Annotated in this window: 54 protein-coding genes (2 of these 54 only partly in view); 35 read left to right on the top strand and 19 right to left on the bottom strand. The window is 62.5% G+C overall.

The window, feature by feature from the left end; translation table 11 throughout:
• Together clpS and clpA are read left to right on the top strand one after the other, a co-directional pair.
• Positions 1–266: the 3' portion of an ATP-dependent Clp protease adapter ClpS gene (gene clpS / locus FJ434_RS00875; RefSeq protein ID WP_010909565.1), read on the top strand. 64 nt of this gene lie to the left of the window's left edge; the window shows 266 of its 330 coding nt (coding positions 65–330); its start codon lies beyond the left edge, outside the window; the stop codon is at positions 264–266.
• Between the two features lie 6 nt (positions 267–272).
• Positions 273–2,741 carry an ATP-dependent Clp protease ATP-binding subunit ClpA gene (clpA, locus tag FJ434_RS00870; RefSeq protein WP_140505493.1) on the top strand — a complete coding sequence of 823 codons (2,469 nt, stop codon included), beginning with the start codon at positions 273–275 and terminating at the stop codon, positions 2,739–2,741.
• 193 nt (positions 2,742–2,934) lie between these two features.
• Here clpA and FJ434_RS00865 read toward each other — a convergent pair whose 3' ends face one another.
• The 5 genes from FJ434_RS00865 to FJ434_RS00845 form a co-directional block, all read right to left on the bottom strand.
• Entirely contained in the window at positions 2,935–3,366 is a 432-nt protein-coding gene (locus FJ434_RS00865; protein WP_140505492.1) for an HIT family protein, read from the bottom strand.
• Positions 3,367–3,444: 78 nt separating this feature from the next.
• On the bottom strand, positions 3,445–3,693 hold the full coding sequence (locus tag FJ434_RS00860) for a hypothetical protein (RefSeq protein WP_140750251.1): 249 nt from the start codon (positions 3,691–3,693) through the stop codon (positions 3,445–3,447).
• A gap of 70 nt (positions 3,694–3,763) precedes the next feature.
• On the bottom strand, positions 3,764–4,975 hold the full coding sequence (locus FJ434_RS00855) for a GNAT family N-acetyltransferase (RefSeq protein ID WP_140750253.1): 1,212 nt from the start codon (positions 4,973–4,975) through the stop codon (positions 3,764–3,766).
• A 55-nt stretch (positions 4,976–5,030) separates the two neighbouring features.
• Complete coding sequence (locus tag FJ434_RS00850; RefSeq protein ID WP_140750418.1) at positions 5,031–5,759, bottom strand: glycerophosphodiester phosphodiesterase; 729 nt, start codon at positions 5,757–5,759, stop codon at positions 5,031–5,033.
• A gap of 14 nt (positions 5,760–5,773) precedes the next feature.
• Positions 5,774–6,238, bottom strand: coding sequence for a RidA family protein (locus tag FJ434_RS00845; protein ID WP_140750255.1), 465 nt, complete (start codon positions 6,236–6,238; stop codon positions 5,774–5,776).
• 139 nt (positions 6,239–6,377) lie between these two features.
• On the opposite strand from FJ434_RS00845, the gene FJ434_RS00840 reads away from it, so the two are divergent.
• The 5 genes from FJ434_RS00840 to tsf all read left to right on the top strand — a co-directional run bounded on the left by FJ434_RS00840 (position 6,378) and on the right by tsf (position 10,115).
• Positions 6,378–7,208, top strand: coding sequence for a cell envelope integrity EipB family protein (locus FJ434_RS00840; RefSeq protein WP_027142607.1), 831 nt, complete (start codon positions 6,378–6,380; stop codon positions 7,206–7,208).
• A 31-nt stretch (positions 7,209–7,239) separates the two neighbouring features.
• Positions 7,240–7,518, top strand: a complete 279-nt coding sequence (locus tag FJ434_RS00835; protein ID WP_027142608.1) for a DUF4031 domain-containing protein — start codon at positions 7,240–7,242, stop codon at positions 7,516–7,518.
• Positions 7,515–8,126 (top strand): LysE family translocator, encoded by a 612-nt coding sequence (locus FJ434_RS00830; protein ID WP_140750257.1) that lies wholly within the window; start codon positions 7,515–7,517, stop codon positions 8,124–8,126. The genes FJ434_RS00835 and FJ434_RS00830 overlap by 4 nt, the downstream gene beginning before the upstream one ends.
• Before the next feature lie 176 nt (positions 8,127–8,302).
• Entirely contained in the window at positions 8,303–9,085 is a 783-nt protein-coding gene (gene rpsB, locus FJ434_RS00825) for a 30S ribosomal protein S2 (RefSeq protein ID WP_140505484.1), read from the top strand.
• 109 nt (positions 9,086–9,194) lie between these two features.
• A complete protein-coding gene (tsf, locus tag FJ434_RS00820) occupies positions 9,195–10,115 on the top strand; it encodes a translation elongation factor Ts (RefSeq protein WP_027142611.1) in 921 nt (306 codons plus the stop codon).
• Positions 10,116–10,128: 13 nt separating this feature from the next.
• On the opposite strand, the gene FJ434_RS00815 is transcribed toward tsf, so the two are convergent.
• Positions 10,129–11,064, bottom strand: a complete 936-nt coding sequence (locus FJ434_RS00815; RefSeq protein WP_140505480.1) for a LysR family transcriptional regulator — start codon at positions 11,062–11,064, stop codon at positions 10,129–10,131.
• A gap of 112 nt (positions 11,065–11,176) precedes the next feature.
• Here FJ434_RS00815 and FJ434_RS00810 point away from each other — a divergent pair, with 112 nt between their 5' ends.
• From FJ434_RS00810 to lpxB, 14 genes are all read left to right on the top strand, one after another.
• Positions 11,177–11,605 (top strand): nuclear transport factor 2 family protein, encoded by a 429-nt coding sequence (locus tag FJ434_RS00810; protein ID WP_140711673.1) that lies wholly within the window; start codon positions 11,177–11,179, stop codon positions 11,603–11,605.
• A 62-nt stretch (positions 11,606–11,667) separates the two neighbouring features.
• Positions 11,668–12,195 (top strand): nuclear transport factor 2 family protein, encoded by a 528-nt coding sequence (locus FJ434_RS00805; protein WP_140505476.1) that lies wholly within the window; start codon positions 11,668–11,670, stop codon positions 12,193–12,195.
• A 35-nt stretch (positions 12,196–12,230) separates the two neighbouring features.
• Positions 12,231–13,340 carry an aldo/keto reductase gene (locus tag FJ434_RS00800; protein ID WP_140711671.1) on the top strand — a complete coding sequence of 370 codons (1,110 nt, stop codon included), beginning with the start codon at positions 12,231–12,233 and terminating at the stop codon, positions 13,338–13,340.
• Between the two features lie 152 nt (positions 13,341–13,492).
• A complete protein-coding gene (gene pyrH, locus FJ434_RS00795; protein ID WP_027142616.1) occupies positions 13,493–14,215 on the top strand; it encodes a UMP kinase in 723 nt (240 codons plus the stop codon).
• Between the two features lie 101 nt (positions 14,216–14,316).
• Entirely contained in the window at positions 14,317–14,871 is a 555-nt protein-coding gene (frr, locus tag FJ434_RS00790) for a ribosome recycling factor (protein WP_027142617.1), read from the top strand.
• 32 nt (positions 14,872–14,903) lie between these two features.
• Entirely contained in the window at positions 14,904–15,638 is a 735-nt protein-coding gene (locus FJ434_RS00785; RefSeq protein WP_140711669.1) for an isoprenyl transferase, read from the top strand.
• On the top strand, positions 15,635–16,450 hold the full coding sequence (locus tag FJ434_RS00780) for a phosphatidate cytidylyltransferase (protein ID WP_140750259.1): 816 nt from the start codon (positions 15,635–15,637) through the stop codon (positions 16,448–16,450). Before FJ434_RS00785 ends, FJ434_RS00780 begins: the two co-directional genes overlap by 4 nt.
• 97 nt (positions 16,451–16,547) lie before the next feature.
• Entirely contained in the window at positions 16,548–17,690 is a 1,143-nt protein-coding gene (gene rseP / locus FJ434_RS00775) for an RIP metalloprotease RseP (RefSeq protein ID WP_140750261.1), read from the top strand.
• 217 nt (positions 17,691–17,907) lie between these two features.
• On the top strand, positions 17,908–20,283 hold the full coding sequence (bamA, locus tag FJ434_RS00770) for an outer membrane protein assembly factor BamA (RefSeq protein ID WP_140750263.1): 2,376 nt from the start codon (positions 17,908–17,910) through the stop codon (positions 20,281–20,283).
• A gap of 73 nt (positions 20,284–20,356) precedes the next feature.
• Complete coding sequence (lpxD, locus tag FJ434_RS00765; RefSeq protein WP_140750265.1) at positions 20,357–21,412, top strand: UDP-3-O-(3-hydroxymyristoyl)glucosamine N-acyltransferase; 1,056 nt, start codon at positions 20,357–20,359, stop codon at positions 21,410–21,412.
• Positions 21,405–21,872, top strand: a complete 468-nt coding sequence (gene fabZ, locus FJ434_RS00760) for a 3-hydroxyacyl-ACP dehydratase FabZ (RefSeq protein WP_015317790.1) — start codon at positions 21,405–21,407, stop codon at positions 21,870–21,872. Before lpxD ends, fabZ begins: the two co-directional genes overlap by 8 nt.
• Positions 21,873–21,885: 13 nt before the next feature.
• On the top strand, positions 21,886–22,719 hold the full coding sequence (gene lpxA / locus FJ434_RS00755; protein WP_140750267.1) for an acyl-ACP--UDP-N-acetylglucosamine O-acyltransferase: 834 nt from the start codon (positions 21,886–21,888) through the stop codon (positions 22,717–22,719).
• Positions 22,691–23,605 (top strand): LpxI family protein, encoded by a 915-nt coding sequence (locus FJ434_RS00750; protein WP_140750269.1) that lies wholly within the window; start codon positions 22,691–22,693, stop codon positions 23,603–23,605. The genes lpxA and FJ434_RS00750 overlap by 29 nt, the downstream gene beginning before the upstream one ends.
• On the top strand, positions 23,598–24,770 hold the full coding sequence (gene lpxB, locus FJ434_RS00745) for a lipid-A-disaccharide synthase (protein WP_140750271.1): 1,173 nt from the start codon (positions 23,598–23,600) through the stop codon (positions 24,768–24,770). The genes FJ434_RS00750 and lpxB overlap by 8 nt, the downstream gene beginning before the upstream one ends.
• A gap of 34 nt (positions 24,771–24,804) precedes the next feature.
• On the opposite strand, the gene gltA is transcribed toward lpxB, so the two are convergent.
• Together gltA and gltX are read right to left on the bottom strand one after the other, a co-directional pair.
• On the bottom strand, positions 24,805–26,127 hold the full coding sequence (gltA, locus tag FJ434_RS00740; protein WP_140505460.1) for a citrate synthase: 1,323 nt from the start codon (positions 26,125–26,127) through the stop codon (positions 24,805–24,807).
• A 182-nt stretch (positions 26,128–26,309) separates the two neighbouring features.
• Entirely contained in the window at positions 26,310–27,734 is a 1,425-nt protein-coding gene (gltX, locus tag FJ434_RS00735) for a glutamate--tRNA ligase (protein WP_140750273.1), read from the bottom strand.
• Between the two features lie 103 nt (positions 27,735–27,837).
• On the opposite strand from gltX, the gene FJ434_RS00730 reads away from it, so the two are divergent.
• Complete coding sequence (locus FJ434_RS00730; RefSeq protein WP_140750276.1) at positions 27,838–30,291, top strand: ComEC/Rec2 family competence protein; 2,454 nt, start codon at positions 27,838–27,840, stop codon at positions 30,289–30,291.
• Here FJ434_RS00730 and lexA read toward each other — a convergent pair.
• Positions 30,285–31,028, bottom strand: coding sequence for a transcriptional repressor LexA (lexA, locus tag FJ434_RS00725; protein ID WP_140505455.1), 744 nt, complete (start codon positions 31,026–31,028; stop codon positions 30,285–30,287). The two genes, FJ434_RS00730 and lexA, sit on opposite strands and share 7 nt — an antisense overlap.
• Positions 31,029–31,435: 407 nt before the next feature.
• A complete protein-coding gene (locus tag FJ434_RS00720) occupies positions 31,436–32,209 on the bottom strand; it encodes a GntR family transcriptional regulator (protein WP_140505453.1) in 774 nt (257 codons plus the stop codon).
• 149 nt (positions 32,210–32,358) lie between these two features.
• Here FJ434_RS00720 and FJ434_RS00715 point away from each other — a divergent pair, with 149 nt between their 5' ends.
• From FJ434_RS00715 to kynU, 4 genes are read left to right on the top strand one after another with little or no spacing between them, the layout of a single operon-like run.
• Positions 32,359–33,345: an ABC transporter substrate-binding protein gene (locus FJ434_RS00715; RefSeq protein ID WP_140750278.1), complete on the top strand. Its 987-nt coding sequence runs from the start codon at positions 32,359–32,361 to the stop codon at positions 33,343–33,345.
• A 58-nt stretch (positions 33,346–33,403) separates the two neighbouring features.
• Positions 33,404–34,183 (top strand): ABC transporter ATP-binding protein, encoded by a 780-nt coding sequence (locus tag FJ434_RS00710; protein ID WP_140750280.1) that lies wholly within the window; start codon positions 33,404–33,406, stop codon positions 34,181–34,183.
• 5 nt (positions 34,184–34,188) lie between these two features.
• On the top strand, positions 34,189–35,112 hold the full coding sequence (locus FJ434_RS00705) for an ABC transporter permease (protein WP_140750282.1): 924 nt from the start codon (positions 34,189–34,191) through the stop codon (positions 35,110–35,112).
• 34 nt (positions 35,113–35,146) lie between these two features.
• On the top strand, positions 35,147–36,394 hold the full coding sequence (kynU, locus tag FJ434_RS00700) for a kynureninase (protein WP_140750420.1): 1,248 nt from the start codon (positions 35,147–35,149) through the stop codon (positions 36,392–36,394).
• Between the two features lie 19 nt (positions 36,395–36,413).
• Here the strand turns inward: kynU and kynA are convergent, their stop codons facing one another.
• Positions 36,414–37,250, bottom strand: coding sequence for a tryptophan 2,3-dioxygenase (gene kynA, locus FJ434_RS00695; protein ID WP_140750284.1), 837 nt, complete (start codon positions 37,248–37,250; stop codon positions 36,414–36,416).
• A complete protein-coding gene (locus tag FJ434_RS00690) occupies positions 37,247–38,872 on the bottom strand; it encodes an AMP-binding protein (RefSeq protein ID WP_140750286.1) in 1,626 nt (541 codons plus the stop codon). The genes kynA and FJ434_RS00690 overlap by 4 nt, the downstream gene beginning before the upstream one ends.
• Before the next feature lie 166 nt (positions 38,873–39,038).
• Between FJ434_RS00690 and FJ434_RS00685 the strand changes: the two genes are divergently transcribed.
• On the top strand, positions 39,039–39,869 hold the full coding sequence (locus tag FJ434_RS00685) for an alpha/beta hydrolase (protein WP_140750288.1): 831 nt from the start codon (positions 39,039–39,041) through the stop codon (positions 39,867–39,869).
• 45 nt (positions 39,870–39,914) lie between these two features.
• On the opposite strand, the gene glp is transcribed toward FJ434_RS00685, so the two are convergent.
• From glp to FJ434_RS00660, 5 genes are all read right to left on the bottom strand, one after another.
• On the bottom strand, positions 39,915–41,120 hold the full coding sequence (glp, locus tag FJ434_RS00680) for a gephyrin-like molybdotransferase Glp (RefSeq protein WP_140750290.1): 1,206 nt from the start codon (positions 41,118–41,120) through the stop codon (positions 39,915–39,917).
• Positions 41,120–41,602, bottom strand: coding sequence for a cyclic pyranopterin monophosphate synthase MoaC (gene moaC / locus FJ434_RS00675; protein ID WP_140505531.1), 483 nt, complete (start codon positions 41,600–41,602; stop codon positions 41,120–41,122). The genes glp and moaC overlap by 1 nt, the downstream gene beginning before the upstream one ends.
• A gap of 66 nt (positions 41,603–41,668) precedes the next feature.
• Positions 41,669–42,517 (bottom strand): indole-3-glycerol phosphate synthase TrpC, encoded by an 849-nt coding sequence (trpC, locus tag FJ434_RS00670; RefSeq protein ID WP_140750292.1) that lies wholly within the window; start codon positions 42,515–42,517, stop codon positions 41,669–41,671.
• Positions 42,518–42,520: 3 nt separating this feature from the next.
• The gene (trpD, locus tag FJ434_RS00665) at positions 42,521–43,531 is read right to left on the bottom strand and encodes an anthranilate phosphoribosyltransferase (RefSeq protein WP_140505438.1); all 1,011 of its coding nucleotides are present in this window, start codon (positions 43,529–43,531) and stop codon (positions 42,521–42,523) included.
• Positions 43,528–45,420 (bottom strand): SurA N-terminal domain-containing protein, encoded by a 1,893-nt coding sequence (locus FJ434_RS00660; RefSeq protein ID WP_140750294.1) that lies wholly within the window; start codon positions 45,418–45,420, stop codon positions 43,528–43,530. Before FJ434_RS00660 ends, trpD begins: the two co-directional genes overlap by 4 nt.
• 143 nt (positions 45,421–45,563) lie before the next feature.
• On the opposite strand from FJ434_RS00660, the gene tpiA reads away from it, so the two are divergent.
• The 5 genes from tpiA to FJ434_RS00635 all read left to right on the top strand — a co-directional run bounded on the left by tpiA (position 45,564) and on the right by FJ434_RS00635 (position 50,685).
• Positions 45,564–46,334 (top strand): triose-phosphate isomerase, encoded by a 771-nt coding sequence (gene tpiA, locus FJ434_RS00655; protein ID WP_140505435.1) that lies wholly within the window; start codon positions 45,564–45,566, stop codon positions 46,332–46,334.
• Positions 46,335–46,501: 167 nt separating this feature from the next.
• Positions 46,502–46,960, top strand: a complete 459-nt coding sequence (secG, locus tag FJ434_RS00650) for a preprotein translocase subunit SecG (protein ID WP_140711627.1) — start codon at positions 46,502–46,504, stop codon at positions 46,958–46,960.
• Positions 46,961–47,171: 211 nt separating this feature from the next.
• The gene (locus FJ434_RS00645; protein WP_140711625.1) at positions 47,172–48,302 is read left to right on the top strand and encodes a L,D-transpeptidase; all 1,131 of its coding nucleotides are present in this window, start codon (positions 47,172–47,174) and stop codon (positions 48,300–48,302) included.
• Positions 48,303–48,499: 197 nt separating this feature from the next.
• Positions 48,500–50,137, top strand: a complete 1,638-nt coding sequence (locus FJ434_RS00640) for a CTP synthase (protein ID WP_140505430.1) — start codon at positions 48,500–48,502, stop codon at positions 50,135–50,137.
• Between the two features lie 8 nt (positions 50,138–50,145).
• Positions 50,146–50,685 carry a DUF1697 domain-containing protein gene (locus FJ434_RS00635; protein ID WP_140505428.1) on the top strand — a complete coding sequence of 180 codons (540 nt, stop codon included), beginning with the start codon at positions 50,146–50,148 and terminating at the stop codon, positions 50,683–50,685.
• Positions 50,686–50,721: 36 nt separating this feature from the next.
• Here FJ434_RS00635 and FJ434_RS00630 read toward each other — a convergent pair whose 3' ends face one another.
• Both FJ434_RS00630 and FJ434_RS00625 read right to left on the bottom strand, forming a co-directional pair.
• Positions 50,722–52,179, bottom strand: a complete 1,458-nt coding sequence (locus tag FJ434_RS00630) for an NCS1 family nucleobase:cation symporter-1 (RefSeq protein WP_140505426.1) — start codon at positions 52,177–52,179, stop codon at positions 50,722–50,724.
• 251 nt (positions 52,180–52,430) lie between these two features.
• Positions 52,431–53,333, bottom strand: a complete 903-nt coding sequence (locus FJ434_RS00625; protein ID WP_140750296.1) for a LysR substrate-binding domain-containing protein — start codon at positions 53,331–53,333, stop codon at positions 52,431–52,433.
• Positions 53,334–53,593: 260 nt separating this feature from the next.
• Here FJ434_RS00625 and FJ434_RS00620 point away from each other — a divergent pair, with 260 nt between their 5' ends.
• The 3 genes in view from FJ434_RS00620 to FJ434_RS00610 are tightly spaced (at most 39 nt apart) and all read left to right on the top strand, a layout consistent with a single transcriptional unit that may run on beyond the window.
• Positions 53,594–55,108: a leucyl aminopeptidase gene (locus tag FJ434_RS00620; RefSeq protein ID WP_140750298.1), complete on the top strand. Its 1,515-nt coding sequence runs from the start codon at positions 53,594–53,596 to the stop codon at positions 55,106–55,108.
• A gap of 39 nt (positions 55,109–55,147) precedes the next feature.
• On the top strand, positions 55,148–56,053 hold the full coding sequence (locus tag FJ434_RS00615) for a proline iminopeptidase-family hydrolase (protein ID WP_140750300.1): 906 nt from the start codon (positions 55,148–55,150) through the stop codon (positions 56,051–56,053).
• Between the two features lie 18 nt (positions 56,054–56,071).
• Positions 56,072–56,799, top strand: partial view of an ABC transporter substrate-binding protein gene (locus tag FJ434_RS00610; RefSeq protein WP_140750302.1) — the beginning only. 934 nt of this gene lie beyond the right edge of the window; only the first 728 of its 1,662 coding nucleotides appear in the window; it begins with the start codon at positions 56,072–56,074; the stop codon falls past the right edge of the window.

Genomic DNA, 56,799 nt, shown 5'->3' with positions numbered 1-56,799 from the left:
AAACCAAGACCAAGAAGCCCAGCCTTTACCGGGTCCTCATCCTCAACGACGACTACACTCCGATGGAGTTCGTGGTTCACGTGCTGGAGCGTTTTTTCCAGAAGGACCGCGAAGCTGCCACACGCATCATGCTTCATGTTCACAATCATGGAGTGGGCGAGTGCGGGGTCTATACATTCGAGGTGGCCGAGACCAAAGTGTCTCAGGTCATGGATTTCGCCCGACAGAATCAGCATCCGCTGCAATGCGTGATGGAGAAGAAGTGAGGTAACATGCCGGCTTTCTCCCAAGGCCTGGAAAAGGCGCTTCATCAAGCGCTGACGCTCGCCAACGAGCGGCACCATGAATATGCAACCCTTGAACACCTGCTGCTCGCGCTCATCGACGACACGGAGGCGGCCGCCGTCATGCGCGCCTGCAACGTCGATCTTGACGAACTGAAGCATACCGTTCTGACCTACATCGACACCGAGCTCGACAATCTGGTCACCGGCTACGATGAGGATTCCAAACCGACCGCCGGTTTCCAGCGCGTCATCCAGCGCGCGGTGATCCATGTGCAGTCATCTGGCCGCGAGGAAGTGTCGGGTGCCAACGTGCTCGTCGCCATCTTCGCCGAGCGCGAAAGCCATGCCGCTTATTTCCTGCAGGAACAGCAGATGACCCGCTACGACGCGGTCAACTACATCTCGCATGGCATCGCCAAGCGTCCGGGCGCGTCCGAGAGCCGCACCCCGCGCGGCGCCGATGACGAGCAGGGCGGCCAGAACGGTGCCGAGCCCCAGGAGGAAGGCGGCAAGAAGAAGCAGCAGCAGGACGCGCTGACCGCCTATTGCGTCAACCTCAACAACAAGGCCAAGGCCGGCAAGATCGATCCGCTGATCGGCCGCGAGAGCGAGATCAACCGCACCATCCAGGTGCTGTGCCGTCGCTCCAAGAACAACCCGCTCTATGTCGGTGATCCCGGCGTCGGCAAGACGGCGATCGCCGAAGGCCTGGCCAAGCGCATCGTCGAGGGCGACGTGCCGGAAGTCCTGCACAATGCGACCATCTTCGCGCTCGACATGGGCACGCTTTTGGCCGGCACGCGCTATCGCGGTGACTTCGAGGAACGGCTGAAGCAGGTCGTCAAGGAGCTCGAGGACTATCCGGGCGCCGTGCTGTTCATCGACGAGATCCACACGGTGATCGGTGCGGGTGCTACGTCAGGCGGCGCCATGGATGCGTCGAACCTGTTGAAGCCGGCTCTGTCATCGGGTGCGATCCGCTGCATCGGTTCGACCACCTACAAGGAGTTCCGCCAGTTCTTCGAGAAGGACCGCGCGCTGGTGCGGCGCTTCCAGAAGATCGACGTCAACGAGCCGACCGTCGAGGACGCCATCGAGATCATGAAGGGCCTGAAGCCCTATTATGAGGAATTCCACAAGGTGAAGTTCACCAACGAGGCGATCAAGGCCTCGGTGGAGCTGTCGGCGCGCTACATCAACGACCGCAAGCTGCCGGACAAGGCGATCGACGTGATCGACGAGACCGGCGCCTCGCAGATGCTGGTGCCGGAGGCCAAGCGCAAGAAGACGATCGGTATCAAGGAGATCGAAGCGACGATCGCCACCATGGCACGCATCCCGCCGAAAACGGTTTCGGCCGATGACGAGAAGGTGCTGCAGGGCCTGGACATCGAGCTCAAGCGCGTCGTCTACGGCCAGGACACTGCCATCACCGCGCTGACCTCGGCGATCAAGCTGGCGCGTGCCGGCCTGCGCGAACCGGAGAAGCCGATCGGCTCCTACCTGTTCTCAGGTCCGACCGGCGTCGGTAAGACCGAAGTCGCCAAGCAGTTGGCCGCCTCGCTCGGTGTCGAACTGATCCGTTTCGACATGTCGGAATATATGGAACGCCACACCGTCTCGCGGCTGATCGGCGCGCCTCCCGGCTATGTCGGCTTCGACCAGGGCGGCCTTTTGACCGACGGTGTCGACCAGCATCCGCACTGCGTGCTGCTGCTCGACGAGGTCGAAAAGGCGCATCCGGACCTGTTCAACATCCTGTTGCAGGTGATGGACCACGGCAAGCTGACCGACCACAACGGCAAGCAGATCGACTTCCGCAATGTCATCCTGATCATGACCACCAATGCGGGCGCATCCGATGCGCAGCGCGCGGCGATCGGTTTCGGTTCGACCAAGCGCGAAGGCGACGATGTCGAAGCGATCAACCGGCTGTTCACGCCGGAATTCCGCAATCGTCTCGATGCGATCATTCCGTTCGGCTCGCTGCCGGTGCCGGTCATCCATCAGGTGGTGCAGAAGTTCGTCATGCAGCTGGAAGCCCAGCTTTCCGAGCGTGGCGTCACCTTCGACCTGTCGCCGGACGCGATCGCCTGGCTCGCCGACAAGGGCTATGACGAACGCATGGGCGCGCGTCCGCTCGGCCGCGTCATCCAGGAGCACATCAAGAAGCCGCTGGCCGACGAGGTGCTGTTCGGCAAACTCAAGAAGGGCGGCACGGTGCGCGTCACCGTCGAGAAGAAGGAAACCGGCGAGACCGGCCTCAAGCTCGAATCGCTCGCCGACGAGGCGCCGGTGAAGCCGAAGAAGGAAGAGCCGGAAGACGCGCCGAAGCCATCCAAGGCCGTGGCCAGGAAGCCTGCGGCAAAGAAGGTCGTGGCGCAGAAGCCCGAGCCCAAGGGCAAGGACGGCGGCAAGCGCAGCCTCGTGCCGCAACTGCCCAGAAAGAACTGAGCCTGACAAAAGTTGAAGAGAGCCCCGGAAACGGGGCTTTTTTCATTGGGACGACGCGGCGCGTTCAGGAAGTCGAGCATCGCCCGGGCCCTCGGGGAGGCTTCTGCCTAAGGACTGATGCAACGCCCCCGCCCGAGCGCGATCGAACGGCTCACGCGAGCGGCCGGTTCTCTCCGCGAAATGATGCGCGGAATCAGCTTCCCAGCGCGGCGCGGATCTTGTCTGCGTTCCGCGCCAGCACTTCCGGATTCTCCATCGCGCCCGTATGCGGCTTCAGCGGGATGCTGTCGAAGCGCGGGATGACATGCACGTGAAGATGATAGACGGTCTGCCCCGAAGCAGGTTCATTGAACTGCATGACGGTGACGCCGTCGGCGTCAAATGCTTTGCGGACGGCCCGCGCCACTTTCTGGACCACCGTGAAAAGCGGGCCGAACGTTGACGGATCGGCGTCGAGCAGGTTACGCGACGGCACCTTCGGCATCACCAGTGTATGCCCCGGCCCCTGCGGCATCACATCCATGAAGGCCACGACCGCTTCGTCCTCATAGATGCGGTGCGAGGGTATTTCGCCGCGCAGGATCTTTGCGAAGATGTTGTCGGTGTCGTAGGCGGTCTCAGTCATGGCGAACGCTCCGGAGTTTGCCTTGACGTCCGGTGTAGCGAAGCCACCTCCGAGCGGCAAGACGAAGCTGCGGGGCGATCAGCCGAGATCGACCATGGTGGCTTCTACGAGCGCGCGATGGAAGCGTCTTTTGCGCGACGACGCGCTGTCGAAATAAGGTGCGGCGCAGTCGTTCAACAAGGCGGCCCGTGTCGCGGACACCCTGTCGAGCGGAAGCCCGCCGGCCAGCAGCGTCGACAGGAAGGCGCAATCGAGGACCCGCAGGGCAGCAACATCGTGCGACAATCTGCAGTTTAGGGCTTTAATGGCGTAGACTTGCGCGCCCATGCCCGAGGCATGGCCTAGCGGGGTCCTGCCGCGGGGTAAACAGCGTCGGCAGGCGTGTCGAAAAAGCCTGCTATTCCTCGAGATCTTTGCGGAACGGGGTATGTTCTTCCAGATATTCGCCCATCCGCGCCACCTCGCGCCGCTCGCGCCCGAGATAATCGGCGACCGCTTTGCGCAGGCCGGGGTGGGCAATGTAATGCGCCGAATGCATGGTCACCGGCCGGTAGCCGCGCGCCAGCTTGTGCTCGCCTTGCGCGCCTGCTTCGACCACCTTCAACTTGCGTTCGATGGCGAAGTCGATGGCCTGGTGATAGCAGACCTCGAAATGCAGGTAGGGATGATCCTCGATGCAGCCCCAATTGCGGCCGTAGAGCGCGTCGGAGCCGATGAAGTTGATGGCGCCGGCAATGTAGCGCCCGTTGCGCCTGGCCATCACCAGCAGGATGTCGTCCGCCATGCGTTCGCCGATCAGCGAGAAGAACTGACGGTTCAGGTAGGGGCGGCCCCATTTGCGGCTGCCGGTGTCCATGTAGAAGGCGAAGAAGTCGTCCCAGGCCTTTTCGGTCAGGTCCTTGCCGGTCAGCCAGTCGATCGTGATGCCATCGGCGAGCGCTTCGCGCCGTTCTTTCTTCATCGCCTTGCGCTTGCGCGAGGCAAGCGTGGCGAGGAAGTCGTCATAGGTGGAAAAGCCTTCGTTGAAGAAATGGAATTGCTGATCGGTGCGATGCAGGAAGCCCGCGGCCTCCAGCGTCGCGACGTCGCTCTCTTGCGCGAAGGTGACATGCGCCGAGGATATGCCGAGCTTGTCGGTCACCATTTTGAGCCCGGCGGCAAGCCCGGCCTTAACCGCGTCCTGATCCTCGCCCTTGCCGACCAGCAGGCGAGGGCCGGTGACCGGCGTGAACGGCACGGCACTTTGCAATTTTGGATAGTAACGGCCGCCGGCGCGCTCGAAGGCATCCGACCAGCCGTGATCGAACACATATTCGCCCTGGCTGTGCGACTTGAGATAGCAGGGAATAGCGCCGAGCAGCCTGCCTTGTGCGGTTTCCAGCCGCAGGTGATGGCCTTGCCAGCCAGTGCGCCGCACGGCGCAGCCCGAATCCTCCAGAGCGCTCAAAAAAGCGAATGAAACAAGCGGGTTATATCCGGCCGCGTCGCCGCGCGTGGTTCCGGCAAAGCCGTTCCATTCATCGCAGGTAAAGGCGCCTATGCCTGCGGCGATCCGGATCGAATAGCCCGCATTCGCCGATTGTCCGTCGCAGTCGTCGCCCTGATCCATGAGGCTTATTTAAGCTCCATTCGGGCCGCTACAAGTCACGTTTCGGGCACCCTGCTCAGGCGACTTTGACCAGGTCGGGTTCGAAACCTTCGAACGTCATCTGGTCGGCATATCTAAAGGTCAGGTCGACCGCCGGCTGGTCATGCACCGTCCAGGTGATGACAGGCATTTTGAGCTTTTCGCGCACGAAGCTGACAAACGGGTTCGGCAGATCGCCGGCGGCATAGGAGGTAAAGGAGAGTTCGTGCGCCAGCATGGAAAAATGTGCTTCGATCAGCTTGGCGTCCTTGCCATAGGCGGTCAATCCAGCCGGAATGCCGGGCGCGTGCCTAGGGAAATCGCGGATCAGCCAGTGATCAAACGACATGATCGCCGCCTTGCCCTTGTAGCGCTTCAGCATCTTGCCGACGCGCGCCACTAGGCCCCCATCGCGACCGGGAGTTCCTTTCAGCTCGACGACCATGGGCACGCGGCCGTCGACGAGGTCGAGCGTTTCCTGCAGCGTCGGCACGTGATCCGCCGTGCCGCCGACCTTGAGCGCGGTAAGTTCGGCCGCGCTGCGTTGCCAGACGAAACCGTCCTGACCTGTCAGCCGTTGCAGATCGTCATCATGGATGACGATGGGAACGCCATCCGACGACAGATGCACGTCGCATTCGATCGCGTAGCCGCGTTCGGCCGCGGCGGCGAAGGCGGAAAGCGTGTTTTCCCAGCGCGACTTGTTCATGTCGTGAAAGCCGCGATGGGCAACCGGCCGGGCAGTCAGCCAGGAGAGGTCGGTCATGTCCGCACCTTCACTCATTCGACTTCAAAGATCGCTTCGATTTCCACCGCGGCATTAAGCGGCAGGGAGGCGGTGCCGACGGCGGAGCGTGCGTGCTTGCCGCTTTCGCCAAGCGCGGCAACCAGGAAATCGGAGGCGCCGTTGGCGACCAGATGCTGTTCGACGAAGTCGGTGGCCGACGCCACGAAGACGGTGATCTTCACCAGACGGCGGATCTTCTCGAGGTCGCCAAGTGCCGCCTTGGCTTGCGCCAGGATGTTGATGGCGCAGTATTTCGCGGCGTCCTTGCCGCTTGCCGTGTCGACGTCGCGGCCGAGCAGACCGCTCGCCTGCAGCTTGCCGTCCTTGAGCGGCAATTGTCCCGCCGTGAACAGCAGATTGCCGGTCCTGCAATAGGGCACGTAGTTGGCGGCAGGCGCGGCGGCAACAGGAAGCGTCACGCCGAGATCATTTAGCCGCTTTTCGATTGTTTCACTCATTGCTTTTCCCTATTGCTGGAAGGTGCCGCGCTAGCCGGGCCGAAATTGCTATTTTTGCCTCGCTTCCGCCACGACTTTTTTTAAGCTGGACCATCTTTCCCTGCGGCCCTGCCATCAGCCGCGACGATTGGAGTACCTCATGCGCGCAGCGCGCCTTGCATTCCACGCCGTTCTGTTGTCGGCGCTGTTCCCTGTGGGCTCCGCTTTCGCCGTACCGGCGCTGCAGGCGCATCGCGCCGTCTACGATCTCACCCTCAAAAAGGCGGATGATCGATCCGGCATTACCGGTATCACCGGCCGTATGGTCTACGAGTTCAACGGCTCGGCCTGCGAAGGCTACACGGTGAAATTCCGTTTCGTCACGCAGATCGCGACCAGCGACAACACGAAGCTGACCGACCAGCAGACCACCACCTTCGAGGACGCGGAAGGCAAGGTGTTTTCTTTCGTAACGAAGTCCTTCGTCGACCAGAACCTCGACAAGGAGGTCAAGGGCGTCGCGACAAAGAATGCCAAGGGGCTGAAGGTCGATATCGACAAGCCGGAGAAGAACAGTCTTGAACTCGCGGCCACCCAGTTTCCGACCCAGCATCTGGTCGAGTTGATCGGCAAGGCCGAAAAAGGCGAAAATTTCTATCAAACCAACCTGTTCGACGGGTCGGAGGACGCCAACAAGGTGATGACGACCACGGTTGTCGTCGGCAAGAAGACCGAAGCCGACAAGGCCGATCCGGAAGCGCCGGCACTGGCGAAGCTTGCCACCGACAAATATTGGCCGGTCGACATCGCCTATTTCGACGACAGTGCCCAGAAGGGCGAGGAAGTGCCGGAATACCGGATCAGCTTCAAGCTGCATGAAAACGGCATCACCCGTGATCTCGTCATGGACTATGGCGACTTCTCCATGACCGGCAAGCTGGTCAACCTGTCGCTGTTCGACCAGACAAAGCCTTGTCCCGTATCGAAGTAGCAGCGATGCGCAAGTGAGCTGGCCGGGCTTGATGGCGGTCTATGTCGATGCGGCGATCTGGAAGTGGGCAGGCCATCGCTGGTGCCATTTGATGGCCGACGACACCGAAGAGCTGCATCGGTTCGCATCCCGGCTTGGCGTGAAGCGCTCGTCCTACCAGGGGCCGCCCAGGACATCGGCGCCACACTATGACATAACCGGTTTCGAGCGCGACCGCGCGGTGCGGCTCGGCGCCATCGAATGCAGCCGCGAGGAGATCGTCGCGATCTTCAGGCGCGTGCGGGTACCCAACGGAAAGGCCCGGTCATGACACCAACGGCATTTTTCGCGTATTGCGCAGCCGTCACACTCGCCGCCGCCACACCGGGGCCAGCGATGTTCACGGTCATCACCAATGGCGTGTCGCGTGGTTTTCTTCGCGCCTTCATGGCCGGCGTGGGGGTCGCCGCCGGCGATGCCGTGCTGGTCACTCTGGCACTGCTCGGGCTGGTAGCCCTGGCCCAGACATTCGAATGGATATTCCTTCTGCTTAAATATGCAGGCGCCGCCTACCTGATTTTTCTCGGCATCAGGATGTGGCGGGCCTCGGCCACGCAACCGAACGGGCCGCAGACGGCACAGGCGAGATTGTCGCGGTTCTTCTTCGTTGGCGCGTCCATTGCGCTGGGGAATCCGAAGGCGATCCTGTTCCATGCCTCGATCATGCCGCTGGTCCTCGATCTCGACACGCTGACGTTTGTCGATGGCCTGCTGGTGGTGGCCGTCGTCATCAGCGTCAATATCCTCACCATGGGTGTCTATGCGGTACTTGCGGGCCGGGCCTCGGGCTGGTTCAGGACGCCCGGGCGCATGCGACTGATGAACAGGTTCGCCGGCAGTGCCATGATAGGCACCGGAGCGCTGATTGCCGCACGCTGAGCGGAAAGCGTCACACGGCTTGCGTTTATCGCGCTTCCCCTCTATATGCCCGCTCATTCCACACACGGACTTTGGTGTCTGCCCGGGAGAAATCCGGCTGAAACCTCCGGTGGCGTTCGAGGACTTCGTCCAAAAAATGCCTGTGTCCGTGGAGGCTAACCGGAAAGGAAATGAGAATGGCACTGCCTGATTTCAGCATGCGCCAGCTTTTGGAAGCTGGCATTCACTTCGGCCACCAGACCCACCGCTGGAACCCGAAGATGGCGCCCTACATCTACGGCGCCCGCAACAACATCCACATCATCGACCTCTCGCAGACGGTGCCTTTGCTGCACCAGGCGCTAAAGCAGGTTTCCGACACCGTTGCCAAGGGCGGCCGCGTGCTGTTCGTCGGCACCAAGCGCCAGGCGTCCGACATCGTCGCCGATGCCGCGCAGCGTTCGGCCCAGTACTACGTCAATTCGCGTTGGCTCGGCGGCATGCTGACCAACTGGAAGACGATCTCGAACTCGATCCAGCGCCTGCGCAAGCTCGACGAGATGCTGGCCGGCGAGGCGCAAGGCCTGACCAAGAAGGAACGCCTGAACCTCGACCGCGAGCGCGAGAAGCTCGACAAGGCGCTCGGCGGTATCAAGGACATGGGCTCGACGCCCGACCTGATGTTCGTAATCGACACCAACAAGGAAGCGATCGCCATCCTCGAGGCCAAGCGCCTGGGCATCCCGGTCGTTGCCATCATCGATTCGAACTGCGATCCGGACAAGATCGATTTCCCGATCCCCGGCAATGACGACGCGGCCCGCGCCATCCAGCTTTATTGCGATCTGATCGCCAAGGCCGCGATTGACGGCATCGCCCGTCAGCAGGGCGCGCTCGGCATGGATATCGGCGCTTCGGTCGAAGCTCCGGTCGAGCCGGCGCTCGATCCGGCTCCGGCGTCGGAAGCCCCAGAGGCTTGATAGTCGAAGGCCGGTTTGCGGCCTTCATCTTTCTCATATTTTGGCACGCTAAACAGACGCACCATCAAATAACGATGGTGCGTCGGTGCATTTAAACAAAGAGGCGACAATGAGCATTTCGGCTGCACAGGTCAAAGAACTCCGCGACTTGACCGGCGCGGGCATGATGGACTGCAAGGCGGCGTTGAACGAGACCAATGGCAACATGGAAGAAGCCGTTGACTGGCTGCGCAAGAAGGGCATCTCCAAGGCCGACAAGAAGGCCGGTCGCACCGCCGCCGAAGGCCTGATCGGCGTCGACAACGGCGTGCGCGAAGCCGCCGTCGTCGAGGTGAATTCCGAGACTGATTTCGTCGCCCGCAATGCCGCCTTCCAGGAAATCGTCGCCAACGTCGCCAAGGTGGCGCTTGCCTATGGCACGACAGAGGCTGTGGCCGCCGCGAAGTATCCGGGTTCGGACAAGTCGGTCACCGACACCATCAAGGACGCTGTCGGCACCATTGGCGAGAACCTGGGCTTCCGTCGCTCGGCCAAGCTGACCGTGCCGCATGGCGCGGTTGCGACCTACGTCCACAATTCGGTTGCCGATGGCCTTGGCAAGCTCGGCGTGCTGGTCGCGATCGAGACTACCGGCAACGAGCATGCCGCCAATGCCTTTGGCCGCCAGGTCGCAATGCATGTCGCCGCCACCAACCCGATGGCGCTGACCGCCGAGCAGATCGACCCGGCGGCGGTCGAGCGTGAGAAGGCAATCTTCTCCGACCAGGCGCGCCAGTCCGGGAAGCCGGAAGCCATCATCGAAAAGATGGTCGAGGGTCGCCTGCGCAAGTTCTATGAGGAAGTCGTGCTCTTGAAGCAGGCCTTCGTGCTCAACCCCGACATCACTGTCGAGAAGGCGCTGAAGGATGCCGAAAAGGAAATCGGCGCGCCGGCCAAGATCACGGCCTATCTGCGCTTCGCGCTCGGCGAGGGCATCGAGAAGGAAGAGTCCGATTTCGCCGCGGAAGTCGCGGCGGCGGTCAAGAAGTAAGCGTCTTACCGCTTTATTCCGACTGTGTTTTTCGGCCGGGCGTCCGCAGGGGTGCCCGGCCGATTTCGTTTGCGGTATCGATAAACGCCCTGAGCTTCGGCGCCATCGCCGCGCGGCGCGGGAAGTAGAGGAAAAGGCCGGGTTCCTCGATCGCTGATTGCGGCAGAACCTGCACCAGGCGCCCGGCTGCCAGATCCGCGCGGGCCAGCGGCTCGAACATATAGGCGAGGCCGACCCCAGCGAGCGCCAGATCAATGGCGGCGAGCGAATCCGTCACGATGGCCGTACCGCTGGTTTCCATGACCACATCCTTGCCATCCTCGGTCAAATCCCAGCGATAGAGAGCCCCCGAGCGGACAAGCCGGTACCCGATGCAATTGTGGTTCGCGAGATCGGCTACTCGGCGCGGACGGCCACGTCGCCCGATATAGGCGGGAGAGGCGACGATGACGACTTTGAAGGGTTGCGTCAGGCGGATGGCAACCATGTCCTGCGCGATCATCTCGCCGAGCCGGATGCCGGCGTCGAAACCTTCGCCGACGATGTCGACCAATCCCTGATCGGCAAAAATCTCGACCGTAATGTCGGGATAGCGCTCGGCCATCGCGGCGACGACCGGCGTCACCGCCAATGGAATCGCGATGTTGGAGGCGTTGATCCTGAGCAGGCCAGACGGCCTGCCCTTGTCGCTGCGGATGCGGTCCATCCGCTCGGCAATATCCTGGAGGGCAGGGGCCGCCGTTTCCACCAGCGCCTTGCCGGCCTCGGTGAGCGAAACGCTGCGCGTCGTGCGCGCAAACAGCGGCTGGCCGATACGCTCCTCGACGAGCCGCACCGCATGGCTGACCGCCGACGGGCTCATCCCGAGTTCCGCCGCGGCAAGTGCGAAGCCGCCGCGCCGCGCAACGGCTACAATGACAGGCAGGTGGGTGAGCAGGTCCCGGTCCATTCATGAACCATATCGCACGGTCCATGCAGATCATGCAATCTTATCGAGGAGGCAAAAGCGGATCATTTAAGACGGCATCGAACGGCAAGCATCAGACAGCAAGGAGCCTCCGATGTCCGACCTTCATTCCAGACAAGCCCGCAACCTCCAGACGGTACACAACTTCTTTGACCTGATGCACCGCAAGGATATCGACAGTTGGAGTGAACTCTGGGCCGAGGATGGCCGCATCATAGTCTTCTATCCGCTGGCGGGATTTGGCGACAGCATCGACGGCAAGGCAGCGATCGTGGCCGCCTTCAGGGGACTGTTCGGCAATTTCGAAACCTTCGAATCGCAACTGACGGCCATCTATCCCGCTGCGGACTCCGAAGCCGTGGTGGTCGAATACCGGAACCGCGCCGTGCTCGTCGGCGGCACTGAATACACCAACAGCAACATTGCCGTCTTCCATTTCGAGAATGGCCTGATCAGTGCCTATCACGACTATTTCGACCCGCGCCGCTTCCAGGTCGTTGTCGACGCGCTGTCAAAAGGCTGAAGGCGGACCTCCCCGACTGATCATCCGTCCGTTGCAAACCTATCCACCAAAGGAGAAGCGAAATGAATGCCTTGAAACACGTTACCTTCGCAGCAGGCCTTGCCTTGGCACCCGTCGATGCCGGTGGTGCCGAACCGACCGGCTGGCAGGCACTTGCCGATGAACGCGCCGTGATCCGTATCGCCGATGCCATCGACCGCGCCGTCGACGCGCAGGACTGGAAACGCGCGCGCAGCTATTTCGCGGATCGGGTCACCGCCGACTTCAGCAGCCTGTCCGGGCAGCCCGCGGCCAACATTGCCTCCGACGATCTGATCGGCGCCTGGGCCGGCAATCTCAAGGGCAGCAAGACCAGCCTGCACCTGCGCACCAATCACCAGGTCGTCCTCGAGGCGGACACGGCGACTGTTCTGTCGAACGGCTATGCCTGGAACCTGATGGAGGGCAATGGCGATCCACTCTGGGAAGTCTGGGGCACCTATGAGCACCACCTGACTCGTTCTGGCACCGCCTGGAAGGTCGATGGCTTCACCTTCCGCATGACGCATGAACGCGGCAATCCCTGGGTCAAGACGACCCCGGGCCAATGACGCCCGCATCAACCGGATCAGGATCGGAAAAGACAATGACGATGAGCTACTACACACTCGGCAACAGCGGCCTGCGCGTCAGCCGGCTGGCGCTGGGCACGATGACCTTCGGCACGGAATGGGGCTGGGGCGCGGACCGGGATACGGCGCGCGCGATGTTTGACGCCTATGTCGAGGCCGGCGGCAATTTCTTCGACACCGCCGACCTTTATACCGGGGGCACCGCCGAGACCTGGCTCGGTGAATTCGTGGCCGAGCGAGGCTTGCGCGACAAGGCGGTGATCGCCACCAAATTCACCATGAACTCGAACCCCGGCAATCCCAACGCCGGCGGCAATGGCCGCAAGAACATCATGCGTGCCGTCGACGCCTCGCTGAAGCGGCTGGGCACCGACTACATCGATCTCTATCTTATGCATATCTGGGACAGGCTGACGCCGGCCGAGGAAGTGCTGCGCACGCTCGACGATCTGGTTCGGGCAGGCAAGATACGTCACATCGGCCTGTCCGACGTGCCGGCCTGGTATGCCGGGCGGGCTCAGGCGATCGCCGAACTGCGCGGCTATGAGCCGATCTCGGCGTTGCAGCTCGAATACTCCCTGGCGGAGCGTGCCATCGAGCATGAATTCGTGCCGTTCGGGACACGTCATGGCGCCGGCATCATGGTCTGGAGCCCGCTGGCCAGCGGCCTGTTGAGCGGCAAATACCGGCCGATGCAAGCGGGCAATGCCGGCCGGCTCGACGGCTTCCGCAACACCACCCATCCCGGCTTCCAGAAATTCACGGATCACAACTGGGCTGTTGTGGCGGAGTTGGAAAAAGTCGCCGCCGAACTCGGCCGCGGCATGGCTCAGGTGGCGCTCAACTGGGTGGCGACACAGCCAGGAATCGCCACCGTCATCCTTGGGGCAACGAGACTTTCGCAGTTGCAGGACAATGTTGCCGCGCTCGATTTCTCGATACCGCCCGCGCTTCGCCAGCGGCTGGACAAGGTGAGCGGCACGCCTGCGCCGTTCCCGCATTCCTATTTCGGTCCCGAGATCCAGGTCCGTGTCGCCGGTGGTGTCGTGACCGGCGACAAGCCGTCCGGTTATGCATTGCCGGTCGTGGTCGAAGGCGAGGCTGTTGCCATCAGCAGCAACTGATCCAAAAAGCCTGGAATTTTGCACAAGGGCGCGGCGTGACATCGCCGCGCCCTTCGTGTATCCGGTCAACCCGTCATGACAGCACCGCCGGGCGAAGCAGGAGGCCTTTTTCGCCTTCAGAGCTTGCCGCGCCGGGATTTTCGAGGAACCAGATGACGGTGAAGCCCCTCTACCGACGTGTTCTGCTGAAAGCTTCGGGCGAAGCGTTGATGGGCGAACAGCATTTCGGCATCGATGTCTCGGTCGTCGACCGCATCGCCGGCGACATCGCCGAGGCGCGCGCGCTGGGCATAGAGGTGGGTGTCGTCATTGGCGGCGGCAATATCTTTCGCGGCGTGGCCGTTGCCTCCAAGGGTGGGGACCGCGTTACTGGCGACCATATGGGCATGCTTGCCACTGTCATCAATTCGCTGGCGCTGCGCACATCGCTGAACAAGATCGGCGTCGACGCCGTTGTGCTGTCCGCGATTGCCATGCCTGAGCTTTGCGAGAGCTTTTCGCAGCGCCAGGCGACCGCCTACATGAACCAGGGCAAGGTGGTGATCTTCGCCGGCGGCACCGGCAATCCGTTCTTCACCACCGATTCGGCCGCAGCGCTCCGTGCCGCCGAAATTGGCGCCGACGCGTTGTTCAAGGGCACGCAGGTCGACGGCGTCTATTCGGCCGACCCGAAAAAGGATCCAAGCGCGACACGTTTCGAGCGCATCAGCCATGCCGAAGTCATAAATCGCGGCCTTTCGATCATGGATACGGCTGCGATTGCACTTGCGCGCGAAAACAACATTCCGATAATCGTCTATTCGATCCACGAAAAAGGTGGTTTCGGCGATATTCTGAGGGGCGGCGGCCGCTGTACGGTCGTCGCGGACGAGTGATCCGGGCCCGATCCCGGGAAACCGGGTTTCGAAATCAGGCTCCAACACGGGGCCTTTGCCCGAAGCAGTGAACCCGCGGCAGACGGGTCGAGGAGACTAGAATGAGTGGTGAGTACGACGATCTCAAGCGGCGCATGGATGGGGCAATCGCGGCGTTCAAGCATGATCTGGCCTCGCTGCGGACCGGTCGCGCCTCCAGCAACCTGCTCGACGCGATCCAGGTGCAAGCCTATGGCACCACCATGCCGATCAATCAGGTGGCCAACGTCACCGTGCCTGAGCCGCGCATGATCTCGGTCTCGGTCTGGGACAAGTCGATGGTCGGCGCGGTCGACCGCGCGATCCGGGAATCCAATCTGGGCTTCAACCCGATCGTCGACGGCACCAATCTGAGGATTCCGCTGCCGGAGCTCAACGAACAGCGCCGCAAGGAACTGGTCAAGATTTCGCACGGCTATGCCGAGAACGCGCGCGTCGCCGCGCGCCATGTGCGCCGCGATGGCATGGATTTCCTGAAGAAGGCGGAGAAGGACGGCGACATCAGCGAGGACGATCAGCGCAAGCGTTCCGACCAGGTCCAGAAGCTTACCGACGAGACCATCAGCACCATCGATCATCTGCTTTCCGACAAGGAAGCTGAAATCATGCAGGTTTAGGGTTGGCCCTTGGCTGATCCGAAAGCGAGATCATGACAACGCCCGCGCATGTCGCGATCATCATGGATGGAAATGGACGCTGGGCCAAGGCGCGCGGTATGCCGAGGCTCGCGGGTCATCGCGCCGGCGTCGAGGCGCTGCGCAAGGCTGTGCGTGCCGCCCCCGGTCTCGGTATCTCCTTCCTGACCGTCTATGCTTTCTCGTCGGAGAACTGGTCACGGCCGAAGTCCGAGGTCAGCGATCTTATGGGATTGTTGAAGCTGTTCATCCGTCGCGACCTTGCCGAGCTGCACCAGAGCGGCGTGCGGGTCAGGATCATCGGCGACCGGGCAGGGCTGCAGGCGGACATCAGGGGGCTGCTCGAGGAAGCCGAATCGCTGACGATCCGCAACACCTCGCTGACGCTGGTGATCGCCTTCAATTATGGCGGGCGCGACGAGATCGTGCGCACGGCGCGCAAGCTCGCCGAGGCGGTGGCGCGCGGTGAAATCGACAGCGAGGCGATCACCGCCGAAAGCTTTGCCGGCTCTCTCGACACGCAAGGCATTCCCGATCCGGAGCTGGTCATCCGCACCAGCGGCGAGCTTCGCCTGTCCAACTTCCTCTTGTGGCAGGCCGCCTACAGCGAGCTCGTCTTCCTGCCGTGCTACTGGCCGGACTTCAATCGCGAGCACCTCGCCGAGGCTCTACGCGAATATGCCGGCCGCGAGCGCCGCTTCGGCGGACTGGACCCGCAAGACGTCGCGTCGCGACCGGCCGCGGGATGAGCAACCTTCAGCTACGTGTGATTTCGGCGGTCGTGCTCGCTATTGCCGCCCTTGGCCTGACCTGGCTTGGCGGCCTGCCTTTCCGGCTGCTGTGCACCGTCATGGCGGCAATGATCTTTTATGAATGGACACGCATGTCGCGGCCCGCCGCGGCCGACGGGCTTGGCTTCCTGCCGGAAGCGCTGATGGTCATTTTCGTCGGTGCCTTGATTGCCGGCCTGTCCGCATTGTGGCTGCTGCCGCTCGTGGTGATTCTGGTTGCGATAACGGCGACCACCGCGGGAATTCGCAGGATCGACCAGTGGGACGCTGGCGGCCTTGCCTATGCCTCCGTGTCGGGTCTGTCGCTTGCCCTGCTGCGCGACGGCGACCATTCGGGCTTCGTCGCCATCCTGTTTCTGTTCGCGGTCGTCTGGGCGACCGACATCTTCGCGTATTTCGTCGGGCGCGCCGTCGGCGGGCCCAAACTGGCGCCGTCGATTTCGCCAGGCAAGACGCGCAGCGGCGCGTTCGGCGGGGCGGTCGGTGGCGTCGTCGCGGGACTTTTGCTGGCAGCCATTGCCGGCGCCGACAACCTGGCGTTGCTCGGCATCGTGGCGCTGGTGCTGTCCGTCGTCGCCCAGGCTGGCGACCTGTTCGAATCCTGGGTCAAACGGCGGCACGGCCGCAAGGATTCGGGCGTGCTCATTCCTGGCCATGGCGGCATCATGGATCGTGTCGACGGGCTTGTCGCGGCCGCTCTTGCCCTATACGTCATCGGTTGGATTTCGGCGGGCGCCGACCATCCGGCGCAGGGGCTGTTTGCCATTTGAATGGTGTCATTCCACGATCTGGCGCGGACGTGCCTTGGATTCGCCTGTATTGATGTCACAGTCACGCAGCGACCGCGGAAGAACTTGAGGGCTTGAGTTGAACGAGATTCTTCACGCGATTTTCAGCACGGAAGGCCTCTTTCTCGGCACGCTCGTGCCGTTTCTCTTCGTACTGACCGTGGTGGTGTTCGTTCACGAGATGGGCCACTACCTCGTCGGCCGCTGGTGCGGCATCGGGGTCAGGGCCTTCTCGATCGGCTTCGGTCCGGAGCTCATAGGCTTCAACGACAGGCACGGCACGCGCTGGAAGCTTTGCGCCATACCGCTTGGCGGTTATGTCAAGTTTGTCGGCGACATGAGCGCCACCTCCAGCAAGCCGACATCGGACGAGCTCGAAACGCTGACCGACCAGGAACGCAAGGTTGCCTTCCACACCCAGGCGATCTGGAAGCGCGCGGCAACGGTAGTGGCCGGGCCGCTGTTCAACTTCCTGCTGACGATCGTCGTCTTTTCCGTGCTGTTTGCCTCCTATGGGCGTTATGTCGCGGAGCCCATGGTCGCGGAGATTACCGCCGACAGTCCCGCGGCCAAAGCTGGCATTTTGCCTGGCGACCGATTCGTCAGTGTCGACGGCAGCAAGGTCGAAACCTTCGGAGACGTGCAGCGGCTGGTCTCGGGCCGGGCCGGCGACACCATCACCTTCGTCATGCTGCGCGGCGGCAAGGAGGTCACGGTGACCGCGACGCCGCACCTGATGGAACAAGAGGACGCGCTCGGCAACAAGATCAAGGTTGCGGTGATCGGCGTCGTCAACAACAAGGAACTCGGCCAGCCTCGTCTTATCACATACACCCCGGGGGGAGCCGTTGCGGCGGCCGTTGAGGAAACGGGCCATGTCATCGAGCGCACGGGCCAGTTTCTGCAGCGCTTCGTCGTTGGGCGCGAGGACAAGTGCCAGCTGGGTGGTCCGGTCAAGATCGCAGGCATGGCCGGCAAGGCTGCCAAACTCGGTTTCGAGTGGCTGGTGCAGCTTGTCGCGCTGCTCTCCGTCGGGATAGGCATTCTAAACCTTTTGCCGATTCCCCCCCTCGACGGCGGCCATCTGTTGTTCTACGGGGTGGAGGCCGTCATCCGCCGGCCGGTGTCGGAACGGATGATGGAAATGGCCTATCGGGCCGGTCTGCTTCTGGTGCTGTGCTTCATGGCGTTCGTGTTCTGGAACGATCTCTTTGGGTGCTGAAATCATGAAGGAATTCGGCCTGGGCATGGTCGATGTTGAGACGCCGTTTACCATGCACGGGGATATGAGTGACGCGAAAGCCACGCAACAGGGTTAAGTAAATACAAATTAACCAGAAGCCTTGCGTGTAGGGAAAATCCGGTTAATACGGTAGGGGAAATGACCGCACGTCCGGTTTTCTCGCCGTGGGGACTACGAGAAAAGGTTATTAAGCCCGATGAAGGCAGCATCCAAGTTTCTAAACGCCGCGTCAGCGGCGGCACTGTCCGCCGCTCTGGTCGTACCCGGTGCGCTCGCAGTGCAGTTCGTTGCCACATCGGCGGCCGAAGCCGCTGTCGTAAGCAGGGTGGAGGTGAGCGGCAACCAGCGTGTCGACGCCGATACCATCCGCAACTACATCACCATCAAGCCCGGCAAGGCCTTCTCCAGCTCCGATGTCGATAGCGCGGTCAAGGCGCTGTTCGGCACCGGCCTGTTCTCGGATGTCCAGATCAACCAGGTCGGCTCGACCCTGGTCGTCAAGGTTTCGGAATACAAGGTCGTCAACCAGGTGCTGTTCCAGGGCAACAAGAAGCTCAAGGACAACGCGCTTCAGGCAGCGGTTCAGCTGAAGCCGCGCGGCACGTTCTCCCAGGCTACGCTCGATTCGGACGTCGAGGCGGTCAAGGCCGCTTACAGGCGCATCGGCCGTGACGATGCCGGCGTGACCGCGCAGATCATGGAGCTCGGCGACAACCGCGTGAATGTGGTGTTCCACGTCACCGAAGGCGATCGCACTCAGATCGCGGCAATCAATTTCGTCGGCAACAGCGCCTATTCCAGCCGCCGCCTGTCGGACGTGATCAATACCAAGCGCTCATCCTGGGTCTCGTTCATCCTGCGCGACGACGTCTATGATGAAGACAAGCTGCGCGCCGACCAGGAACTGCTGCGCCGCTTCTACTATAATCACGGCTATGCTGATTTCCAGGTCGTGTCCGCTGTCGGCGAGCTCGACAATGCGACCAACAAATACACGGTCACCATCACCGTCCAGGAAGGTGAGCGCTATACTTTCGGCGACATCAGCGTCGAAAGCACGATCCCGGAAGTGGACTCCAAGTCGCTGGAATCGGTAGTGGAAACACACAAGGGCGATGTCTACAGCGCCAAGAATGTCGAAGACTCGATCATTGCCTTGACCGAGAAGGTGGCCGGTTCCGGCTATGCATTCGCGCAGGTGACGCCGCGTGGCGATCGCAACTTCGAGAACCATACGATTTCGGTGGTCTACACGGTCGACCAGGGCACCAAGGCCTATGTCGAGCGCATCGAGATCCGCGGCAACGATCGGACGCGTGACTATGTCATTCGCCGCGAATTCGACGTCAGCGAAGGCGACGCGTTCAACCAGGTGCTCATCCAGCGCGCGAAGAAGCGTCTGGAAGACCTCAATTACTTTGACAAAGTCGACATTTCGACTGTGCCTGGCTCGGCCCCTGATCAGGTCGTGCTGGTGGTCGATGTGGTCGAGAAGTCGACGGGTGAATTCTCGGTTGGTGCCGGCTATTCGACCGGTGGCGACTCGGCCGGACCGTCCGTCGAAGGATCGATCACCGAGCGCAACTTCCTCGGTCGTGGCCAGTTCATCAAGGTGTCGGCCGGTGGCGGCAAGAACTCGCGCGATTACAGCCTGTCCTTCACCGAGCCCTATTTCCTCGGGCGGCGCATCGCCGCCGGCTTCGACATCTACAAGTCGACGCGGGAATACAACAACAACTACGACAGCGACACCACCGGCGCGACGATCCGCTTCGGGCTGCCAATCACCAACAGCATTACAACCCAGCTGGCGTACAACATCTCGCAAGAGAAGTATAAGGTCGACGATAGTTGCGGTCCAACCAGCCCAGGAGATCCGGACGGCACCTGTAACATCTCACAGGCTGTCCTGGATGGTATCGAGCAGAGCCCGTGGATCAAGTCTTCGGTCAGCCTTGGGCTGGTCTACAACACCATCGACGACATGAAGAACCCGCACGAGGGTATCTACGCCAACACGACCGTGGAGGTCGCCGGTCTCGGTGGCGATGCCAAGTTCGTGAAGATCACGGGGCGCGGCAGCATCTATCAGACGTTGTCGGAGCAGCTTGACCTTGTCGGCCTCCTTTCGGGTGGTGCAGGCCATGTCGAGGGTTACGGCAGCGGCGATCTGCGCATCTTCGACCACTTCCAGAGCACCGATCGCATGATCCGCGGCTTTGCCTATGGTGGCATCGGCCCGGTTGCTAACGACACCAGCGGTGACCATCTGGGCGGCACGACCTATTTCAATGCGTCAGCCGAGGCGCAATTCCCACTGCCGGTTGTTCCCGAGAGCTTCGGCTTGCGTGGCGCGGTGTTCGCCGATGCGGCGACGCTCTATGGCAGCAAGATCGCCACTGGCTTGGTCGATCCAGATTCTACCGGCATGAAAGTGCGCGCCTCGGTCGGTGTCGGCCTGATGTGGGCCTCGCCGTTCGGGCCGATCCGTATCGACTATGCGATCCCGGTCAAGAAGGAAGCCAAAGACGACGTGCAGGAATTCAACTTCGGCATATCGACCCGCTTTTGATCGGCGGCCAACGATGCTCCCGGGTTTTGGATCCGGGAGAAATGTTCCGACCTAGCTGGATATAGCTTCTGGAATGACCGATCCGGTGTTCTTCGCGCCATCACGCCGGTATACGGCGGCCGAAGTCGCGAATCTGACTGGCTCGGTGCTCGTCGATTCCGGCCAATCCGACGTTTCGATCGAAGCGTTGGCGCCAGCCAATGAAGGCGGGGCCAACGCGCTCGTTTTCGTGGACGGCAGGCGCAATTCGGCGCTGATGCCGTCGCTGCGGGCGGCAGCGGTCCTGTGTCCGGCGGAATTCGCAAACAAGGCGCCGGCTACCGTCGCCGTCCTGATCCATCCGCGGCCGCAACAGGCATTCGCCCTGGTCGGTCGGCTGCTGTTCCCCACGGCCGCTACGCCGGGGCCGATGACCGGTGAAACCGGTGTTTCGCCCCATGCCCACGTCGATCCGACAGCGCATGTCGAAGCCGGCGCTGTCATCGAAGCCGGCGTGGTCATCGGGCCAGGCGTCTCGATCGGCGGCGGCACCGTCATTGCGCCAAACGCCGTCATCGGACAGTCCTGCCAGATTGGCCGTGACGGCTATGTCGGCCCGGGCGCCAGTATCCAGTACGCATTGATCGGCAATCGGGTCATCATCCATGGTGGCGCCAGGATTGGACAGGACGGTTTTGGCTTTGTCGGCGGCGCCAAGGGTCCCGAACGTGTTCCACAGATCGGACGGGTCATCATCCAGGACGATGTCGAGATCGGCTCCAATTCCACCGTCGATCGCGGCGCCATGTCCGATACGATCATCGGGCAAGGCACCAAGATCGACAATCTCGTGCAGATCGCCCATAACGTCCGCATCGGTCGCAATTGCATAGTAGCCGGGCTTTCGGGTATTTCCGGTTCCGTGGTGGTGGGGGACAATGTCACCATGGGCGGCGGCGTCGGGCTTGCGGATCATCTGACGATTGGTACAGGTGCCAAGCTTGCCGCCAGAAGTGGATTTATGAGCAATGTTCCCGCCGGCGAGATATGGGGTGGCTATCCGGCGCAGCCGATGGCGGAAGCCATGCGAGAGATAGCCATGTTGCGCACGATGGCCAGGGCACGCAAGCAGGGCAAGGACAATGGCTGACATGGTGGCGGCGACAACGCTGGAAGCGGTCGACATATTGGGGCTTATGAAGCTCCTGCCGCACCGTTACCCCTTCCTCATGATCGACCGCATCGTCGACATCGATGGCGACGACTCCGCCATCGGCATCAAGAACGTGACCATAAACGAGCCGCATTTTCAGGGTCATTTCCCGGAGCAGCCGGTGATGCCGGGTGTGCTGATCGTCGAGGCCATGGCGCAGACGGCGGGCGCCATTTGTATCCGCAGCCTCGGGGCGTCGAAGCCGTCATTGGTCTATTTCCTGACCATCGACAACGCCAAATTCCGCAAACCGGTCGTTCCCGGCGACCAGTTGAAGATCCACGTCAAGAAAATCAAGAAGCGCGGCAATCTGCTCAAATTCGCCTGCGAAGCCCTGGTCGAAGGTACCAAGGCGGCCGAGGCCGAGATTTCAGCCATGATGGTCACCGGCGACTGACGATCGAGTGCCTATGAAAATCAACACGTCAATCCATCCTTCCTCCGTCGTGGAAGAAGGCGCCCAAATCGGCCACGGTGTGCGCATTGGGCCATTCTGCCATATCAGCGCCGATGCTGTGATCGGTGACGGTGTCGAACTGGTTAGCCATGTCTCGGTCATGGGCGCGACCACTGTCGGAGCGTCGACCAAGGTCTATCCGATGGCGATCCTGGGCGGACCGCCGCAGAACACCAAGCACAAGGGCGGCCGCACCACACTCGTCATCGGCGCCAACTGCACCATCCGCGAAGGCGTGACCATGCATGTCGGCACCGACACCAGCCGCGGCGAAACGACGGTGGGCGACAATGGCAATTTCCTCGCCTACGCCCATATCGCCCATGATTGCGCCGTCGGCAACAACGCCACCTTCGCCAATGGGGCGACATTGGGCGGCCACTGCGAGATCGGCAACAATGTCTATATCGGCGGCCTTAGCGCCGTTCATCAATTCGTGCGTGTAGGCGACAACGCCTTTCTTGGCGGATGCTCGGCTTTTGTTGGTGATGTCATTCCCTACGCCATCGCGGTCGGTAACCGCGCCAGCTTGCGCGGCTTGAACATCATCGGTCTCAAGCGCGCCGGTCTGCCGCGTTCCGAAATCTATTTGCTGCGCAAGGCCTACAAGACGATCTTCGACCGCTCCCGCACTGTCGGCGAGAACATCGAGTTCGCCAAGGCGGAGTTCGCCTCGTCGCCGACCGCAATGAAGATCATCGACTTCATCATCAGTCGCGGCAAGCGGCACTATGCGGTGCCATCGCTCAAGGGCGGCGATGGCGACGATTCCGATGACGAAGGCTGAGACAGCCGCGGCTGGTGTTGATCTCCCGCCTGGTGCCAGGGTCGGCATCATCGCCGGCGGCGGCAGCCTTCCGGTCGAAGTCGCTGCCGGTTTGGCCGAACAGAGTCATGCGCCCTTCATCGTGCTCATGGACGGTGAGGCTGACCGCTTGGCGGAGTTGTGCCGGTACGAGCATGATACCCTTGCCCTGGAGGCGATAGGATCGCTCGTTCCGCTGCTCAAGCGCAACCGGATTACCCATCTGGTACTTGCCGGCGAGATAAAGCGCAGGCCAAGGCTGGCACATCTGCGACCAAGCCTTAGCCTGCTCGCCGTGGTGCCCCTTGTTGTCATGGCGTTGGCGCGTGGCGATGACGGGCTGCTCAAGGTGGTGGCGCGCGGGCTCGAGGCCAGGGGGATTAAGGTCGTGGGTGCCCACGAGATCGTGCCGAACCTTGTCGCCGCCGAAGGGGTGTTGACCAGGGCTAAGCCTCTGAAATCGGACTGGCGCGACATTGAGGCGGGTTTTGCGGCGGCAAAGGCCATTGGGGCGCTGGATATCGGCCAGGCGGCGATCGCGGTCGGCGGCCGGACCATTGCGCTTGAAGGCATCGAGGGCACGGCCGGATTGCTGGACCGCGCCAGGCTGCTGCGCGGCCACGGCCGTATCGCCGGCAAGACGCGCGGCGTTCTGGTCAAATGCGCCAAGCCTGGCCAGGAGTTGCGGGCGGATCTTCCTTCCATGGGACCACAGACGGTAGAAGCAGCGCATGGGGCCGGCCTTGCCGGCATTGCCGTCGAAGCGGGACGCTCCCTGATCCTCGAAGGCCCCGCAACTCTCTCGCGTGCCAATGAGCTTGGGCTGTTCATCGTCGGCCTTGCCGCAGCGGAGTCCGGACATGGCTGACAGGGCGCTGAAGATCGCGATCGTCGCGGGCGAGGAGTCAGGCGACCTCCTTGGCGCCGACATCGTCCGGTCGCTCCGCCAGATGACAGGGCGCGAGGTGCAGCTCGTTGGACTCGGCGGCCGCCACCTGCAGGCGCTTGGGCTGGTTTCGCCGTTCGACGCCGGCGAGGTCGCGCTGATGGGGTTCAGCGCCGTCTTGCGTGACCTGCCGCGCCTGATCCGGCGGATCGGCCAGCTGGCGGGTATGGTTGCGGACGCCAAGCCCGATTGCCTCGTCACCATCGACAGTCCCGATTTTTCGCTGCGCGTCGCCAAAAAAGTGCGCGCGGCCAACCCGTCGATCCCGATCGTCCACTATGTCTGCCCGAGCGTCTGGGCATGGCGGCCGGGCAGGGCGGTGGCAATGAAGCCCTATGTCGACCACATTCTGTGCATCCTGCCGTTTGAGGTGAAGGAGCTCGATCGGCTGGGTGGTCCGCCCGGCACCTATGTCGGGCACCGTCTGACCCACGACGCGGGTGTGCTCTCGGCGGCAAAGGCTCAAGGCCAGCCGCGTGATCTATCACCAGACCGCGTGAAGACGCTGCTCGTCCTGCCCGGCTCGCGGCGCGGCGAGGTGCGGCGGCTGCTCGAGCCGTTCGGCGAGACCGTGTCGATGTTGCGGGCCCGCGGGCATCGGCTCCGGCTGATGCTGCCGACGGTGCCACATGTCGCGGATACCGTGCGGTCCGCGGTCACGCGCTGGGACGAGAAACCCGAGATTATCCTTGAGCCCGAGCGCAAATGGCAGGCCTTCGGCAAGGCCGACGCCGCGTTGATCGCGTCCGGCACGGTGTCCCTGGAACTGGCGTTGTCCGGGGTGCCGATGATCTCTTGCTATCGGCTCGACCCGGTTGCACGCGTCGTCGCGCCGTATCTCGTTTCCGTCTGGTCGGCGCTGCTTCCCAACCTGATCTCGGATCGCGCGTTGATCCCGGAATTCTATAACGAGTACGTCAAACCGAACAATCTTGCGCGCCAGCTTGAAGCGCTGTTGGCCGACAGTGGTATGCGCGCCTGGCAGAAAGACGGGTTTGCCGAGATTTCAGGGCGCATGGCAACGGACAAGCCGTCCGGTGAGATCGCCGCGGGCGTGGTCCTGCGTCATATGAAAAAGGCGCCCTGACGGACGCCTTTTTCGGTCATCAGCCCGGCACCGCTCAGCGCTTGGCGATCGGCACGTAGTCGCGCTCCGGCGCGCCGGTGTAGAGCTGGCGCGGGCGGCCGATCTTCTGGCGCGGATCCTCGATCATTTCCTTCCACTGCGCGATCCAGCCGACCGTGCGGGCGACCGCGAACAGCACGGTGAACATGGTGGTGGGGAAGCCCAGCGCCTTCAGCGTAATGCCGGAGTAGAAGTCGACGTTCGGGTAGAGCTTCTTCTCGATGAAATAGGGATCGGTCAGCGCGATCTTTTCCAGTTCCATCGCGATGTCGAGCAGCGGATCGTCCTTGATGCCGAGTTCGCCCAAAACCTCATGCGCCGTCTTCTGCATGATCTTGGCACGCGGATCGTAGTTCTTGTAGACGCGATGGCCAAAGCCCATCAGCCGGAACGGATCGTTCTTGTCCTTGGCGCGGGCGATGAATTCCGGGATGTGATCGACATGGCCGATCTCGCCCAGCATGTTGAGCGCCGCTTCATTGGCGCCGCCATGGGCCGGGCCCCATAGGCAAGCGATGCCGGCGGCAATGCAGGCGAAGGGGTTGGCGCCCGAAGAGCCGGCGAGACGAACGGTCGAGGTTGAAGCGTTCTGCTCATGATCGGCGTGCAGGATGAAGATGCGCTCCATGGCGCGCGCCAGCACCGGATTGATCTTGTATTCCTCGCACGGCACGGCAAAGCACATGTGCAGGAAGTTGGCGGCGAAATTCAGCTCGTTCTTCGGATAAATAAAGGGCTGGCCGATGTGGTACTTGTAGGCCATGGCTGCGATCGTCGGCATTTTGGCGATCAGGCGCATGGACGCAACCATGCGCTGGTATGGGTCGGAGATGTCGGTCGAGTCGTGATAGAAGGCCGACAGCGCGCCAACCACGCCGCACATCACCGCCATCGGGTGCGCGTCGCGGCGGAAGCCGGTGAAGAAGCGCGACATCTGCTCGTGCACCATGGTGTGGCGCGTCACGCGATAATCGAAATCGTCCTTCTGCGCCTTGGTCGGCAGTTCGCCGTAGAGCAGGAGGTAACAGACCTCGAGGAAGTCGCCGTGTTCGGCCAACTGGTCGATCGGGTAGCCCCGATGCAGGAGAATGCCGGCATCACCATCGATGAAGGTGATCTCCGACTCGCAGCTTGCCGTAGAGGTGAAGCCGGGGTCATAGGTGAAGGCGCCGGTGGTGCTGTAGAGCGAGGCGATGTCGATGACGTCAGGTCCGACCGAGCCGCTTCGCACCTTGAATTCGTGAGTCTTGCCGGCGAATTGCAGCGTTGCAGTGGCCTCCTGGCCGCCCACATCCAGTTTTGTCGCAGCTTCGGTCATTGCAAACTCCTTCTTGTTTCCTCATGCCGGCAAAGGCAAATTCCGCAGAGCGACACGTCGAAATCACCGCAATGCGCGTATTCGCCACCGCATTCTAGGAGTTGCGTGCCAGATTGGGCCAAGCCTAATGTTGCACTGCGAAACGCGCCTTTCAATGCCAATCTTCTTAGGCCAGTTTGCTGCTAATCGATTTGATCCGCTATGCGCGCCAGGCTTTCCTCACGCCCCAGCACGGCCAGCACATCGAAAACGCCTGGTGACGTGCTCTTGCCGGTCAAGGCAGCCCGCAGCGGCTGGGCCACGGCGCCGAGCTTATGGCCGCCAGCCAGCGCATAGTCACGGATCGCGGCCTCGGCCGTGGCGGCTGTCCAGTCGCCGGACAGCGCGTTCAAAGCTTCGTGAGCGCCGCGCAGGATCTTGCGGGCATCGTCATTGAGTACGAGTGCCGCCTTGTCGTCGATCGGCAGCGGTCGCGCGGCAAACAGGAAGCCGGCGCCGTCGACGAGCTCGACCAGCGTCTTGGCGCGCTCCTTCAGGCCCGGAAGTGCTGCCAGCAACTGCGCCTTGTTCTTCTCGTCGAGGCGCGCCGCCATCGCCGGGCCACCCTCCAGATAGGGCAAGGTGGCGATGAAAATGTCGAACAATTCGGTGTCGGCCATGCGGCGCATATGGACGCCGTTCAGCGCCTCGAGCTTGGCGAAGTCGAAGCGCGCCGCGCCCTTGTTGACGTCGCCGATATCGAACCAGGAGATCATGTCCTTGATCGACATGATCTCGTCGTCGCCATGGCTCCAGCCCAGGCGCGCCAAGTAGTTCAGCAGCGCCTCGGGCAGATAGCCCATGGCGCGGTAGGCCTCGACGCCCAGCGCGCCATGGCGTTTCGACAGCTTGGCGCCGTCGGCGCCATGGATCAGCGGGATGTGCGACATCGACGGCACGTCCCAGCCCATGGCGTTGTAGATCACGGTCTGGCGTGCGGCATTGGTCAGGTGATCGTCGCCACGGATGATATGGGTGATGCCCATGTCGTGGTCATCGACGACGACGGCATGCATATAGGTCGGGTTGCCGTCCGAACGCAGGATGATGAAATCGTCGAGATCCTTGTTGGGGAAGCGCACCTCGCCCTGGACCCGGTCCTGCACCACCGTCTCGCCCTCGGTCGGTGCCTTGATGCGGATGGCACCCTTGACGCCGGCGGGTGCCTCCGACGGGGCGCGGTCACGCCAGTGGCCGTTGTAGCGTGGTGGCAGGCCCTTGGCGCGTGCTGCCTCGCGCATTGCCTCGAGCTCGGCTGAAGTCTCGTAGCTGTAATAGGCCTTGCCCAGGCGCACCAGCTCCTCGGCCACCTCCCGGTGGCGCGGCACGCGCTCGAATTGGGAGACCGCGTCACCGTCCCATGACAGGCCGAGCCAGGTCAGGCCGTCCAGAATGGCCGATGTGGCTGCATCGGTCGAACGCTCGCGATCGGTGTCCTCGATGCGCAGCAGCATCGTGCCGCCGGTGTGCTTGGCATAGAGCCAGTTGAACAGCGCCGTGCGCGCGCCGCCGATATGCAGATAGCCGGTCGGCGAGGGAGCAAAACGGGTGATGACCTTGTCGGGCATGGAACTCTCGGAAAACGTCTGAAGCTGAGTGCGGAGTGCGCGGACTTTCGCGCGTCGCGCGTTCATGTAGCATAGGGTGTCGAGGGCGCAAGGGGCAGACCCGATGACTGGACGAGGCCGGGGCTCGGATCGGGGCGAGGGCGCCATTGTCGGCGTCAGCGAGCGATCCCTGTTTGCGACGCCTCCTGCGATCCCGCTGCCATCGCCGCTCGTGGCTGCGCCCGCAACCCAGCTGCTGCAGGCGGATAGCCCAGCGCCAACTCCATCTCCTGCCGCACGCAGAATTGTGCGCGTGCGCCGGCAAATCGGCCCGATATCCTTTCCTCGCCTGCGTCACGGCGTGGCCAAGGCGGCGGAGCTGGAACTCGACCGGGGCATCGCCTTCCTGCTGGTGCCGGTCTGCCTGGCCGTTGGGGCGATCTGCTACTTTTCGCTGGCGTCCGAGCCCGATTTTGCAAAGCCTGTCGCGGTCGTGGTTCTGGCGGCGGTATGTGCGTTCGTCTCGCGCTCCTGGCCGAAAACCCATCTGTGTTTCATGGCACTGCTTTTGTGTGTGCTTGGCCTGCTTGCGGCGAAGGTCGAAACATGGCGAGCCGGAACCCGGATGCTGGGCTCGGAAATCTCGACGCAACTGACCGGCCGCGTGATCTCGCTCGAGGAGATGGAGAGCGGCCGCATCCGGCTGACCATGGACGTGATTTCGACCGCCCGGCCGAAACTGCGCTACGCGCCTGAAAGGGTCCGGCTTTCGGCACGCAAGATACCGCCCGAAATGACCGCCGGCTCGCTTGTCACAGGCTATGCCAAACTGCTGCCGCCGACCGGCCCGGTGCGGCCGGACAGCTACGACTTCTCCTTCGACAGCTATTTCGCCGGCATCGGCGGCAGCGGCTTCTTTCTCGGCAATCCAACGGTCATCTCCGCCGAAGCCGGTGAGATGCCGCTGCCGGCACGCGTGTTTTCAGGCATCGAAAATGCCCGCGAAGCCATCGCCGACCACATCAGGGGCAGCATTGGCGGCGCCGAAGGCGAGATCGCGGCGGCGCTGATCGTCGGCGTGCGGGCCGGCATTCCCGATGAAATCAACGAAGCGATGCGGCGCACCGGCATCTATCACATCATCTCGATTTCAGGTCTGCATATGGCGCTGGTGGCCGGCACCATCATGGGTCTGCTGCGCGGCGCCTTCGCACTGTTTCCAGGGTTTTCCGCGCGCCGGCCGGTGAAGAAATACGCCGCCGCCGCCGCACTGTTTTCGATCGCCGCCTATCTCGTCATTTCGGGCGTCGTCGTCGCGGCCGAACGCAGCTTCATCATGCTGGCGGTGATGCTGATCGCCGTCTTGTTCGATCGCGCGGCGCTGACCATGCGCAATCTGGCGATCTCGGCGATCGCCGTTATCCTGGTTTCGCCGCACGAGGTCGTCGGCCCGAGTTTCCAGATGTCGTTCGCGGCAACCGCAGCCTTGGTTGGCGCCTATGCCGGCTGGGCCGACCACCATGCGGGAAAGACGAGGCCTCCGCCGCCAAAGCGATCCCTACCCGGGTTTCTGACGCGAAAATTCCTCTTGGCGACAGGTGGATTGGCCATGACGTCCATCATCGCCGGCAGCGCGACGGCACTGTTTGCCATCTGGCATTTCCAGCGGGTGTCGCCGCTCAGCCTGTTCGCCAATCTGGCCGTCATGCCGATCGTGTCGATCGTGATGTTCCTGGCCGTCGCCAGCGCGTTGCTGATGCCGTTCGGGTTGGATTGGCCGGCTCTCTACCTCATGGGCAAGGGCCTGACAGCGATGATCGCCATATCGGCGTGGATATCGGAGCGCTCTCCGGTCGATGGAGTCGGGCTGATTTCGCAGCAATCCGTGCTGCTGGTCACCGTCGCGTTGGTCATCGCGACGATGGCGACGACGTGGCTCCGGCTCACGGCGGTGCCATTCGCGCTTGCCGGTCTGTTGACTGTGTCGCACACGCGCGCGCCCGATGTGCTGATCTCGGAAGATGCGCGGCTGGTGGCTCTGTCGATCGGCAATGGCGAACTGGCCGTCAACCGGGAACGTCCGAACGAATTCGCAGCCGACAATTGGAAACGCGCTCTGATCTCCGAAACAATCGTCCTACCGGAAATGTTCGAGGAGACGGACGGGCAATTCGATCTTGCCACTCCCACCGACCTGCCGCTGGGATCGCCGTTCTATTGCCGCGAAGGCCTGTGCCTTGCCAGGCACCCTTCCGGCGCGATCATCGCCTATGTCGAGGATCGCAAGAACACCTGGAAGGCCTGCGCCTTCGCCGACCTGATCGTCGTCAATGACGCGACCGCCTATGACGCCTGTCATAATCCGCTGGTTCTCGTCGTCACCAAACGCCAGCTCGCCCGCAAGGGGAGTGCCGCCGTTTTCTTCGATCCCCAATCGGCCACGACGCCGGCTGAGATCGAATTCGCCGTCGTCGGACCATACCGGCCCTGGCACGAGCAGCGAAAATTCTCACGCGAGGCGAGGGGGCTGGCCCCCTATAAAAAGGCCGACAAGCCCGATGGCAAGCCAGTTCAGTAGCGCCTGATCAGCCCGACGAGCTTGCCCTGCACCTTGACCCGATCCGGTCCGAAGATGCGTGTTTCGTAGGCTGGATTGGCGGCTTCGAGCGCGATCGAGGCGCCCTTGCGGCGGAACCGCTTCAGCGTTGCTTCCTCCTCGTCGACCAGCGCCACGATGATTTCGCCCGGACTTGCTGTATCGGCATTGCGGATGATGACCGTGTCGCCGTCGAAGATACCGGCCTCGATCATCGAGTCGCCCTTGACTTCCAGCGCATAGTGCTCGCCGCCCATGATCATGTCCGGCGGCACCGAAATCGAATGCGTCTGATGCTGGATGGCATCGATCGGCACACCGGCGGCGATACGACCCATGACCGGGATGGACACGGCTGAAACTGCATCATCGTCGTTGCCGGCCGCGGCCAGGCGGGAAGGCGCCGTCGCCGGCCTGATCTGGCGGCCGAGACTGCCTTGGCCAAGGCTGCCCTGGATGACGCTTGGCGAGAACTTCTTTGCCGCATTGAGGCCCGGCGCGATCGAGTCCGGCAGCCGCAGCACTTCCAGCGCGCGCGCCCGATTGGGTAGCCGGCGAATAAAGCCGCGTTCCTCCAGCGCCGTGATCAGGCGATGGATGCCCGATTTGGAGGCAAGATCGAGCGCTTCCTTCATTTCGTCGAAGGAGGGCGGTATCCCGCTTTCCTTGAGCCGTTCGTGGATGAACATCAGCAGTTCATGTTGCTTGCGTGTCAGCATGGCGGCCCCCAAGGCATTGAACGAAAGGTCTGACCAGAATCGAAAAAACAAACCCAGAACAAACACTATCCGTTCCAGTTGTGTTCCGCAACCGTTTAAAGTTTAATGAATTTGTTAACGCGTCTGAAGTTTTTTGCCGCGACAGCGGACTGAGGCCGATCCTTTCCACGATCGGCCGGCATTGAAATCGTTTTGGTTAATGGCCTGTGGCCTATCCACTGATGGGCCTTGGCATCAGTCTTTCGGAGGGCTCTTCGCGGGTGGATTGTACAATTTATGGATCCATTATTCGCGGAACGAAACGAAACCAAAACGCCAACGATTGGTAGCTTAGGGGCGGCGATGGACCCAGGCGTTTGGCCCACTCCGGCCAGCGCATGCCAATAGGCGTCGCGCAAGCATTGAAGTCACCCGGAACCCGCTTGCAAGCTGCCGGCGCGGGCGGCGTATTTGGTCGCGCCGCTGTCTTCGCTATGGACATAGACGTGCAGGGTATAGCCGATATGCGCCGTCATCAGCGCCTTGGCCCGCTCGACGTCACGATCGAGTGCAGCTTCCATGATCGCTGTATGGTGTTCGATCGCAATCGCTTCGCACAATGCCTCCATTGCCTCTTCATAACCGTCCTTCAGGCCAGCCGCGGCCCGCAATGTCGGCGCCAGGCCGAGAAAACGATGATGCCGTCGCAGCTGATCGGCGATGGTCGAGCGGAATCGCATGAGCCAATTGGAAGTCGCCGCGCTCAGCAGCGCCGCATGGAAAGCTTCGTGGTTCTCGTCCCATTTATCGACGGCCGCATCCGAAGGATCGTCGACCGCGGTCTTGCAACGGGAGAGCCGGTAGTGGGCGGTGACAACGGCATCCTCCCACTCCTTGCCGCCTTTTTCCATCGATTCGAGGAACAGGGGTATCTCGACCACCATCCTGGCGCGTGCCAGGTCCTCCAGTTCGGCCCGCGATACCGGAGCGACCGTAAAACCACGATTGCTGATGGCGGTGACAAGGCGTTCGGCCTCTAGCCGCGACAAGGCTTCGCGCAACGGCGTCCAGCCGACGCCATAGGTGCCGCGCAGGGCACTCAGTTTGAGCGGGGCGCCCGGCATGAGGCGCGTGGTCAGGATGTCGCGCCGCAACAGCTGATAGGCGGCTTCCGTTTTTGTAGAACTCGTTTCATCGCGCATCGTGATCAATCCGTCGTCTGGCGAAAGTATATATGATATTGGGTCATAGCAACAATTATATATAATGTTTGACACCGACCGGCGGACCGACCATGATCGCCGTGGTAGCCGCGTTTCCAAGCGGCCCTGATCAAATCTGGGAGGAAATGATGTTGAAATCGAAATCCGCTTGGTTGTCGGGCTTGGCCCTGGCAGGCGCATTGATGATTAGCGCCGGCAGTGCCGCGGCCGATCAGATCCGTATCGGCATTGCCAATTTCGGCGAGCATCCGCAATTGAACGCCGCCATAGCCGGCTTCAAGAAGGCGTTGACGGATAATGGCTTCGTCGAGGGCAAGGACGTCGTCTACACGGAGAGCCACACCAATTTCGATGCATCGCTGGTGCCGCAGATGATCGCCAAGCTGCAGGCCGAGCAGCCCAAGCTGATCTACACCATCACCACGCCGGTCTCGCAGATCGCCAAGAAAGCGCTTGCCGGTTCCGGCATTCCGATCGTTTTTGCCGCGGTCACCGATCCGGTGGCGGCCAAGCTGGTGCCGTCATGGGACGCCGGAGACGAAGGCATGACCGGCGCCAGCGATCTGCAGGACGTCGCTGCCGTGATGGCCTTCACCAAGAAGCTGCTGCCGAACGCCAAGCGCTTCGGCGTGCCTTACAATCCCGGTGAGGCCAATGACGTTGCCTTGGTCGAAAAGATCAAGGCGGCGGCACCGGCCGCCGGCTTCGAGGTGGTGGAGGTCGGCATCGACAACGTCAATGACATCCAGCAACGCATCGCTTCGCTCGCCGGCAAGGCCGACGTGATCTACGGCCCGGCGTCGAACCTGATCCAGCCGGCGATCGCCGCGGTCTCCGCGGCCGCCCGCCAGGCCGGTATCCCGGTCGTCAACTCCGATGACAGTGCGGTCCGCAACGGCACCGTGCCTGCAAGCTTCGCGGTCAATTACACGCAGGTCGGCGTCAACGCCGGCAACATCGCCGCCGAGATCCTCAAGGGCAAGGACCCCAAGACGATCGCGCCGTCGCGCCCGGCCTACAAGGACCACATGGCAACGATCTCGCGCAAGGCGATGGCCGCGTTCGGCATCGAGATACCGGCTTCAATGGCCGATTGCGGCTGCATCGTCGACTAACATCGGAACTGCTGGGATGACGGCGTCGGCGCCGTCATCCCGAGGTCAGGGAGGAACGATGCTCGAGATTCGATCCGCACGCAAAGTGTTCTACAAGGGCCAGGCCGACGAGAAGGTCGCGCTGGACGGTCTCAGCCTGTCCTTGGCCACGGGAGAGTTCGGCATCGTCATCGGCTCCAACGGGGCCGGCAAGAGCAGCATGCTCAACGCCATTTCCGGCGCCCTGATCCTCGATTCCGGCCAGATCCTGATCAACGGCGCCGACGTGACTGCAATGCCGGTGCACAAGCGCGCCGCGAAGCTGGCGCGCGTGTTCCAGGACCCGATGCGCGGCACCGCCGCCAGCATGACGGTTGCGGAAAACATGCTGCTGGCCGATTTGCGCAGCCAAAAGCGCACCTTGCGCCCGGGGCTGAACACCACCCGCCTTGCGTCCTACAGGGAACGCCTGTCGATACTGGGCCTCGGCCTTGAAAACCGCCTCGACACACGCGTCGACCTGCTCTCGGGCGGGCAGCGGCAATCCTTGTCGCTGATCATGGCGGTCGGCGGATCGCCTGACTTGCTGCTGCTCGACGAGCATACCGCGGCACTTGATCCGCGCACGGCCGAAATTGTCATGCAGGCGACGGTGCGCGCCGTCAGCGCGCTGAAGCTGACGACTATGATGGTGACCCACAACATGCAGCACGCCGTCGACTATGGCAGCCGCGTGATCATGCTCGACGCGGGCCGCGTCCTTCTGGAAGTTAGCGGCGAGGAGAAGGCGAGGGTCACGGTTATCGATCTGATCGGCCATTTCTCCGTCAAAACCGACCGCATGTTGCTGGCGAGCTGATCACCATGGGTTTTGTTCAGGACATTCTCGCCAGCTTCGTCGCAATCATGCCGGTCACCCTGGCGCAGAGCCTGATCCTGGCCTTGGTCGTGCTCGGGATCATGATCCCGTTTCGCATGCTGAATTTTCCCGATCTCACCAGCGAAGGCGCTTTTCCGCTGGGCGGCTGCGTCTGCGGCGTTCTCCTTGCCGCCGGCGCATCGCCGCTGATGGGTATCGCCGCCGCTCTTGTCGCCGGCTTCGCTGCGGGCTGCTGCACCGCCTTCATCCATCTGCGCTTCCGCATCCACACGCTGCTTGCGGGCATCCTGATGATGACGATGCTCTACAGCATCAACCTTCGCATCATGGGCAAGTCCAACCTGTCCGTCTTCGGTTCGCCCTCGGTGTTCGACTGGGTGCCGTTCGCGCGGCCAGGTTTCCCCGCTAGCAAGATCGTCGTCGCGGGTCTCCTCGCGCTTGTCGCCTTCATGCTGCTCTACATGTTCTTCAGGACCGAGAAGGGCACGGCCGTGCGCGCCGTGGGCGCCAATCCTGACATGGCCGAGGCGCAAGGCATCAATGTCTGGGCCGCGACCATAGGCGGTGTCGGGCTGGCGAGCGCGTTTTCGGCGTCAAGCGGCGCGCTGATGGTGCAGTCGCAGGGATTCGCCGACGTCAATATGGGGCTGGGCATCCTCATCAACGGCCTTGCCGCGCTGATGATCGGCGAGGCCGTCGTCGGCAAGCAGACGGTCTGGCGGCAGCTGCTGGCGCCTTTCGCCGGCGCGATCATCTACTACCAGCTGGTGTCGTTCTGCCTTGCCGCCGGCATGCCGCCGCCCGACCTGAAGCTTGCCACGGGCCTGTTCGTGCTGGCCATGCTGGCCTTGCCTAGTCTCAAGCGCAGCCGCGGGCCGGCGCCAGCACGCGAAGCTATCCGTGAATAACCAGGGCGTGAATAATCAGGGAATGTCACAAATGATGCGTGCAACGCTCGATCTCGCAGCCGTCGAAGCCATGGACGCGGCGGACCCGCTGCGCGCCATGCGCGACCGCTTCATCTTGCCGGAAGGCGTCATCTACCTCGACGGCAATTCGCTCGGGGCCGCGGCGCCGGCCGTCTTTGACGAATTGCAGAAGGCAGCGACGCAGGAGTGGGCGCAGGACCTGATCCGTGCCTGGAACACAGCCGGCTGGTTCGACATGCCGGTCGCGCTTGGCGACCAGCTGGGACGCCTGATCGGTGCGGCGGCCGGCCAGACGGTGGTCTGCGATACGACGTCGATCAACATCTACAAAGTGCTGCATGCCGCACTCGGCATGCGGCCGGACCGCTCGGTCATCGTCGCCGAGGGCGACAGCTTTCCGACCGATCTCTACATGGCCGAAGGCGTGGCCTCGACGCGGCCCGGCACCGTGTTGCGGCTCGAGGGCGTCGACGCGCCGACCATTGAGGAACTGATCGACGAGCGTGTCGCGGTCATCCTGGTCAACCATGTCAATTACAAATCCGGCCAGCTGCGCGACATGGCGGCACTGACATGCAAGGCCCATCAGGTCGGTGCGCTGATCGTCTGGGACCTCTGCCATACGGCCGGCGCTTTACCGGTCGAGCTCGACAGCGCCAACGCCGATTTCGCCATCGGCTGCACGTATAAATACCTTAATGGCGGCCCGGGGTCGCCAGCCTTCATCTACGCCGCCGAGCGTCATCACGACAAAGTCCGGCAGCCGCTCAGCGGTTGGTGGGGCCATGCGCGACCCTTTGCCTTCGAACAGGGTTACGCGGCCGGCAGCGGCATCCGCCGGTTCCTGTGCGGCACGCAGCCTGTCTTGTCGATGCGGGCGCTGAAGGGGGCACTGGACCTTTGGGACGATGTCGACATGGCGGTGGTGCGCAAGAAGAGCATCGCGCTCACCGATCTGTTCATCCAGCTCGTCGAGACCAGATGCGGCGTCTACGGCCTGGAGCTGGAAAGCCCGCGCGACGGCAATGCGCGTGGAAGCCAGGTTTCATTCCTCCACCCCAATGGCTATCAGGTGATGCGGGCACTGATCGAGCGCGGCGTGATCGGCGATTTCCGTGCGCCGTCGACGATCCGCTTCGGCTTCACGCCGCTCTATGCCGGTTACACCGATGTATGGCAGGCGGTCGACGTACTGGAAGATATCCTGCGCACCGGCGCCTGGAAGGATGCGCGCTTCGCGGTCAAGACGGCGGTGACCTGAACAATCGTCAAACAAGGGTTCAGAGCCGGGTACGGACGTTCCAGAGTTCGGGAAACAGGACGACCTCGAGCATCTTCTTGAGATAGGAGGCGCCCGATGTGCCGCCGGTGCCACGCTTCAGGCCGATGATGCGTTCCACTGTGGTGACGTGGTTGAAGCGCCAGCGGCGGAAGTAGTCCTCGAAATCGACCAGCTTCTCGGCCAGTTCGTAGAAGATCCAGTAGCGCTGCGGATCGCGGTACACCGTCTGCCAGGCGACCAGGACTTCTTCGTTTTCCGTCCGCGTCTCGCGCCACTCCGTGCGCTTTGCGTCCGCCCCAATGTCGAAGCCGTTGCGCGCCAGAAGCAGCAGCGCTTCATCGTAGAGCGACGGCTCGGCCAGGATCGCCTCCAGCTTGGCGTTGAGGTCCGGCCGGTGCTTGTGCGGCCCGAGCATGGCGAGGTTACGGTTGCCGGCCATGAACTCGATGGCGCGATACTGCCAGGATTGGAAACCCGAGGACTGGCCGAGCGAATCGCGGAACTCGGTGTATTCGCTGGGCGTCATCGTGCGCAGCACGTCCCAGGCATTGTTCAACTGCTCGAAAATACGGGCGACGCGCGACAGCATCTTGAAGCTCGGCTCGAGCCGATCGGCACGGATCGAACGGATCGCTGCACCGATCTCATGCAAGGCGAGCTTCATCCATAATTCCGATGTCTGGTGCTGGATGATGAACAGCATTTCGTCATGCGCCGATGACAGCGGCGCCTGCGCGTCGAGCACTTTCTGCAGTTGCAGATAGTCGCTGTAGGACATGCGTTCCTTGAACGACATCTCAGCGCCTTCGGACGCCGGATCGTAGGGCTCGCTCAATTGATTTTCTCCGTGCGCAGCCGGAAGCGCTGGATCTTGCCGGTCTGGGTCTTGGGCAGGGCGGCGATGAATTTGACCGATCGCGGGTATTTATAGGGCGCGATGGTTGCCTTGACGTGGTCCTGCAGGCGCTTGACGGTCATCGCGTCTGGCGAGACACCTTGCACCAGAACGACATGCGCCTCGACGATCTGGCCGCGCTCGCCATCGTCGGCGCCGATGACAGCGCATTCGGCGACATCGGGATGCGACAGCAGCGCCGCCTCGACCTCGGGTCCGGCGATATTGTAGCCGGCGCTGACGATCATGTCGTCGGAACGCGCGGCGAAGTGGAAGAAGCCGTCCTCATCCTGCGTGAAGGTGTCGCCGGTGAGGTTCCAGCCGTCGCGCACATAGTCCTTCTGCCTGTCATCGGCCATGTAGCGGCAGCCGGTTGGCCCGCGCACCGCCAGCCGTCCGGTCTCGCCACGCGGCACCTCGTGCATGTCGCCGTCGACGATGCGGGCCTCATAGCCGCCGACCGGCTTGCCGGTCGAAGCCGGTTTCCTGTCGTCAAAGCGGTTGGAGATGAAGATGTGCAGCATTTCGGTGGCGCCGATGCCGTCGAGGATCGGCTTGCCGGTCTTTCGTGTCCACTCTTCGAAGACCGGCGCCGGCAAGGTCTCGCCGGCGGAAACGGCAACACGCAGCGATGACAGATCGGCGCCTTCGTCCATGGCCTTCAGCATGGCCCGGTAGGCGGTCGGCGCGGTGAAGGAAATGGTCGCTTTGTAGGTCTCGATGATGTGGACCATGTTGGGCGGCGTCGCCTGTTCCAGCAGTGTCGCCGCCGCGCCGAAGCGCAGGGGGAATATGGCGAGCCCGCCAAGGCCAAAGGTGAAGGCGAGCGGCGGCGAGCCGACGAAGATGTCGTCCGGCGTCACCTGCAGGACTTCACGGGCGTAGGCATCCGCGATGATCAGGAGATCGCGGTGGAAATGCATCGTCGCCTTCGGCACGCCTGTCGTGCCCGAAGTGAAGCCGAGCAGGGCGACGTCATCGCGGCCGGTGCTGACGGCGGTGAAGGTGACCGGCTTGTCGAGGGCGGCGCGGTCGAGCTCGGCGTCATGGTTGGCGGTGCCGTCGAAGCCGATCACCTGCTTCAGGAACGCACTGTCCTTGGCGCAGGCGGTCATCTCGTCCATCAGCCTGGTGTCGCAGAGCGCAGTCGTTATTTCCGCCTTGTCGACGATCTTGGTGAGTTCACCGGCGCGCAGCATCGGCATGGTGTTTACGACGACGGCGCCGACCTTGGTGGCGGCCAGCCAGCAGGCGACCATTGCCGGGTTATTGGCGGAGCGTATCAGCACCCGGTTGCCCGGCTTGACGCCATAATTCTCGACCAGCGCATGGGCGAGCCGGTTCGTCCAGTCGGACAGTTCCTTGTAGGTGCGGCGGCGGCCGTTGCCGATCAGCGCGGTGTGGTCGCCGAGACCCTTCTCGACCAGCCTGTCGGTCAGTTCGACACCGGCGTTGAGGTGTTCTGGATAGTCAAAGCCGCCGAGCAGGAAGTCAGGCCATTGGTCGGGCGGCGGCAAATGATCGCGCGTGAACGTGTCGGTATGCGCTGAAGGCCCAAGCATCTTGCGGCTGCCCCTGTCTGCCTCACGTCCATGGTGGAACAGAGCGCAGGATTGCACCAGTCGAAATTTGTTTCAAGCCTAAAATGTTTTTCGCTCGAGCATTGACGCATGACGTGGCGGCGGCCATTGCTATTGTTGAAACGATGCCGCTTCGGGGAGGGTGCCGATGCTCGACCATCGCATTGCCGACTGGGACAATGCCTACGCCAACGGCGCCAATATCGCCGGCAGCGACCGTTGGCCGGCCGCCTGGGCGGAACCCGCGCAAGCATTCCGAGACGTGATGTCGGCGCAGGGCCGGGTACGGCTCGACATCGCCTATGGCGACGGGCCGCGCAATCGGTTCGACCTTTTCCTTCCCGATGTCGCGCCCAGGGGACTCGTGGTGTTTATCCATGGCGGCTATTGGATGGAGACCGACAAGAGCTTGTGGTCGCACCTCGCCGGTGGCGGGGTCGGCAGCGGCTTTGCCGTGGCGATGCCGTCCTATACGCAATGCCCCGATATACGCATCGCCGGCATTGTCAGCGAAATCGGGGCGGCGATCGGCAAGGCGGCGGCCATGGTCGGGGGACCACTGATGCTGACCGGACATTCGGCCGGCGGACATCTTGCCAGCCGCATGGTGACGACATCGACGCCTTTGGCGGCCGATGTCTCGCGGCGTATACGCCATGTCGTTTCGATTTCAGGCTTGCATGATTTGCGTCCGCTGATGCGCACGGACATGAACACGCTGCTGAAAATCGACGAGAATGAGGCGCTGACGGAAAGCCCGGCACTGCTGCGGCCCATGGATGGTGTCCGCATCACCTGCTGGGCTGGCGGTGGGGAGCGTTCCGAGTTCCTGCGCCAGAATGCATTGCTGGCCAATATCTGGACCGGGCTTGGCGCCATCACCAGTGCCGTGGTCGAGCCCGATCGGCATCATTACGACGTCGTCGATGGCCTTGCCGATCCGGCCCATGCGTTGACGCGGACCTTGATCTCGGAATAGCCGAGATCATTTTTTCTTGTTATCCAGCTTATTTATGGGAATTCTTTAGCGCAACATCAGAACGCTGCAAACGTCTCCGGCAGCGGATGCAGGGGCAAAAGGCGCGCGCACGACCAGCCCGTTGGCGTCGGCAAGCATCCTCAGCATCGAGGAATCCTGGATACCGAACGGCGTTGCCACCAGTTTGGCGTGGTATTCCCTGACCACCGCCCGCACATAATCCTGGCGCAGATCATTGGCGGGCATTGCGGTGCCCAGCCGCGCCTGACGGATGTCCTGACGGTAGGCGCGACCGCCCAGCCTTGCCAGAAGCGGCTTCAGGAACAATTGCGAGCAGACCAGGCTTGCCACCGGGTTGCCGGGCAGGCCGATGCATCTGATATCGCCGAGGCGTCCGAACATCAGCGGCTTGCCGGGACGCATGGCGATCTTCCAGAAGCCGAGCGTCATGCCTTCGCCGGTCAGCACGTCATGGATCAGGTCGTGGTCGCCGACCGAGGCGCCGCCCAGCGTAACGACGACATCGGCGCTCGCCGCGACAGCTTTCCTGACCATGCCGGCTATGGCGTCCTTGCGGTCGGCGGCGATCCCGAGATCGAGCGCGCGGGCACCGACCGAGTGTGCTGCAGCGGCGACGCCATAAGCGTTGGACGAAATAATCTGGTCAGGCCCGAGTTCGCTTCCGGGCGGCAACAGCTCGTCACCGGTAGCGATGATGGCGACCAGCGGCCGTTTCACCACGCTCACTCGGGGATGATTGGCCGATGCCACCAGCGACAGTGCCGCCGGGTCGAGCACACGCCCCTTTTCCAGCAGCACGTCGCCCTTGGAAAAATCGAGACCGATGCGGCGGATGTTACGCCACTCTGCGGTGGGCTCGATCACCTCGATATTGCCACCGCCGATATCCCGGACATTTTCCTGGATGACGATGGTGTCGGCGCCATCAGGCAGCGGTGCGCCGGTGAAGATGCGCACGGCCTGTGCCTGGCCGACCGTACCGTCAAAGCCACGCCCGGCCGGCGCCATGCCGATCACCGCGAGTTTCGAGGGCACCGACGCCACGTCGGCGGCACGCACTGCATAACCGTCCATGGCCGAAGCGTTGAAAGGTGGCTGGGTGCGAAGCGCCACGACGGGTTCCGCCAGCACACGATCGACAGCCTCGATGAGAGGAACGCTTTCGCCCTCCAGCGGCACGGCGCCATCAAGCAGGCGTTCGAGCGCCTCGGCGACCGGAACCAGCGCCATCAGGCACCTGCCTTGTAGTCGCCAGACTTGCCGCCGGTTTTTTCGACCAGCCGGATACCTGAGATGACCATGGCGCGGTCCACCGCCTTTGCCATGTCGTAGATGGTCAGGCAGGCCACGGACGCAGCGGTCAGCGCCTCCATTTCGACCCCGGTCTTGCCGGTGACGCGCGCCAGGGCAGTGACCTTCAGGCCTGGCAGCGCATGATCAGGCTCAATGTCGACGGAAACCTTGGTCAGCAGCAGGGGGTGGCAGAGCGGGATCAATTCATGCGTCTTCTTCGCCGCCATGATGCCGGCGATGCGCGCGGTGCCGAGCACATCGCCTTTCTTGGCATTGCCGGCAAGGATGGTCTTCAACGTCTCTGGCTGCATCGAGACGAAACCCTCGGCAATCGCGGTGCGCGTCGTCTCGTCCTTGTCGCCGACATCGACCATGTTGGCCTCGCCGTGCGCGCCGAGATGAGTGAGGCCGGCCGCCATCGTCAAATCGCCATAGAACGACGTGCGTCCATTCGGACGCACAAAGTGCGTTCTATCACTTTGACTCTATGCATCGTGCTCTCCGAAAATCGATTCCGATTTTCGGGCCGACCCATCGGACGCCTTGCCCGTGAGCAGCGAGCGTGTTGCAGCGGTCACATCCCGTTGGCGCATCAAGCTCTCGCCCACTAGGAAGGCGTCGATGTCCGTCCTTTGCAGTCTAAGACAATCGTCATGCGAGAAGATGCCGCTTTCGCTGACCAGCAAATGACCACCCGGCACCATCGCCCGCAGCCGCTCCGACGTATCGAGGCTGGTCTCGAATGTCCGCAGGTTGCGGTTGTTGATGCCGATCAATTGCGATGACAGTTTCAGCGCGCGCTCCGTCTCGGCTTCGTCGTGCACCTCGATCAGGGCATCCATGCCGAGCTCGAATGCGGTCGATTCGAGTTCGCTTGCCATGGCGTCATCGACGCTGGCCATGATGATCAAAATGGCGTCCGCGCCCCAGGCCCGAGCCTCGTGAACCTGGTAGGGGTCGAACAGGAAATCCTTGCGCAGGGCGGGCAGCGTCACGGCGGCTCGCGCCTTGGTCAGAAACTCCGGTGCGCCCTGAAAGGAGGGCGCATCGGTCAGCACGGAAAGACAGGCCGCGCCTCCTTTTTCATAGGCCTTGGCCAGACTCGGCGGATCGAAATCGGCACGGATCAACCCTTCGGACGGACTTGCCTTCTTGATCTCGGCGATCAGTGCAAAACCGCCCGATCTGCGCTTCGCTTCGAGTGCGGCGAGGAACCCGCGCGGTGCGTCGGCGTCTTTTGCGCGCGCCTTGATCTCGGCCAGCGGCAGGCGTGCCTTGGCGGCGGCTATCTCGTCGCGCTTGTAGGCTTCGATCTTGCGCAAAATGTCAGACACGGTTCACCCGTTCGAAATTTCGACCAGCCGGTCGAGCACCTGCAGCGCCCGGCCGCTGTCGATCGCCTGCGCGGCGATGTCGATGCCGTCGCCGAGTGTCGTCGCCTTGCCCGCAATCACCAGTCCGGCGCCGGCATTCATCAACACCGTGTCGCGGTAGGCGCCGGCGGCGCCGCCCAGCATGTCGCGCAAGGCCTTGGCATTATAGGCGGCATCACCGCCGCGCAGCTCACCCTTGGTATGGCGCTTTAGTCCAACCTCTTCCGGGGTCAGCGTAAAGCTGCGGATTTCGCCGCCAACCAGTTCGGCGACCTGCGTCTCGCCTGTGGTGGTGATCTCGTCATAGCCATCGCCATGGGCGACCCAGGCATGCTCGGTGCCGAGCGCCTTCAGCGTTTCGGCCACCGGCATGATCCATTCCGGCATGAACACGCCGACCATCTGCCGCTTGACGCTGGCCGGGTTGGAAAGCGGGCCGAGCAGGTTGAAGATGGTGCGCGTGCCAAGCTCGCCCCGAACCGGACCGACATGCTTCATCGCCGGATGGTGCGCCGGCGCGAACATGAAGCCGACACCGGCTTCATGGATGCATTTGCCGATAATCTCCGGTGCAATGTCGATCTTGACGCCGAGGGCAATCAGCACGTCGGCCGCGCCGGTCAGCGAGGACAGGCCACGATTGCCGTGCTTGGCGACAGGCACGCCGCTGCCGGCAATGACAAAGGCGGAGGCCGTCGAGATGTTGACCGAGTGCGAATTGTCGCCGCCGGTGCCGACGATGTCGATGGCGCCGTCAGGGGCATCGACGCGAAGCATCTTGGCGCGCATCGTGGCGACAGCGCCCGAAATCTCGTTCACCGTCTCGCCGCGCACACGCAGCGCCATCAGGAAGCCGCCGATCTGCCCTGGGGTCGCATCGCCCGACATGATGATGTCAAAGGCCTCGCAGGCCTCCTCGAAGGACAGGGCAGTGCCGGTCGCGACCTTGGCGATATGGGTTTTCAGCGCGCTCATCTCGTCGAGGCTTGGGCAACGGCGGCCTGGTCGATGCGGACGTCGTACTGCGTCTGCAACTGCGCCACCAATTGGTCGAGCAGGTCGTCGGACATGCCGGAGGTGAATGATTTCTGCGCGTCGTCCGGCACCGAGCTGGCGTCGGCGCCGGCCGGTTCGAACACTTCGGCGACCTTGAACAGGATCTGGCCGTCGCCGGTGGGCGAGGGGATCAAGCCGGTGCCGCCTTCGCCGACCCCGAACATCACGGCGGCGCCCTCCTTGCCGAAATCGGCATCATCGGCTTCGCGCTTCAAGCCGCGCTTGGTCTGCTTTTCCAGCTTGAGGTCACCGGCGATGACGTCGAGCGTGGCGCCGGCCTTGAGGCGCTTCTCGAGTTCGTCCGCCTTGGCGGCGAGCCGCTTGGTGGTTTCGGCCGCCGTCCAGTCGGCGACAACTTTCTGGCGCACCTCGTCAAGAGTGCGGTCGCGGGCCGGTGTGATCGAACCGACCTCATAGAAGACGAAGCCGTTGTCCGCGGTGGTCAGCGCCTCGTTTTCGGTGTTGGGTTCCGCATCAAAGACGGCCTTGATCAGCGACGGTGATTCCGGCAGGTCCTTGACGATGGAGCCATCGGGCCTCAGGCCATTGCGATCGATGGCGTCGACGGTGATGTCCTTAAGCTTCAATTTGGCGGCCGCGTCGGCCAGAGAACTGCCCGATGCACGGGTGTCCTCATAATTGTCGTGCACATCCAAAAGGATGCGGCTTGCCTCGCCCAGCGCCAGGTCCTTGCGGATCTGGTCGGACACTTCGGCGAGCGGCTTTACCACCTCGGGCTTGATCTCGGTCACGCGCAACAGCACCGGGCCGAAGGTGCCCTGAACGACCTGGCTGACTTCATTGACGTTGAGCGCGAAGGCGGCATCGGCAACCGCCTTGTCGGCGATCTTGTCCTTGGCGAGCGTGCCAAGCAGCGTGTCGGCCGGGGTCTTGCCTTCGGCGATCACCAGTTTGTCGAAGGTGGCGCCGGCCTTGAGCGAATCGAGCGCTGCCTTGGCCGCATCCGGCGTCTTGAACACAAGCTGCTCGATGGTGCGCATTTCGGGCGTGGTGTAGCGTGCCTTGTTCTTGTTGTAGTCGTCACTGACCTGCTGGTCGGTGACCGCGGTCGTGTCCATGATGTCCACCGGTTCCAGGCGGACATAGGAAAATTTGCGGTATTCAGGTGCGGCGTAGGTTTTCTTGTTGGCCTCGAAATAGGCCTTGAGCACGCTGTCGCTCGGCGCTTCGATCGGCTCGACCAGCGTCTTTGGCAATGTCAAATAGTCGACGGTGCGGTCTTCACCGCGGTAGAGCGCGACCGCCTTGAAGAACGTGTCCGGCGCCTTGAGGCCGTCCGAGACCGCTTCGACGATCTGCTGGCGCACCGCCACCTGGGCGCGGTTCTTCAGGTAATCCTCGGGCCGCATGCCGACTTCGTGCAGCATGTAGTCGAATGTCCTTCTGTCGAACTGACCGCCAGGACCCTTGAAAGCCGGATCTTCGCGGGTGAGTTCGGCCAGCCGGTCCTTGGAGAGGCCAAGGCCCAGCTTGCGTGCCTGTTCGTCGAGAACGGCACCGGAAACGAGTTGCGCCAGCACCTGGTTGTCGATGCCGAGCGCCTTTGCCTGTTCGTGAGTGAGGCGCTGACCGAACTGCTGCGACATGACGGCGAGCTGGCGGTCATATGCAAGGCGGTATTCGTTGATCGATACCTTGGTGCCGCCGGCCGTTATCACCGAATCGTGGCCCGCAAGGCCGCCCATCAGCCGTCCGGAGATGCCCCACGCGGCGAAACTGACCACCAGCAGCGAAAGCAATGTCTTCGCGACCCAGGTACTTGCCGCGCTTCTCAACATACCAAGCATGGTTACTTCCGATTTATGCGCATTTTCGCATGCGCCGAGTTTGAAACAAGCGCAATAGCGCCCTTCCGGTCCACTGTCGATTGCTTTGTGGCCTGATTTTGGTAGTGAGGGCCAGAGCCTGATATCGCCCGGAGAAGCACACCATGACGCCAGGAATTCGCCCGCTTGTCGCCGGCAACTGGAAAATGAACGGCACCAGCGCCTCGCTGAACGAGCTCAGGATGATCGGTAACGGTTTCATGAGCGGGCTCGACGCCGAGACCGAAGCACTGGTCTGTGTTCCCGCGACGCTGCTTTCCCATGCCGCCGAGATCCTGTCACGCACGCCGGTCCATGCCGGCGGTGAGGACTGCCATAGCAAGGAGAGCGGCGCCTATACCGGCTGCATTTCCGCGGAGATGCTGAAGGACGCGGGCGCGAGCCATGTCATTGTCGGTCATTCCGAATGCCGCGAACAAAGCGGCGAGGACGACGCCACGGTCCAGGCCAAGGCCACCGCGGCCTGGCGTGCCGGGCTGGTGGCCATTGTTTGCATCGGCGAGACGCGGCAGGAGCGTGAGGCTGGAGCCACGCTGGAGGTGCTGTCGCGCCAGGTGGCTGGCTCGGTGCCGCCAAGTGCCACGCCATCCAACACCGTCATTGCCTATGAGCCGGTTTGGGCGATCGGCACCGGCTTGACGCCAACCGCGGCCGATGTGGCCGAAGCGCATGCGCATATCCGCGAAAAGCTGTCGGAAAAACTCGGCGCCGCCGCCGCCAGGATGCGCATTCTCTATGGCGGCTCGGTCAAGCCGTCCAACGCGGTGGAGCTGCTGGGCGTCCGGAATGTCGATGGCGCGCTGGTCGGCGGCGCCAGCCTGAAAGCGGCTGATTTCCTGGGTATCGCCGAAGCCTATCGCAGCATTGCAGGCTGAGAGTCACGAGGGTGGGCGGGTCTCGTCCCGTCCAAATTCGTTGCAAAGGGCGCGTTGCTTCCCATATTCCGGCCACGGGCTTGGAAATGCCGTGAAAGCATTGTATTGAGCCGCCTCCAATTCACCGGTCGTGTCCGCGGCCGGGCAAGGCCTTGCCAGGATAAACTATGCAAACCGTACTGATCGTCATCCATCTCATGGTCGTACTCGCCCTTGTCGGCGTGGTGCTGCTGCAGCGCTCCGAAGGCGGCGGCCTCGGCATTGGTGGCGGATCGGGCTTCATGACTGCACGCGGCGCCGCCAACGCTTTGACCCGGGCGACGGCGATCCTGGCGGCTGCGTTCTTTGTGACGTCGCTGACCTTGTCGATCATCGCCCGCTACGGCGAGAAACCGATCGACATTCTCGATCGGGTTCCCACGACCTCGGACGGCAAGGGCGTGCTCAACCAACTGCCGGGGAAGACCACGCCGGCACCGGCCGGCAACGCTACGCCGACGCCGCCGTCCGGAAACGACGCCGCGGCAAAGCCTCCGGCCACGGCACCCGCCGCCGGCTCGACGCCGCCGGCGACCAATGGGACCACCAACACCGCACCGGCGGCGCCTCAGGTTCCGAACCAGTAACTTCCACTTTTCCAAACCGCGATCTGTGATCGTTTGAACACAGTCGCGGCAAATGCTGCGCGATCACGAAGATTCGACGGGCAGCGGTGCGGTCTCGCGCTTGAGGCATCCGCGCTTATTCGACTATAGATTGCACGCGGCATTTTCGGCGTCCTTGGGGGACGCCGGGCGACGCCGTGGGCAACAAGCATTGAACGATCGGATCTTCGCCATGCAGCTTCGCAGCTTCATTTTCCTGGGACTTTGCGCCGCAATCGGCATGAGTTCCCCGGCTTTCGCCGGCATGCCGGCAAATATGGCCGCACAACAGTCGGTGTCGCTTGAAAAAACCGACGCCATCCCCGTCGCGGCCAAGAGCGATGCGGCGCAGTTGAAGCTTCTCAAAAAGAAGAAAACCCCGACACCGGACGACCTCGCCCAGATCAAGAAGATCGAGGCCAAGATCGCCGCTGGCAAGGAAGACGCCAAAGCCAAGGCGCTCGAAGCCCGGAAGCTGGCGATGCGCGAGGCAGCCAAAGCCAGGGCTGACGCGGACCGGAAGGCATTCCTGGCCAGCAAGGGTCAGAAAGCACCGGCAACCGAAGTGGCCGATGCCAAGCCGGCCAAGAAGACCATCAAGATTATCGAGCCGATTGAACCGGTCACGCCTATCCAGTCGGCCGAGCCTGTCCCGGCCGAGGTGATGAATGTCGCTTTGACCGGTAACAATGGCGAATTGCGCAGCGAGGTGGTCGGCGGCCAGAAGCAGTCAAGCGGCGGCCTGTTCGCCGGTCTGTTCGGTGGAACCTCATCCGGCTCATCGATCAGCTATCTGCCCGAGACACGCGCGCTCGACTCGGCACTTGCCCAGAAAAATGCCAAGAAGCCGTTCAAGGTGAAGCCGGAATTCGTGCCTCAGGACGTGGAATTCACGGGCTACGATGCCGGCACGATCGTCATCGACACCAGTGCTCGCCGGCTCTATCTCGTCGAATCATCGACCACCGCACGCCGCTACGCCATCGCGGTCGGCCGCGAAGGCCTGCAGTTCAAGGGCACGGTCGCGGTCGGCGACAAGCAGGAATGGCCGCGCTGGATCCCGACGCTCGACATGCAGAAGCGCGAGCCCAAGCACTACGGCCAGTACAAGGACGGCATGGCCGGCGGCGGCCAGAACCCGCTCGGCGCACGCGCCATCTATCTCTATGACGGCAAGAAGGACACGCATCTGCGTATCCACGGCACCATCGCGCCGCAGTCGATCGGCACCAGTGCCTCCAATGGCTGCTTCCGCATGATGAACGAGCACGTCATGGATCTCTACAGCCGCGTCCGGGTCGGCACAAAAGTCGTCATCATCTGACGTTTCCCTCATCATGCCGAAAGGGCCGGCTCAGCCGGCCCTTTTGTTTTGCTTAAGGTCCCGCTCAAACCTGTTTGGTCGTGATCATGTCCAAGAACCGAATTCCACTTTTCGGGATCATGGTCCGAGCGCCTTTTTGGGAAAAAGCCTTCGCGGCGGTTTTTTCTCTGGCGGAATCAATCCGGCCGCGTTAAGCGATGACTCCCATGGCGCGATATGTATTCATCACAGGCGGCGTGGTTTCCTCACTTGGAAAAGGCATTGCCGCAGCGGCCCTTGGGGCTCTCCTGCAGGCGCGAGGCTATCGCGCACGCATCAAAAAACTCGACCCCTACCTCAATGTCGATCCCGGCACGATGTCGCCGTACCAGCATGGCGAAGTGTTCGTCACCGATGACGGGGCCGAAACCGACCTCGACCTTGGCCATTACGAGCGCTTCACCGGCCGTTCCGCCAACCAGCAGGACAACATCACGACCGGGCGTATCTACAAGAATATCATCGAGCGCGAGCGGCGTGGCGACTATCTCGGCGCGACCGTGCAGGTCATCCCGCACGTTACCGATGAAATCAAGAACTTCGTCCTCGACGGCAATGACGACTATGATTTCGTGCTGTGCGAAATCGGCGGCACGGTCGGCGACATCGAGGCGATGCCGTTCCTCGAAGCCATCCGCCAGCTCGGCAACGATCTGCCGCGCAACAACGCCGTCTATGTCCACCTGACCTTGATGCCCTATATCCCGACGGCGGGTGAGCTGAAGACCAAGCCGACGCAGCATTCGGTCAAGGAATTGCGCGGCATCGGCATTGCGCCGGATATTCTTCTGGTGCGCGCCGACCGCGCCATTCCCAAGGAAGAGCGCCGCAAACTGTCGCTGTTCTGTAATGTCAGGGAAAGCGCCGTCATCCAGGCGCTCGACGTGCCGCATATCTACGACGTGCCTATGGCCTACCACAAGGAAGGTCTCGATTCGGAGGTGCTGGCCGCCTTCGGCATCGACCCGGCGCCCAAGCCGCGCATGGAGCCATGGCAGGCTGTCTCCAACCGCATCCATAATCCGGAGGGCGAGGTCACCATCGCCATCGTCGGCAAGTATACCGGCCTCAAGGATGCCTACAAATCGCTGATCGAGGCGCTTTCGCATGGCGGGCTGGCCAACCACGTCAAGGTGAAGCTCGACTGGATCGAATCGGAAATCTTCGAAAAGGAAGACCCGACGCCTTGGCTGGAGAAGGTGCACGGCATCCTCGTGCCCGGCGGTTTCGGCGAGCGTGGCTCCGAAGGCAAGATCCTGGCGGCGAAGTTCGCACGCGAGCGCAAGGTGCCGTATTTCGGCATCTGCTTCGGCATGCAGATGGCCTGTATCGAGGCGGCACGCTCGCTGGCCGGTGTCGAACATGCCTCATCGACCGAGTTCGGCCCCACCAAGGAACCAGTCGTCGGTTTGATGACCGAATGGCTGAAGGGCAACATGCTGGAAAAGCGCAGGGCGAGCGGCGATCTCGGCGGCACCATGCGGCTCGGCGCCTATCAGGCCGAGCTCGCCAAAGGCTCGAAGATCGCCGATATCTACGGCGACACCCAAATTTCCGAACGTCACCGGCACCGCTACGAGGTCAATATCGACTACAAGAAGCGCCTGGAGGATTGCGGGCTGGTCTTTGCCGGCATGTCGCCCGACGGTGTGCTGCCGGAGACGGTCGAGTATCCCGACCATCCCTGGTTCATCGGCGTGCAATATCACCCCGAGCTGAAGAGCCGGCCACTCGATCCGCATCCGCTGTTCGCCAGCTTCATCGAGGCGGCGGTGGAGCAGAGCCGGCTGGTCTGATCGCTACAATGCGGACCTATGTGGCGCTTCTCTACAGCATCACCCTGGGAGAGGGGCGGCGGGTCGTCATGTCCGATCTCAAGACGATGGCGGAAGGCCTCGGCCTGAAGAATGCCCGCACCTTGGTGGCGACCGGCAACCTGGTTTTCGAGAGCGAAAAGATCTCGATCGCCGGACTTGAGAAGCGGCTGGAATCCGCCTTCGAACAGACCTTTGGCCGCCATGTCGACATCATCATCCGCGCCGCCGGAGACTGGCGCAAACTCGCAAGCGGCAATCCATTCCCGACCGAGTCGGTGGAAGCCGGCGACCAGGTCGCGGTGCGCGTGATGCGCAAACCCGTGGCCGAGGATGCCATATCGGGCCTTCAGGCCTATGCCGCAGCGGACGAGAAGGTGCTTCTGGTCGGCGGCGACATCTGGGTCGTCTTTTCACGGGAGAGGTCTAGCTCGCGGCTGCTCGCGGCCGCAAATCACAAACGCATGGGCATCGGAACCTCGCGCAACTGGAACACGGTGCGCAAGCTGGCCGAGATGATAAGAGCATAAATCTGGGGCGGCGTTGCGCCGCCCCAGAGAAGTTCGTCAGGCTTTTGCTATCTTGGCGCCTGCACCCAGGGCGGCGGTGCGCAGCACGTAGTAGATGACGCCGGCGATCGCCACGCCGAAGAACCAGCCATAGACGCCCCACCAGGACGGTAGCCAGTTGGTGAAGTTCGGCAGGATCGACGAGAAGACGGCGCCGATGCCGGCGGCTATGAAGGCATTGACATGCCAGCCACCCTGGAAGCGGAACTCGCCGTCCTCGCGATACAGCGCCTCGACGTCGACCTCGCCCTTCCGGATCAGATAGTAATCGACCATCATCACGCCGAAGATCGGTCCCATCGTCGCGCCGATGACGTTGACGAAAGAGGCGGCACTGCCTTCCCACGGTGCGAACGGATAGAGCACAAGCGCGATGACAGCGGCGATGTAGCCGCCCTTCTTGAAGTCGATCTGCCGCGGGAAGACGTTGGAGAAGTCGAAGGCCGGCGACACGAAGTTGGCCACGACGTTAATGCCAAGCGTCGCCACCGCGAAGGTCAGGGCGGCAAGGGCAGCCAGGAACCAGCTGTCGAACTTGGCCGAGATCTGGTCGGGGTGCAGCAGCACCTCATGGTAAACGTCGTAGGCGGCAATGGTGGTGACGCCGGCGACCAGCGAGAACAGGATCAGGTTGATCGGCAGACCCCAGATATTGCCCTTGCGCAGCGCCGCCTGATCGGGCGCATAGCGGGCGAAATCGCAGAAATTGAGATAGAGCGCCGAAAAATACGTCACCCAGATCGCGGCGACCGCGAACAGCGACGTCCACGAGCCCGGCGTTCCAGGCACGCCGGCATCCTTGGTCTTTTCCAGAAGCACGTCCATCGGGATGTCGCTGGTGAAGGCGAAGGTTCCGGATTTGACGCAGAGATAGATGGCCAGGAGCAGCATCATCACCCAGACGGCTGGTCCCGCCCAATCCTGGAACCGGCGCACCGTTTCCATGCCTTTCTGGATGATGAGCAGTTGCAGGGCCCATATGACCACGAAGCAGATCACCTCCAGGCCGGAATGGCCGAGGAAATGGGTGTTGGCGTTGAAGTCGGCGAACCATTGCGAGCGGATCAGCAATGCAACGATGGCGCCGGAGGCGGCGGCGGTCTGCGCGCCATACCAGAAGCAGGCGACGATGGCGCGCACCAGTGCCGGAATGTTGGCGCCCCAGATGCCGAAGGAGGCGCGGGCGAGCACGGGGTAGGGCACACCGGTCTTCACACCGGCATAGCCGACCATGTTCATCAGCGCGTAAATGATCAGCGAGCCGATGCCGATGGCGATGATGAAATTGACGAAGCCGCCACAGAACAGAAACAGGCTGGCGGCGAGGTAGTAGCCCCACAGGCTATGGACGTCCGACGTCCAGACGTTGAAGATCGAGAACGGTCCCCAGTTTCGAACCTTGGCAGGAGCGAGGTCTTCATTATACAGGTCAGGCGATGCGCCTTGTATCGTCATTGCAATGTCCCCTTCTTGCAGCACGCGCCCTCACGCGTTGACCGGGGAGGTTACGCCTGACGCAGGGGAACCGGCAAGCAATCGATTTGCCGGCTTTGACCTTAAAGATATTCAATGCGAACCGCGATTATCGACGGGGCGATGATGGTGAGCCGCTTTTGAAAAGGCCTGCCTGTTGATTCGAGTTCTCGATCCACGGCCTGAATCTGGACGAACCCGTGTTCACAACATCTGTCTGCAAGCGGGGCTGCCTAGGCGATGGCCATCACCCGCTTATGGTCCTCGACTTCGGAAAGCAGCCAGTCCTGAAAGAGGCCGGTACCCGGCTTGTTGCCGATGCTGCGGCGCTGATGCAGGTAGATGCCCGCCGGATAGGTGTGGCGGGCGCTGAACGGGGCGACCAGCTTGCCCTGCTGCAGCAGATCCTGGGCCATCATCGTGTCGGCAAGCGCTATTCCAGCGCCGTTGATCGCCTCGCGCATGATCAGCGTGCAATCATCCAGCGTCGTGCTGGATTTCGGCGTCGTGTCCAAAACGCCTTCCTGTTCCAGCCAGCGCTTCCATCGCATGGTCTCGCATTCGTGGATCAGATGGTGGTTGACCAGATCGGCGGGCGATCGCAGCGGCATCGGGCCTTCGAGCAGCGAGGGCGCACAGACCGGCGTCAGAACCAGCGGGATCAGCAGCGTCAGAGCCGGGCCGGCCTTGTAGACGAACTCGTCGACGATGGCCAAATCGAAATTGGCCCGCTTGCCTGACGTCGAAATCTCCAGATCCACGGCCGGATGCTGTCGGCGGAAGTTCGGCAACCGGTCCGCCAGCCAAAGGTTCAGAACAACCGGCACGCACAGGACCCGGACACGTTGGGTCCTGCCGTGGCTCGGGCCGTTGGCGAGATTGACATCGTCGGTGGCGCGCCAGATGGCCTCGAACGCTTCGGAGAGGCTGCGTGCGTAGTAAGAGCCCCTGGTAGTGGGCGTTATCTGGCGAAAGCCGCGCTCGAACAAATCCTGACCGAGATTCCTTTCAAGCGCGCGGATGTGACGGCTGACGGCGGAGGGCGTCAAATGCAGTTCTTCCGCTGCATCCTTGACGCTGCCGAGACGTGCTGCGGCTTCGAAAGCGCGCATGCCATTGAGTGAGGGTAAGGCCATTGAACGATCATGAATCGTCAGTTGAGTTTTTGTCAATCAACATGGACAAAATTGGCGTTTGATCGCTTGGCCCGTTCAGGGATACCCAAGAGGCAAGAGCAACTAAGTCGTCTTACGAAAACGACTATTTGGGGACTTCGGCACCATTCCACCAACGGCGGCGACCGGTCTGACCGGCTTCCGCCGGTGGCAGGCGAAGCGTTACGCAAATTGCGAGCAGCGCCTCTGCCAAAGCCCTGCAATGAGGAGAACGCCCGCTTATGCCTCAATCGCCAGTGCCGGTCTTCGAAACGGCGGACGAGATTTCCGCGGAAACCTCAGTCGTCGTGATCCTGCAGACTGCCCGGACAGGCTTTGGCCCGCGGGCAATGGCATTGGACACCGAAATGGGCGGGATACTCTCCCGGGCCTGTTCCGATGCGACCGCCTTGGCTGAATCGGGCGCCTGTATCGATGTCATCGCCCCCCAGGCGATATCGACCCGGCGCGTGATTGTCCTGGCCTTGGGCAAGGCCGAGGCCGTCACCGCATTCTCCTTGGCACGCGCCGGCGGCCTGCTTGCCGCGCATCTGGAAGGCAAAGGGGAATGCGCGGCTACCCTGGTCCTTGACCCCATCGCAGGCGTAGGCCTGCCGCGAGCGCAGGTCCTGGCAAGAATCGTGCTTGGAATGCGGCTGCGGCGCTATCGCTTCGACCTGCGCAACCGGCGCCAAGGGGCGGGGGCCGATCGGACCCTGCGGGTGCAATTGGTCGGGGCCGGCGGCCCAGAGCTGAATTCGGCGCTGGCACGGATCAACGCCATCGCGGATGGCGTCGAATATGCGCGCACACTGGTCAACCTGCCGCCAAACCATCTCCATCCCGACAATTTCCACGATCATCTGGAGCCGTTGCGCGAAGCTGGCATCGACGTCGAGATACTCGATACGGCGAGGCTGAAGGAACTTGGCATGAACGCGATCCTGGCTGTGGGGTCAGGCTCCGTGCGGCCGCCGCGCGTCGCGGTCCTGCGCTATCGCGGCAAGGGTGCCCCCGCACAGCCGCTGGCCTTTGTCGGCAAGGGCGTGTGTTTTGATTCCGGCGGCCTTTGCATAAAACGCGGCGAGCAGATGTTCGATATGAAGGCCGATATGGGCGGCGCGGCCGCGGTGGTCGGCCTGCTGATCGCGCTGGCTCGGCAAGGCAGCCCGGTGCACGTGGTCGGCGTCCTCGGCATTGCCGAGAACATGCCGTCGGGCACCGCGCTCAAGCCGCGCGACATCATCACGACAGCGTCCGGCCAAACCGTGGAAGTGTTCGACACGGATGCGGAAGGGCGCCTGATCCTGGCCGACTGCCTCTATTATGCCGCCTCGCGCTTCAACCCGTCGGTGATCGTCGACCTCGCCACTTTGACCTATTCGGTGATGCGGGGTCTCGGATCGGTGTTCGCCGGCCTCTTCAGCACCGACGATGCCATCGCCTCGCAGATGATCGCGGCCGGAGAAATGGTCGGCGAGCGGTTCTGGCAGCTGCCGCTCGACCGGGCTTACGACGAGGGGCTGCAATCGCCGTTCGCGGATCTGCGACATCACGCCAAGGACATGGAAGACGGTGACGCTCCCTACGCCGCGGCGTTCCTGCGTCACTTCACCGAGGATCGGCCCTGGGTGCATCTCGACATTGCCGGCAAGGAACTGGCCGAGGCGGATCGGCCCCTCGGCAGGCAAGGCGCCACGGCATTCGGTGTGCAGATGCTGGAAGAATGGGTTCGGTCCGGCCGGCTGACGAACTAGGGGCAAAACAAGATGTCTTCAGCCACACAAGGAATCGGGATGTCATCGGAAATCGTCACCAGGGAAGGCAGGGCCGGCTTCGGCGGCTACGAAACCTGGTATCGGGTCAGCGGCGAACTCGACGCCGACAAGGCTCCGGTCGTCATCCTGCATGGCGGACCAGGTGCCGCCCATAATTACGTCGATGCCTACAAGCTTCTTGCCCGAGGAGGCCGTGCCGTCATCCACTATGACCAGCTGGGTTGCGGCAATTCCACCTTGCTGCCTGACAAGGGCGCCGATTTCTGGACGCCTGGGCTGTTTATCGACGAACTTGAAAATCTCGTCGATCATCTCGGGATCCGAGGCGGCTTCCACGTGCTCGGACAGAGCTGGGGCGGCATGTTGGGCGCTGAATATGGGGTGACGCGGCCGAAGGGCTTGAAGTCGCTGACAATCGCCAACTCGCCGGCGTCCATGACGCTATGGGTACAGGAGGCCAACCGGCTGCGCGCCGACCTGCCCAAGGACGTGCAGGAGACGCTCACTCGGCACGAGCAGGCCGACACGACGGACGATCCGGCCTATCAAGAAGCGACGATGCGGTTCTACGAACGCCATGTCTGCCGCGTCGTTCCGTTCCCGCCGGAAGTGACGGAGACCTTCGCTCAGATCGTGCGCAATCCGACCGTCTATCATGTGATGAACGGTCCAAACGAATTCCACGTCATCGGAACACTGAAGAGCTGGAGCATCACCGATCGGCTGCCGGCGATCGATGTTCCCACGCTGATCATCTCCGGCCGTTACGACGAGGCCACGCCAGCGACCGTGCAGCCCTTCAAGGACGGCATCAAGGGATCGCGCTGGCAGATATTCGAGCATTCCAGCCATATGCCGCATGTCGAAGAGCAGGATCTATGCATGCGGGTGGTGGGAGACTTCCTGGACGACAACGACAACTGAGAAAAGGGGAACTACGACATGAAGAAATTGCTCTTGGCGACCTCGGCCGCGGCATTGCTGGCCGGCTCGTGGCTGGCTCCGGCACAGGCCGAATACCTCAGGGAACATCGAGGCGGCACCATTCGCCTGCTGGCCCGCTCGGCGGCCGGAACGCTCGATCCGCACATCAACTACACCGACCAGGGCTGGCAAATGTACCAGCCGATCTATGACGGGCTGGTCGCCTTCCGCAAGGCCGAGGGCATGGACGGCTTCACCATCGTCCCCGACCTGGCAGAGGCGCTGCCGCAGGTCGGCAATGACGGCAAGACCTTCACCTTCAAACTGCGCAAGGGCATCAAGTTCTCCGATGGCAAGGATCTCGGCGTGAAGGACGTCGTTGCTTCCTTGCAGCGCATCTTCAAGGTCTCCGGACCGACCTCGGGCACCTTCTATGCAGGCATCGTCGGCGCCGACAAGTGCCTTGCCGATACCAAGAGCTGCACGCTGGAAGGCGGCGTTGTCGGCGACGAAGCGGCCGGCACCATCACGTTGAACCTCATCAAGCCGGACGCCGAGATCCTCTACAAGCTTGCCTTGCCGCATGCCGTGGTCCTGCCGGCCGACACGCCCGCGGAAGATATGGGCTCCAAGCCCATCCCCAGCACCGGCGCCTACATGATCTCCGCCTTCGATCCCAACAAGGGAATGACGGTGACCCGCAACCCCAACTTCAAACAATGGAGCGAGGACGCCCAGCCGGACGG

It is taken from the genome of Mesorhizobium sp. B2-5-13 (assembly GCF_006440535.1).
GTDB classification, from domain to species: domain Bacteria; phylum Pseudomonadota; class Alphaproteobacteria; order Rhizobiales; family Rhizobiaceae; genus Mesorhizobium; species Mesorhizobium salmacidum.
The sequence above is the reverse complement of the archived record's forward strand: the minus strand, read 5'-3'. Positions and strand labels throughout refer to the sequence as shown.

Bases quoted from the DNA above. Each gene is read 5' to 3' on its own strand.
- clpA (WP_140505493.1), top strand. From the start codon at position 273: ATGCCGGCTTTCTCCCAAGGCCTGGAAAAGGCGCTTCATCAAGCGCTG.
- FJ434_RS00865 (WP_140505492.1), bottom strand. From the start codon at position 3,366: ATGACTGAGACCGCCTACGACACCGACAACATCTTCGCAAAGATCCTG.
- FJ434_RS00860 (WP_140750251.1), bottom strand. From the start codon at position 3,693: ATGGGCGCGCAAGTCTACGCCATTAAAGCCCTAAACTGCAGATTGTCG.
- FJ434_RS00855 (WP_140750253.1), bottom strand. From the start codon at position 4,975: ATGGATCAGGGCGACGACTGCGACGGACAATCGGCGAATGCGGGCTAT.
- FJ434_RS00850 (WP_140750418.1), bottom strand. From the start codon at position 5,759: ATGACCGACCTCTCCTGGCTGACTGCCCGGCCGGTTGCCCATCGCGGC.
- FJ434_RS00845 (WP_140750255.1), bottom strand. From the start codon at position 6,238: ATGAGTGAAACAATCGAAAAGCGGCTAAATGATCTCGGCGTGACGCTT.
- FJ434_RS00840 (WP_027142607.1), top strand. From the start codon at position 6,378: ATGCGCGCAGCGCGCCTTGCATTCCACGCCGTTCTGTTGTCGGCGCTG.
- FJ434_RS00835 (WP_027142608.1), top strand. From the start codon at position 7,240: ATGGCGGTCTATGTCGATGCGGCGATCTGGAAGTGGGCAGGCCATCGC.
- FJ434_RS00830 (WP_140750257.1), top strand. From the start codon at position 7,515: ATGACACCAACGGCATTTTTCGCGTATTGCGCAGCCGTCACACTCGCC.
- rpsB (WP_140505484.1), top strand. From the start codon at position 8,303: ATGGCACTGCCTGATTTCAGCATGCGCCAGCTTTTGGAAGCTGGCATT.
- tsf (WP_027142611.1), top strand. From the start codon at position 9,195: ATGAGCATTTCGGCTGCACAGGTCAAAGAACTCCGCGACTTGACCGGC.
- FJ434_RS00815 (WP_140505480.1), bottom strand. From the start codon at position 11,064: ATGGACCGGGACCTGCTCACCCACCTGCCTGTCATTGTAGCCGTTGCG.
- FJ434_RS00810 (WP_140711673.1), top strand. From the start codon at position 11,177: ATGTCCGACCTTCATTCCAGACAAGCCCGCAACCTCCAGACGGTACAC.
- FJ434_RS00805 (WP_140505476.1), top strand. From the start codon at position 11,668: ATGAATGCCTTGAAACACGTTACCTTCGCAGCAGGCCTTGCCTTGGCA.
- FJ434_RS00800 (WP_140711671.1), top strand. From the start codon at position 12,231: ATGACGATGAGCTACTACACACTCGGCAACAGCGGCCTGCGCGTCAGC.
- pyrH (WP_027142616.1), top strand. From the start codon at position 13,493: ATGACGGTGAAGCCCCTCTACCGACGTGTTCTGCTGAAAGCTTCGGGC.
- frr (WP_027142617.1), top strand. From the start codon at position 14,317: ATGAGTGGTGAGTACGACGATCTCAAGCGGCGCATGGATGGGGCAATC.
- FJ434_RS00785 (WP_140711669.1), top strand. From the start codon at position 14,904: ATGACAACGCCCGCGCATGTCGCGATCATCATGGATGGAAATGGACGC.
- FJ434_RS00780 (WP_140750259.1), top strand. From the start codon at position 15,635: ATGAGCAACCTTCAGCTACGTGTGATTTCGGCGGTCGTGCTCGCTATT.
- bamA (WP_140750263.1), top strand. From the start codon at position 17,908: ATGAAGGCAGCATCCAAGTTTCTAAACGCCGCGTCAGCGGCGGCACTG.
- lpxD (WP_140750265.1), top strand. From the start codon at position 20,357: ATGACCGATCCGGTGTTCTTCGCGCCATCACGCCGGTATACGGCGGCC.
- fabZ (WP_015317790.1), top strand. From the start codon at position 21,405: ATGGCTGACATGGTGGCGGCGACAACGCTGGAAGCGGTCGACATATTG.
- lpxA (WP_140750267.1), top strand. From the start codon at position 21,886: ATGAAAATCAACACGTCAATCCATCCTTCCTCCGTCGTGGAAGAAGGC.
- FJ434_RS00750 (WP_140750269.1), top strand. From the start codon at position 22,691: ATGGCGACGATTCCGATGACGAAGGCTGAGACAGCCGCGGCTGGTGTT.
- lpxB (WP_140750271.1), top strand. From the start codon at position 23,598: ATGGCTGACAGGGCGCTGAAGATCGCGATCGTCGCGGGCGAGGAGTCA.
- gltA (WP_140505460.1), bottom strand. From the start codon at position 26,127: ATGACCGAAGCTGCGACAAAACTGGATGTGGGCGGCCAGGAGGCCACT.
- gltX (WP_140750273.1), bottom strand. From the start codon at position 27,734: ATGCCCGACAAGGTCATCACCCGTTTTGCTCCCTCGCCGACCGGCTAT.
- FJ434_RS00730 (WP_140750276.1), top strand. From the start codon at position 27,838: ATGACTGGACGAGGCCGGGGCTCGGATCGGGGCGAGGGCGCCATTGTC.
- lexA (WP_140505455.1), bottom strand. From the start codon at position 31,028: ATGCTGACACGCAAGCAACATGAACTGCTGATGTTCATCCACGAACGG.
- FJ434_RS00720 (WP_140505453.1), bottom strand. From the start codon at position 32,209: ATGCGCGATGAAACGAGTTCTACAAAAACGGAAGCCGCCTATCAGCTG.
- FJ434_RS00715 (WP_140750278.1), top strand. From the start codon at position 32,359: ATGTTGAAATCGAAATCCGCTTGGTTGTCGGGCTTGGCCCTGGCAGGC.
- FJ434_RS00710 (WP_140750280.1), top strand. From the start codon at position 33,404: ATGCTCGAGATTCGATCCGCACGCAAAGTGTTCTACAAGGGCCAGGCC.
- FJ434_RS00705 (WP_140750282.1), top strand. From the start codon at position 34,189: ATGGGTTTTGTTCAGGACATTCTCGCCAGCTTCGTCGCAATCATGCCG.
- kynU (WP_140750420.1), top strand. From the start codon at position 35,147: ATGCGTGCAACGCTCGATCTCGCAGCCGTCGAAGCCATGGACGCGGCG.
- FJ434_RS00690 (WP_140750286.1), bottom strand. From the start codon at position 38,872: ATGCTTGGGCCTTCAGCGCATACCGACACGTTCACGCGCGATCATTTG.
- FJ434_RS00685 (WP_140750288.1), top strand. From the start codon at position 39,039: ATGCTCGACCATCGCATTGCCGACTGGGACAATGCCTACGCCAACGGC.
- glp (WP_140750290.1), bottom strand. From the start codon at position 41,120: ATGGCGCTGGTTCCGGTCGCCGAGGCGCTCGAACGCCTGCTTGATGGC.
- moaC (WP_140505531.1), bottom strand. From the start codon at position 41,602: ATGGCGGCCGGCCTCACTCATCTCGGCGCGCACGGCGAGGCCAACATG.
- trpD (WP_140505438.1), bottom strand. From the start codon at position 43,531: ATGAGCGCGCTGAAAACCCATATCGCCAAGGTCGCGACCGGCACTGCC.
- FJ434_RS00660 (WP_140750294.1), bottom strand. From the start codon at position 45,420: ATGCTTGGTATGTTGAGAAGCGCGGCAAGTACCTGGGTCGCGAAGACA.
- tpiA (WP_140505435.1), top strand. From the start codon at position 45,564: ATGACGCCAGGAATTCGCCCGCTTGTCGCCGGCAACTGGAAAATGAAC.
- secG (WP_140711627.1), top strand. From the start codon at position 46,502: ATGCAAACCGTACTGATCGTCATCCATCTCATGGTCGTACTCGCCCTT.
- FJ434_RS00645 (WP_140711625.1), top strand. From the start codon at position 47,172: ATGCAGCTTCGCAGCTTCATTTTCCTGGGACTTTGCGCCGCAATCGGC.
- FJ434_RS00640 (WP_140505430.1), top strand. From the start codon at position 48,500: ATGACTCCCATGGCGCGATATGTATTCATCACAGGCGGCGTGGTTTCC.
- FJ434_RS00635 (WP_140505428.1), top strand. From the start codon at position 50,146: ATGCGGACCTATGTGGCGCTTCTCTACAGCATCACCCTGGGAGAGGGG.
- FJ434_RS00630 (WP_140505426.1), bottom strand. From the start codon at position 52,179: ATGACGATACAAGGCGCATCGCCTGACCTGTATAATGAAGACCTCGCT.
- FJ434_RS00625 (WP_140750296.1), bottom strand. From the start codon at position 53,333: ATGGCCTTACCCTCACTCAATGGCATGCGCGCTTTCGAAGCCGCAGCA.
- FJ434_RS00620 (WP_140750298.1), top strand. From the start codon at position 53,594: ATGCCTCAATCGCCAGTGCCGGTCTTCGAAACGGCGGACGAGATTTCC.
- FJ434_RS00615 (WP_140750300.1), top strand. From the start codon at position 55,148: ATGTCATCGGAAATCGTCACCAGGGAAGGCAGGGCCGGCTTCGGCGGC.